We start from the raw sequence: 57,671 nt of genomic DNA, 5'->3' as shown, positions 1-57,671 counted from the left end.
CGCGAGGCCATGCTGGAGGCCCGCTGGGACGACTGTGTGGAGATGGCCCGCGACCAGATCCGCGAGGGCGCCCACATGCTCGACCTCTGCGTCGACTACGTGGGCCGCGACGGCGTCGCCGACATGGCCGAACTCGCCGGCCGGTTCGCCACCGCCTCCACCCTTCCCATCGTCCTCGACTCCACCGAAGTGGACGTCCTCCGGGCCGGGTTGGAGAAGCTCGGCGGACGGGCCGTCATCAACTCCGTCAACTACGAGGACGGCGACGGCCCCGAGTCCCGCTTCGCCAAGGTCACCCGGCTGGCGCAGGAGCACGGGGCCGCGCTGATCGCGCTGACCATCGACGAGGAGGGCCAGGCCCGCACCCCGGAGAAGAAGGTCGAGATCGCCGAACGGCTCATCGACGACCTCACCGGCAACTGGGGCATCCACGAGTCGGACATCCTCATCGACACCCTGACCTTCACCATCTGTACCGGTCAGGAGGAGTCCCGCAAGGACGGCATCGCCACCATCGAGGCGATCCGCGAACTCAAGCGCCGCCACCCGGACGTCCAGACCACCCTCGGCCTGTCGAACATCTCCTTCGGCCTCAACCCGGCCGCCCGCATCCTCCTCAACTCCGTCTTCCTCGACGAGTGCGTCAAGGCGGGCCTGGACTCGGCGATCGTGCACGCGTCGAAGATCCTGCCGATCGCCCGCTTCAGCGAGGAGGAGGTGCAGACGGCCCTCGACCTCATCCACGACCGCCGCGCCGAGGGCTACGACCCGCTGCAGAAGCTGATGGCGCTGTTCGAGGGCGCCACCGCCAAGTCCCTGAAGGCGGGCAAGGCCGAGGAGCTGGCCGCCCTCCCGCTGGAGGAGCGCCTCAAGCGCCGCATCATCGACGGCGAGAAGAACGGCCTGGAGGCCGACCTCGACGAGGCCCTCCAGACCCGCCCCGCCCTCGACATCGTCAACGACACCCTCCTGGACGGCATGAAGGTCGTCGGCGAACTCTTCGGCTCCGGCCAGATGCAGCTGCCGTTCGTGCTCCAGTCCGCCGAGGTCATGAAGACCGCCGTCGCCCACCTCGAACCGCACATGGAGAAGTCCGACGACGAGGGCAAGGGCACCATCGTCCTCGCGACCGTCCGTGGCGACGTGCACGACATCGGCAAGAACCTCGTCGACATCATCCTGTCCAACAACGGCTACAACGTCGTCAACCTCGGCATCAAGCAGCCCGTCTCCGCGATCCTGGACGCCGCCGCCGAGCACCGCGCCGACGTCATCGGCATGTCCGGCCTCCTGGTCAAGTCCACGGTGATCATGAAGGAGAACCTTCAGGAGCTGAACCAGCGCGGCCTGGCCGCCGACTACCCCGTCATCCTCGGCGGCGCCGCCCTCACCCGCGCCTACGTCGAGCAGGACCTGCACGAGATCTACGAGGGCGAGGTCCGCTACGCCCGCGACGCCTTCGAGGGCCTGCGCCTGATGGACGCCCTCATCGGCGTCAAGCGCGGCGTCCCCGGCGCGCAACTGCCCGAACTGCGGCAGCGCCGGGTCAAGGCCACGGCCGCGGCCACCGTCGTCGAGGACCGTCCCGAGGAGGGCCACGTCCGCTCCGACGTCGCCACCGACAACCCCGTCCCCACGCCCCCGTTCCGGGGCACCCGCGTCGTCAAGGGCATCCAGCTCAAGGAGTACGCGTCCTGGCTGGACGAGGGGGCGTTGTTCAAGGGGCAGTGGGGGCTGAAGCAGGCCCGCACCGGCGACGGCCCCACCTACGAGGAGCTCGTCGAGACCGAGGGGCGGCCCCGGCTGCGCGGCCTGCTGGACAAACTCCAGACCGAGAACCTCCTCGAAGCGGCCGTCGTCTACGGCTACTTCCCCTGCGTGTCCAAGGACGACGACCTGATCATCCTGGACGACGACGGCAACGAACGGACCCGGTTCTCCTTCCCGCGCCAGCGCCGCGGCCGCCGGCTGTGCCTGGCCGACTTCTTCCGCCCCGAGGAGTCCGGCGAGACCGACGTGGTCGGCCTCCAGGTCGTCACCGTCGGCTCCCGCATCGGCGAGGAGACCGCCAAGCTCTTCGAGGCCAACTCCTACCGCGACTACCTCGAACTCCACGGCCTGTCCGTGCAGTTGGCCGAAGCCCTCGCCGAGTACTGGCACGCGCGCGTCCGCTCGGAGCTGGGCTTCGCAGGCGAGGACCCCGCCGCGATCGAGGACATGTTCGACCTCAAGTACCGGGGCGCCCGCTTCTCCCTCGGCTACGGCGCCTGCCCCGACCTCGAGGACCGTGCCAAGATCGCCCAGCTCCTCGAACCCGAGCGGATCGGCGTCCAGCTCTCGGAGGAGTTCCAGCTCCACCCCGAGCAGTCCACCGACGCCATCGTCATCCACCACCCCGAGGCGAAGTACTTCAACGCACGGTGAGGCCCCGCCCGAGGGCTCAGCCGCACCGAAAGGCGCTTCCTCGCGCGGCGTCGTAGACTGGTCGGTCCACCGCAGGCCGGTTCCCCACCCGGGAACCGGCCTGCTCGTCCCACAAGGAGGTGCGCCGGATGACCACGACGATTCCCGCGCCAGGAACCCGTACGGCCGAAGGCTCGGCGCTCCAGGCCGTGCTCCTCGACATGGACGGCACCCTGGTCGACACCGAGGGGTTCTGGTGGGACGTGGAGGTCGAGGTCTTCGCCGGCCTCGGACACGCCCTCGACGACTCCTGGCGCCATGTCGTGGTCGGCGGACCCATGACCCGCAGCGCGGGCTTCCTGATCGAGGCCACCGGCGCCGACATCACCCTCGCCGAACTCACCGTGCTGCTCAACGACGGCTTCGAGGCCCGCATCGAGCGCACACTGCCGCTGATGCCCGGCGCCTCCAGACTCCTCGCCGAACTCGCCGCCCACGGCGTCCCCACCGCCCTGGTCTCCGCCTCGCACCGGCGCATCATCGACCGCGTCCTGACCTCTCTCGGCCCCCAGCACTTCGCGCTGACCGTCGCCGGCGACGAGGTCGAACGGACCAAGCCGTTCCCCGACCCCTATCTGCTCGCGGCCTCCGGTCTCGGCGCGGACCCGGCCCGGTGCGCCGTCATCGAGGACACCGCCACCGGTGTCGCCGCCGCGGAAGCCGCCGGCTGCCACGTGGTCGCCGTCCCGTCCGTGGCCCCCATCGCCCCCGCCGTCCGGCGCACCGTCGTCACCTCGCTGGAAGAGGTCGACCTGCCATTTCTGCGCGGTCTCATGGCGATCACGGCCAATTGAAAACGCAAGGAATTCCAAGATCGCGCACTGGGCCCCGGACGGGGAATTCGACGGGTCGCGATGACTGAATTCCCACGCGAGGGAATACCTTTCCACCTGTGACCTTGACCACTTCCCGGGGCGCCCGAAGTGGCTGCCAGACGCCCCCGAACCCCCGGGTCGGGGGCGTCCGGCACGCCTTTGTGTCCTGATTGGAGAGGCGTACCCCAAACATTCCGTGGGCACTACACCGTTTGCGTCCACACCCGGTTCCGCAGCGTGATGGCAACTCAACTCCGGTGTGCGCGGGCCCCTCTGGCGATGCGGGCTAATCTCGTCGCGAGAACATCGCCGTACTTCCCGAGACGCGCTCGCACCACCCCGCCAGCACCCATCTCGGACCACAGCTCTGGAGAATCGCGAGCATGAACCGCAAGACCCTGGTGGTGCCGGCCGTGATCGGTCTGCTCACCCCGGTACTCGCCGCCTGCGGTGCCACCGACAGCGCGGGCGACAGCGGTGACGCGATCGTCGTCGGCACCACCGACCACTTCACCGCCTCCGAAAAGGCCCCGGCCCCCATCGACCCGGCCTACGCCTACGACGTCGGCACCTGGAACATCCTCCGCCAGACCGTCCAGACCCTCCTGGTCCAGCCGCGCGGCGACGGCGAACCGGAGCCCGAGGCCGCCTCCAGCTGCTCCTTCACCGACACCGGCAACGAGCGCTACGCCTGCACCCTGCGCGACGGCCTGAAGTTCGCGAACGGCGACCCGATCACCGCCGAGGACGTGAAGTTCTCCATCGACCGGGCCCGCTCCCTCAAGGCCGACAGCGGTGTCTTCGCCCTGCTGTCGACCATCGACCTCATCGAGACCAAGGGCGACAACGAGGTGATCTTCCACCTCAACAGCCCCGACGCGACCCTCCCGTACAAGCTGTCCACCCCCGTCGCCGGCATCGTCAACCCCGCCGACTACGACAAGGGCAAACTGCGCGACGGCTTCCAGGTCGACGGCTCCGGCCCGTACACCATGGACGCCGAGGTCGAGAACAACGAGCTGGTCCGGGCCGTGTTCACCAAGAACCCCCACTACAAGGGGCAGTTGGACCCGAAGAACGACAAGGTCGAACTCCGCTCCTTCGCGAACGCCGACGCCATGGGCACCGCCCTGAAGAACGGCGACATCGACCTGATGACCCGCACGATGACCCCCGAGCAGATCACCAAGCTCTCCGACGCGGCCGACAGCGACATCGACGTCATCGAGTCCGCCGGCCTGGAGATCCGCTACCTCGCCTTCAACACCGAGGCCTCGCCGGTCAGGAGCACCGCCGTCCGCCGCGCCATGGCCGAGGTCATCGACCGGGGCGAACTCGTCTCCAAGGTGTACGGCTCCCAGGCCGAACCGCTCTTCTCCCTGGTCCCCGCGGGCATCACCGGCCACTCCAACTCGTTCTTCAACAAGTACGGAGACCCGGACGTCGCCAAGGCCAAGTCGACCCTGGAGTCGGCCGGCGTCACCGCCCCGGTGAAGCTGACCCTCCACTACACGACCGACCACTACGGCGCCGCCACGAAGAAGGAGTTCGAGGTGCTGAAGAAGCAGCTCGACGACAGCGGCCTGTTCGACGTCACCATCAAGGGCGCCCCCTGGTCCACGTTCCGCCCCGCCGAGCAGGACGGCGAGTACGCGGTCTACGGCATGGGCTGGTTCCCGGACTTCCCCGACGCCGACAACTACCTCGCGCCCTTCCTCGACAAGGACAACTTCCTCGGCTCGCCCTACGCCAACAGCGAGATCCGCGGCAAGTTGATCCCCGAGTCCCGCCGCGCGGCCGACCGCCTCTCCGCCTCGGAGACCCTCAACGGCATCCAGGACATCGTCGCCGACGACGTGCCGATCCTGCCGCTGTGGCAGGGCAACCAGTACGTCGCCGCCCGCGACGACGTCACCGGCGCCGAGTACGCCCTCAACGCCGCCTCCACGCTCCAGCTCTGGGAGCTGGGCCGCGGCAGAAGCGACTGACCGGACCTCACCACCCCTCCGGTCAGAGGCCGTTCGGCCTCGGGGGAGCCGGAGCGCCCGCAATGCACCCGACGACACAAGGCATCCATACGTGAACATACGCACCCAGTGGCCCGTCCTGACCATCGCGACAGGGCTTGCCGCCGGCCTGCTGACCGGTTGCGGCTCCGACTCGGGGGGATCCGGGGACTCCGGTTCCAACGTCGTGATGGGGATGTCCGACGACGTCCTGGCCACCGACCCCGCCTCCGGCTACGACCCCGGATCCTGGCTGCTCTTCAACAACGTCTTCCAGTCGTTGCTGAGCTTCCCCAACGGCGCCACCGAGCCCGAACCGGACCTCGCCAAGGAGTGCTCCTTCGAGGCCGGCGGCACCACGGTCTACGAGTGCACCCTCAAGGACGGCCTGAAGTTCAGCAACGGTGAGGCGCTCACCGCGAAGGACGTCAAGTTCTCCTTCGACCGCATGCTGAAGATCAACGACGACGCCGGCCCCGCGATCATGTTCCCCATGCTCGACAAGGTCGAGACCCCGGACGACAAGACCGTCCGCTTCGACCTGAAGTACGCCGACGCCACCTTCCCCAGCAAGATCGCCTCCGGCGCCGGCTCGATCGTCGACGAGAGCTCCTACGACGCCGACGGACTCCGCGAGGACGGCGAGGCGGTCGGCTCCGGCCCGTACAAGCTGGAGTCCTTCGGCAAGGACGAGGCCGTCTTCACCGTCAACGAGAACTACCAGGGCACCGCCGACGTCGAGAACAGCGGCGTCACCCTCAAGTTCTTCCACGGCGACCAGGACGCCCTGAAGAAGGCCCTGCTGGAGGGCGACCTCGACGTCACCTACCGGGGCCTGAGCGCCTCCGACATCTCCGACATCGAGACCGACACCTCCACCGCCAGCGGCGTCGAGATCGTCGACGGCACCGGCGCCGAGGTCCAGCACCTCGTCTTCAACATGGACGACCCGGTGACCGGCAAGCTCGGCGTCCGCCAGGCCATCGCCTACCTCCTCGACCGCGAGGCCCTCGTCGACGAGGTCTACCAGGGCACCGCCACCCCGCTGTACTCGATCATCCCGGCCGGCATCACCGGCCACAACACGGCCTTCTTCGACACCTACGGCGCCCGCCCCTCCCGGGCCAAGGCCGAGGCCGCGCTCCGCGCCGACGGCATCGACGACAAGGTCGAACTGACCCTCTGGTCCACCCCGTCGCGCTACGGCCCCTCCACCGACCAGGAGTTGGAAGCCGTCGCCAAGCAGCTCAACGACAGCGGCCTGTTCGACGCCAAGGTCGAATCCGTCGCCTTCGACCGGTACGAGAAGGACATCGCCGCCGGCAAGTACGGCGTGTACGTGAAGGGCTGGGTCCCCGACTACCCGGACCCCGACAACTTCACCGGCCCCTTCTTCGGCAAGGGCAACGTGCTCGGCAACAACTACACCAACAACACCATCACCGGTGAACTCCTCACGAAGACCGCCGCCGAGGGCGAGCGCTCCTCCACGGAGAAGGAGTACGCCGAACTCCAGAACATCGTCGCCACCGACGTCCCGCTCATCCCCATCTGGCAGGCCAAGCAGTACGCCGTCGTCCGCGACGACGTCTACGGCCTGGAGTACTGCCTGGACGCCTCCACCGTCTTCCGCTTCTGGGAGATCAGCAAGGGCTGACACGAGCACGGGCCGACACCACGGCCCCGAACGCCCGAGGGCGCTCCCTTCCACAAGAAGGGAGCGCCCTCGGTGCGTACTGGGGAGCCCGCCGGCTACTGCGCGCCGGGGCGCACCAGCCCGCTCTCGTACGCGTACACCGCCGCCTGCACCCGGTCCCGCAGCCCCAACTTCGTCAGCACATGGCCCACATGCGTCTTCACCGTGGTCTCGCTGACGAACAGATCGGCCGCGATCTCCGCGTTCGACAACCCCCGGGCCACCAGCTTCAACACCTCGACCTCACGGTCCGTCAGCGTGTGCAGCGTGTCCGGAACCGGCTCCTCGCCCGACGGCAGATGTTCCGCGTACTTGTCGAGCAGCCGACGCGTGATGCTCGGCGCGAGCATCGCCTCCCCGTTCGCCACCACCCGGATCGCCTGCACCAGCTCATTGGCCGGAGCGTCCTTCAGCAGAAACCCACTGGCCCCCGCCCGCAGCGCCTCCACCACGTACTCGTCCAGATCGAACGTGGTCAGCACCAGCACCTTCGCCGGACCGTCCCGCCCGGGACCGGTGATCTGACGGGTCGCCTCCACCCCGTCCATCCGGGGCATCCGGATGTCCATCAGAACCACATCGGGCTGCAGCGCCCGCACCTGGTCGATCGCCTGGAGGCCGTCCCCGGCCTCCCCGACGACCGCGAGGTCCTGCTCCGCCTCCAGAATCATCCGGAACCCGGTACGCAGCAGCGGCTGGTCGTCGACCAGTAGGACGCGGATGGCCACGAAAATCTCCTTCGGCTAGTCCGGCCCCATTCTGCCCTGCGCCTCGCCGACCGACTCCGGTGACCTCACCTGGAGGGGGTACGGAGGGGGAGTACCACCGAACTCCGGACACACCGCCTGGTGATCGCACCAACCGCACAGCTTCGTCGGCCGCGGCCGCCAGTCACCGCTCTCCGTGGCCAGCCGGATCGCCTCCCACAGCGCCAGCAACTTGCGCTCCACCCGCTCCAGATCGGCGATCACGGGGTCGTACGTCAGGACGTCACCACTGCCGAGATAGACCAGCTGCAACCGGCGCGGCACCACCTGCTTCAGCCGCCACACCACCAGCGCGTAGAACTTCATCTGGAACAGCGCGCCCTCGGCGTACTCGGGTCGCGGCGCCTTCCCCGTCTTGTAGTCGACGATCCGCACCTCGCCGGTGGGCGCCACATCGACCCGGTCGATGATCCCGCGCAGCCTGAGCCCCGACTCCAGCTCCGCCTCCACGAACAACTCCCGCTCGGCGGGCTCCAGCCGCGTCGGGTCCTCCAGCGTGAACCAGCGCTCCACCAGCCGCTCGGCCTCCGCCAGCCAGCGCGCCAGCCGCTCACCCTCCGCGTCGTCCGCGAACAGCTCCACGACCTCCGGCCTGGTCTCCCGCAGCCGGTCCCACTGCCCGGGCACCAACGCCCTGGCCCGCGGCGCCGTCCGCTCGGCCGCCGGCGCGTCGAAGAGTCTCTCCAGCACCGCGTGCACCAGCGTGCCCCGGGTCGCCGCCTCGCTCGGCTTCTCCGGCAGCCGGTCGATCACCCGGAACCGGTACAGCAGCGGACACTGCATGAAGTCACTGGCGCGCGACGGCGACAGCGAAGCGGGCGGCGCGGCGGCCCGCACGACAGGACGGTCGCCCTCGCCACCCACGGGAACGGCGGGGGTGCCGTCGGTGCTGGTTTCCATGACCACAGACCATACGGCCCACCACTGACAGTGACAGCCACGGCCCCGCACGACCGCCGGGCGACACCGCGCCCGCCGACACCCGTGTGCCTCGTGCGACGCGGGGGAAAACAGAGGGGGTACCGGGGCGGAACGTGCCCCGGTGACGGCATAGCATCGACGACAGACCCATCCGCCCGGCCACCGGGTGCGGAAGACGCTTCGAACGAGGGGACATCGTGGAGACGAGCGGCGGGAGCGGGCAGCCGCGGTCCGACAGCGAGGAGGCGCCCGAGCGCGCCCACCGCGACACGACCGGCACACCGGCGAACCAGAACGCCCCCACCGACCCCCACCCCACCCCCGACCGCCCGAACACCCCCGCGACCGCGAACCCGACAGCCGCGGAGAGGCCCGCCGCGCCCGCCGCCGACGCTGCCGCGACCGCCGACGACGGTGAGGCCGCCGATGACGGCAAGGCCGCTCATGACTCGGCGTCGGCCGACAATGGCTCGACGGCCGCTACCGGTACGACGGCCGACAAGGGCATGACGGCCGGCGACGGCTCGACTGCTGTAAACGGCTCGACGGGCGGTACCGATACGACGGCCGACAAGGGCATGACGGCCGGCGACGGCTCGACTGCTGAAAACGGCTCGACGGTCGGTACCGATACGACGGCCGACAAGGGCATGACGGCCGGCGACGGCACGCCTACCGACAACGGCGCGACGGCCGACACGGGCGAGGCTCCAGAACCCGCCGCCACGCCCCCCTCCGCCACGCCTCCCGGCGACGGGACGCCCGCCGACGCCGAAACGGCGAAGCCGCTGACCGACCCGCCCACGGCCTCCACCCCCGCCGACCCGGAGCAGGCCCCCGCGCCCGGTGACCCGGCGAAGGCCCACGCAACTGTCGACCCGGAGAGGACCCACGCGCCTGCCGACTCGGCGAGGGCCTCCACCCCCGCCGACCCGGGGCAGGCCCACGCCCCCGCCGCCCCGAAGAAAGCCCCCGCCCCCGCCGACCCGGAGCAGGCCCCCGCCCCCGCCGACCGGGACAAGCCCCCCGCCCCCGCCGACCGGGACAAGCCCCCCGCCCCCGCCGACCTCACCAAGCCCCCCGTCCGGGCGGACGAGCCGGAGCGCAGCGCGACGTCCTCGCACCCCTATGCCCACTCGGACGCCGCGTCCAAGCCCCCCGAGCGCCCCAAGGAGCCCGGCGGCGGCATCCTCATGGGCCGGCCCTTTGGCGTGCCCGTGTACGTCGCGCCCAGCTGGTTCCTGGTCGCCGCCCTGATCACCTGGGTCTTCGGTGGCCAACTCGACCGCGTCCTGCCCGAACTCGGCGCCCTCCGCTACCTCGTCGCCCTCTTCTTCGCGGTCGCCTTCTACGGCTCCGTACTCGTCCACGAACTCGCCCACACCATCGCCGCCCTGCGCTACAAGCTGCCCGTGCGCCGCATCCAGCTCCAGTTCTTCGGCGGCGTCTCCGAGATCGAGAAGGAGTCCGAGACCCCCGGCCGCGAATTCGTCCTCGCCTTCGTGGGCCCCCTCCTCTCCCTGATCCTCGCGGGCGTCTTCTACGTCGCCCTGCTGGCCGTCGAGCCCGGCACCGTCCCCGGCGTCCTGCTCGCCGGCCTGATGATCTCCAACCTCATCGTCGCCGCTTTCAACCTGCTCCCCGGCCTGCCCCTCGACGGCGGCCGCATGCTCCGCGCCGTCGTCTGGAAGATCACCGGCAAGCCCATGAGCGGCACCATCGCCGCCGCCTGGGTCGGCCGCGCCCTCGCCGTCTCCGTCCTCATCGGACTCCCGCTGCTCACCCAGTCCGGCCTGCTCGGCTCCGCCGCCGAGGACAGCGTCGGCATGGACACCGTCCTGGACGCCCTGCTCGCCGCGATCCTCGCCGCGATCATCTGGACCGGCGCCGGCAACAGCCTCCGCATGGCCCGCCTGCGCGAACACCTGCCCGAACTCCGGGCCCGCGCCCTCACCCGCCGAGCCGTCCCCGTCGAGACGGACACCCCCCTCTCCGAGGCGCTCCGCCGCGCCAACGAGGCCGGCGCCCGCGCCCTCGTCGTCGTCGACCCCGACGGCGAACCCCTCTCCCTCGTCCGCGAGGCCGCCATCGTCGGCGTCCCCGAACACCGCCGCCCCTGGGTCGCCGTCAGCGGCCTCGCCCAGGACCTCACCGACGGCATGCGCGTCTCCGCCGAACTCGCCGGCGAAGAACTCCTCGACACCCTCCGCGCGGCCCCCGCCACGGAGTACCTGGTCGTCGAGGACTCGGGCGAGATCTACGGAGTCCTCTCGGCGGCGGACGTGGAACGCGCCTTCGTCAAGGCGATGGCCCGCCCCAGCTGAGCTCCCCGCGACCATGGTCGGCGCCCTCCCCGGGGACCGGTAGGCTGGTCACATGTCCGAACCGACCGGTGCCGCCCGCCGTCGCGGGCCCTTCAAGGTCGGGGACCAGGTCCAGCTCACCGACCCCAAGGGACGCCACTACACGTTCACGCTCGAAGAGGGAAAGAACTTCCACACCCACAAGGGTTCCTTCCCGCACGACGAGCTGATCGGCGCTCCCGAGGGCAGTGTTGTCCGCACCACGGGGAACGTCGCCTACCTGGCGCTCCGCCCCCTGCTCCCCGACTACGTCCTGTCCATGCCCCGCGGCGCCGCCGTGGTCTACCCCAAGGACGCGGGGCAGATCCTCGCCTTCGCCGACATCTTCCCCGGCGCCCGCGTCGTCGAGGCCGGCGTCGGCTCCGGCTCGCTCAGCAGCTTCCTGCTGCGCGCCATCGGCGACCAGGGCATGCTGCACAGCTACGAGCGCCGCGCCGACTTCGCCGAGATCGCCCAGGCCAACGTGGAGCGCTATTTCGGCGGCCCCCACCCCGCCTGGCAGCTCACCGTCGGCGACCTCCAGGACAACCTCAGCGACACCGAGGTCGACCGCGTCATCCTCGACATGCTCGCCCCCTGGGAGTGCCTGGAGGCCGTCTCCAAGGCCCTCGTCCCCGGCGGCATCGTCTGCTGCTACGTGGCCACCACCACCCAGCTCGCCCGGACCGTCGAGTCCATCCGCGAGATCGGCTGCTTCAACGAGCCGAGCGCCTGGGAGTCGATGATCCGCAACTGGCACATCGAGGGCCTGGCCGTCCGCCCCGACCACCGCATGATCGGCCACACCGGTTTCCTGCTCACCGCCCGCCGCCTCGCCGACGGCGTCGAGCCCCCCATGCGCCGCCGCCGCCCCGCCAAGGGCGCCTACGGCGAGGACTACGCAGGACCCAACGCCGACGGCGGCTCCGGCCGCTGACTCCGCCGTACGACGAACGCGCCTTCGATGTGGCCGAGTTCCCCGCAGTGCACGGGAACTCGGCCACGGCGCTTTCCCGTTGACGTGCCACCGAAAAGCTGCGGGAACCACGTACCCCGCCGTTCCACCCCCCTGTGACGTGTGGCACCATGCGGGTCATCCCCACCGGCACAGCACCCTCAGGAGACGCTCCTAGTGCAGCAATCCGCCGTCCCGGAACTGGCTCACGCGCACACCCGCCCCATCCACTGGCTCGCCACGGCCACCGCCCTCGCCGGCGTCGTCGCCCTGTCGTCCGCCCTCCAGCCCGACGCGGCGAGAGCGGCCCAGCCCGTCGTGAAGGCAGCCCCGGCTCCCGCCGTCGCGGCCCCCGACCCCGCCGAGGTCGACCTCCCGCTCGACTGCGGACCCGTCGGCGTCGTCGTGAAGAAGAAGGCCTCCGGAGACCTCGACGGGGACGGCCGACCCGAGACCGTGGCCGTCGTCCACTGCGATGCCAGCATGGGCACCCCGCCCGACGGCGTGTACGTGCTCACCCGCTCCACCGACGCCGCGCAGCCCCGGGTCGTCGCCACCCTGGTCAACCCCAAGGACCGCACCACCGTCTCCGACTTCGCCGTCCGCGACGCCGCCGTCACCGCCACCCTGCACGGCTACTCGTCCGCCGAGGTCCCCAACTGCTGCCCGGACGTCACGGACCCCGTCAAGTGGCAGTGGAAGAACGGGGCGTTCGTGCGCTCCACGCCCGCAGGGACACAAAGCGTCTGACACCGGCCGCTCCCGGGCGAACGGGAAGTGATCACCCGGCAAACCCGGTGTGAGAAAGCAGACACAGGGCGACGCGGAGTGCCCGCCGGGTCACTCCGCGTCAGGCCCGAAGACCTCGACCCTGTCCGAAACGCGACGTACATGGATGCACTCGCCCGGACACTCCTTCGCGGAGTCCACCACATCCGTGAGAAGCGGCAGCGGGACGGGCGTTGTCGCCCCCGGCGCCTGCAGCAACTCCTCGTCCGGACTCTTCACATAGGCCAGTCCGTCGATGTCCAGCTCGAACACCTCGGGCGCGTACTGCACGCAGATACCGTCACCGGTGCACAGGTCCTGGTCGATCCAGACCTCGAGCGCCTCGCCCGCGGCCGTGGCCTCCTGCTGCACGCTCATCTCTCCTGCCGCCTCATGCGTCGGGTCAATCGTCGAGTCTTTTCGTCGAGCCGGTCGGGAACGATGCAGGCTCTGACGGGTGTTGAACACTTCGACCCTACCCGGGGCGGCTTCCCAATCATGTTCGGTGGGTATTCCCCTGGCGTGAGGGAGAGCGCAAGGGTGAAGATCGGACACACCCCGACCGTCTTTGTGATCTAGGGGTTTCAATCGACACCCACCCAGGTAGGGTCTGGAAGCGTCCAGCTCCCCTTGGAGGAGGTGAGGACCGTGGCAGCCCACGACGACGACATGAACCGCGGCATCCGCCCGGGACGAGGGTCCGACGACCCGGCCGGGCAGATTGCCTATCTTGAGCAGGAGATCGCCGTCCTGCGACGCAAGCTCGCCGACTCTCCGCGACACACGAGGATTCTCGAAGAGCGGATCGTCGAGCTGCAGACAAATCTGGCCGGCGTGTCCGCACAGAACGAGCGGCTCGCCAACACGCTCCGTGAGGCCCGCGACCAGATCGTGGCCCTCAAGGAGGAAGTCGACCGGCTCGCACAGCCGCCGGCCGGCTTCGGTGTCTTCCTCACGGCGAACGAGGACGGCACGGCCGACATCTTCACCGGAGGACGAAAGCTCCGGGTGAACGTCAGCCCCAGCGTCGACCTGGAAGAGCTCCGGCGCGGCCAGGAAGTGATGCTCAACGAAGCCCTCAACGTGGTCGAGGCCATGGAGTACGAGAGCGTCGGCGACATCGTCACCCTCAAGGAGATCCTCGAGGACGGCGAGCGCGCCCTCGTACAGGGGCACACCGACGAGGAACGGGTGGTGCGGCTCGCCGAGCCCCTGCTGGACATCACCATCCGCCCCGGCGACGCCCTCCTGCTCGAACCCCGCTCCGGCTACGTCTACGAGGTCGTGCCCAAGAGCGAGGTCGAGGAACTCGTCCTCGAAGAGGTCCCCGACATCGGGTACGAGCAGATCGGTGGCCTCGGCAACCAGATCGAGATGATCCGCGACGCGGTCGAGCTCCCCTATCTCTACCCGGACCTGTTCAAGGAGCACGAACTGCGCCCGCCCAAGGGCGTCCTGCTCTACGGACCCCCCGGATGCGGCAAGACGCTCATCGCCAAGGCCGTCGCCAACTCACTGGCGAAGAAGGTCGCCGAAGTCACCGGCCAGGCCCAGGGCAAGAGCTTCTTCCTCAACATCAAGGGCCCCGAGCTCCTCAACAAGTACGTCGGCGAGACCGAGCGACAGATCCGCCTCGTCTTCCAGCGTGCGAGGGAGAAGGCCAGCGAGGGCACCCCCGTCATTGTCTTCTTCGACGAGATGGAATCCCTCTTCCGCACCCGCGGATCCGGCGTCAGCTCGGACGTGGAGAACACCATCGTCCCGCAGCTGCTCGCCGAGATCGACGGCGTGGAAGGCCTGCAGAACGTGGTCGTGATCGGCGCCTCCAACCGTGAGGACATGATCGACCCCGCCATCCTGCGCCCCGGCCGGCTCGACGTGAAGATCAAGATCGAGCGTCCGGACGCCGAAGCGGCCAAGGACATCTTCCAGAAGTACCTCACCGAGCGACTCCCCCTCCACACGGACGACCTCGGCGAACACGGCGGCTCCAAGACCACCACCGTCCAGAGCATGATCCAGACGGCAGTGGAACACATGTACGCCGAATCCGAGGAGAACCGCTTCCTGGAAGTCACCTACGCCAACGGCGACAAGGAAGTCCTCTACTTCAAGGACTTCAACTCCGGCGCCATGATCGAGAACATCGTCGGCCGCGCCAAGAAGATGGCGATCAAGGACTTCCTCGACAAGAACCAGAAGGGCCTCCGCGTCTCCCACCTCCTCCAGGCCTGCGTGGACGAGTTCAAGGAGAACGAGGACCTGCCCAACACCACCAACCCGGACGACTGGGCCCGAATCTCCGGAAAGAAGGGCGAGCGGATCGTCTACATCCGCACCCTGATCACCGGAAAGCAGGGCGCGGACACGGGTCGCTCCATCGACACGGTGGCGAACACCGGACAGTACCTGTAAAACACAGGGCGGCTGCGGGTGCCCTCAGTGGGTACCCGCAGCCGACTGTTTTCCAGGTAAAGGCCGGAGCACAGCAATGACGCAAATGATCTCCCCACCAGCGCAGAGCCGTTCTAGGCTCTTTCGTACCGCCGAGTCGCGCAGTGCGGGGACGGGCACCGCACACGCACGAGAGCGCCAGCGGTACTTGAGCAGCGTCCCCGACCGAGGACGCCGCCGGGCAAGGAGGGCCGCATGACCGTACGGCGAGTAATGGGCATCGAGACGGAGTACGGGATCTCCGTCCCCGGCCACCCCAATGCCAATGCCATGCTCACCTCGTCCCAGATCGTCAACGCCTACGCAGCGGCGATGCACCGGGCCCGCCGGGCCCGCTGGGACTTCGAGGAGGAGAATCCGCTGCGGGACGCGCGAGGCTTCGACCTCGCCCGCGAGGCCGCCGACTCCAGCCAGCTCACCGACGAGGACATCGGCCTCGCCAATGTCATCCTCACCAACGGCGCGCGGCTCTACGTCGACCACGCCCACCCCGAATACAGCGCCCCCGAGGTCACCAACCCCCTCGACGCCGTCCTGTGGGACAAGGCCGGCGAGCGCATCATGGCCGAAGCCGCCGAACGCGCGGCCCAGCTCCCCGGCGCCCAGCCGATCCACCTCTACAAGAACAACACCGACAACAAGGGCGCCTCCTACGGCACGCACGAGAACTACCTGATGAAGCGGGAGACCGCATTCTCGGACATCGTGCGCCACCTGACCCCCTTCTTCGTCTCCCGCCAGGTCTTCGCCGGCGCCGGCCGCGTCGGCATCGGCCAGGACGGCCACGAACACGGCTTCCAGCTCAGCCAGCGCGCCGACTACTTCGAGGTGGAAGTCGGCCTGGAGACCACCCTCAAACGACCCATCATCAACACCCGCGACGAACCCCACGCCGACGCGGAGAAATACCGCCGCCTCCACGTGATCATCGGCGACGCGAACCTCTCGGAGATCTCGACCTATCTGAAGCTGGGCACGACGGCCCTGGTCCTCTCCATGATCGAAGACGGCTTCATCGCCGTCGACCTGGCCGTCGACCAGCCCGTACGCACCCTCCACCAGGTCTCCCACGACCCGACCCTGCAACGCCTCATCACTCTCCGCAGCGGGCGCACCCTGACCGCCGTACAGCTTCAGATGGAGTACTACGAGCTGTCGCGCAAGTACGTCGAGGAGCGGTTCGGGGCGGACGCGGACGACCAGACGAAGGACGTCCTGACCCGGTGGGAAGACACCCTCAACCGTCTGGAGAACGACCCGATGAGCCTTTCCGGGGAGCTCGACTGGGTCGCCAAGCGGGAACTGATGGAGGGCTACCGGCGCCGTGACGGCCTCGACTGGGACGCCGCGCGCCTGCACCTCGTCGACCTCCAGTACGCCGACGTGCGCGCCGAGAAGGGCCTCTACAACCGTCTGGTGGCCCGCGGCAAGATGAAGCGGCTGCTGACCGAGCAGGGTGTCGACGAGGCCCGTACGAAGCCGCCGGAGGACACCCGTGCGTACTTCCGCGGTCGCTGTCTGGAGCAGTACGCGGACGACGTCGCGGCGGCCTCCTGGGACTCGGTGATCTTCGACCTGCCGGGCCGGGACTCGCTCCAGCGCGTCCCAACCCTCGAACCGCTTCGCGGAACGCGAAATCACGTCAAGGAGCTGCTTGACCGCTGCCGTACGGCAGAAGACCTGGTCAGGGTGTTGTCCGGCAACTGAACCGGGCCCCAATCGTGATCAGCGGCGCAGGGTGGAAACACCGCCGTCCGGGAATCATCGAGGTGGTCCCCGGACGTTGTGGAAACAACAGGGCCAATGTCAGACCCGGCTTGTAGGGTCTGATCATCACCGATCGGCAGGAATGCCGACCTGCCGACCATGTCGGGCAACAGAGCGGGGTGAGGGTTATGGCGACCAAGGACACCGGCGGCGGCCAGCAGAAGGCCACCCGTTCCACCGAGGAGACCGAGGCGGCGCCGGAGGCGCAGGCCTCGGAGGACCTCAAGGAACGGCAGGAGAAGCTCAGCGACGACGTGGACTCGGTTCTGGACGAGATCGACGATGTCCTCGAGGAGAACGCGGAGGACTTCGTTCGAAGTTTCGTTCAGAAGGGTGGCCAGTAGCCTTTGATTTAAAGGCGATGGGGGCGTACGGGTTGGCAAGTGAAGAGGGTGTGAAGTGTTGCTCGCGGTGCAAGGAGTACAAGCCGCGGGCAGCCTTCGCCAGTAACAAGTCGGCCCGTGGCGGGCTGCAGGCTTACTGCCGGGAGTGCTGGGCGGAGTACCACCAGGCGCGGCAGTTGGCCAAGGGCAAGAATGTGCGACCGCGTGTGGAGACGCCTGAAGGGCACAAGTTCTGTCGTTGCTGTGGCCAGGTCAAGCCGCACAGTGAGTGGCATCGAAACGCAACGGCCTCCGACGGCCTCTCGACAAGCTGCAAGGCCTGCCGTGCGGTCAAGGGCGGCGCGGGGCATCTGAAGCGCAACTACGGCCTCACCGAAACCGAACGTGACGAGATGGTCGCATCCCAGATGGGGCTCTGCGTGATCTGTTTGAAAGCCCCGGCCGTTCATGTGGATCACTGCCACAAGACGGGTAAGGTCCGAGGCGTACTGTGCTTCAACTGTAATTCGGCCATCGGCAAGTTGGGAGACGATCCCGACGCTGTTCGTCGGGCTGCCGCCTACCTGGAAGGAACTCCGTGGAAGCCAACACTCGTAGCACCGGGCGTCTACCAGCTGCCTTCCTGACGCCTGGGTCGTCGTCCTTCATGGACTTCCTGTCGGACCACCAGCCGGAGCTGCTGCCCGGCAAGCGGCAGCTGCCGCCGACTCAGGGCGTCATCGAAGCTCCGCACGGCACGACGATCGTGGCCGTGACGTTCCCCGGCGGTGTCGTGCTCGCCGGTGACCGCCGGGCCACGATGGGGAACATGATCGCCCAGCGGGACATCGAGAAGGTGTTCCCGGCCGACGAGTACTCGGCCGTCGGGATCGCCGGCACGGCCGGTCTGGCCGTGGAGATGGTGAAGCTGTTCCAGCTGGAGCTGGAGCACTTCGAGAAGGTCGAGGGCGCGCAGCTCTCGCTGGAGGGCAAGGCGAACCGGCTCTCCACCATGATCCGTTCCAACCTGGGCATGGCCATGCAGGGCCTGGCCGTCGTCCCGCTCTTCGCCGGTTACGACGTGGACCGGGAGAAGGGCCGCATCTTCTCGTACGACGTGACGGGCGGCCGTTCCGAGGAGAGCGGCTACGCCGCGACCGGCTCCGGCTCGATCTTCGCGCGCGGCGCCATGAAGAAGCTGTTCCGCGCCGACCTCTCCGAGGACGAGGCCACGACCCTGGTGATCCAGGCCCTCTACGACGCGGCAGACGACGACTCGGCGACCGGTGGTCCCGATGTCGCCCGCCGGATCTACCCCATCGTCACCGTGATCACCGAGGACGGCTTCCGCCGGCTCACCGACGAGGAGTCCTCCGAGATCGCCCGTTCGATCCTGGAACGCCGTCTGGAGCAGCCGGACGGTCCCCGGGCCGCGCTGCTCTAGCCGGTCCGGCCCGCGACGGCTCTCTTATCAAGGTGATCCAGTGACTTCGACAGAAAGGGACGGATAACCGGTGTCGACGCCGTTCTATGTCTCACCCCAGCAGGCGATGGCGGACCGGGCGGAGTACGCCCGCAAGGGCATCGCCCGTGGCCGCAGCCTGGTCGTGCTGCAGTATGCCGACGGCATCGTGTTCGTCGGCGAGAACCCGTCCCGCGCGCTGCACAAGTTCAGCGAGATCTACGACCGGATCGGCTTCGCGGCCGCCGGCAAGTACAACGAGTACGAGAACCTCCGGATCGGTGGTGTGCGCTACGCCGACCTGCGGGGTTACACCTACGACCGTGACGACGTGACCGCCCGTGGTCTCGCCAACGTGTACGCCCAGACGCTGGGCACGATCTTCTCCTCGGCGGCCGAGAAGCCGTACGAGGTGGAGCTGGTCGTGGCCGAGGTGGGGGAGACCCCCGAGGGTGACCAGATCTATCGGCTGCCGCACGACGGTTCGATCGTGGACGAGCACGGTTCGGTCGCGGTCGGTGGCAACGCCGAGCAGATCAGCAGTTATCTGGACCAGCGGCACCAGGACGGCATGTCCCTGGCGGAGGCGCTGAAGCTCGCCGTCCAGGCCCTGTCGCGCGACACCAACGGCACGCAGCGGGAGATCCCCGCCGAGCGTCTGGAGGTGGCGGTTCTGGACCGTACGCGTCCGCAGCAGCGCAAGTTCAAGCGGATCGTCGGCCGTCAGCTCGACCGTCTGCTGGAGGCGGGCGGTGCCTCCACGGAGGCCGAGAGTTCCGAGGAAGAGGAAGACGAGTAGCCGTCACGGCTGCACGAGCCCGCCCGTAGCGCGCCCCGGCCGGCACAGGCCGGGGCGCGCGGCGTTCGGTGCCTGTGGCGGATGCGCCCACGACAGCGCGCCGCGAAGGGGTGCGGGGAACTGCGCGACCAGCCACTCACGGATCGGTGGACGGGCGCGGTGCTCAGCCCCCTGCCGGTGCCGTGGAGCCCCGTACCACCAGATCCACCGGGATGTCCCCACCCGCCGGCGTACGCCCCTCCAGGACGGCCAGCAGGGCCTCCATCCCGCGTTCGCCGAACAGTTCCGCGTCCAGCCGTACGGTGGTCAGCTCCGGGTCGAGCGCCGTGGCGAGGGCCAGATCGTCGAGGCCGGTCACGGACACGTCCTCGGGGATCCGCAGCCCCAACCGCCGTGCGGCCTTGTAGACCCCGGCGGCCAGCTTGTCGTCGTCACACACCACGGCGGTGGGACGCCCCTCGCCGCCGACGTCGCTCAGGGCCGCCTCCGCCGCGGCCAGCGCCCCCTCGATGGAGATCGGCGCGGCGGCTGTCCGCAGGGACGCGCCCGGCACCGAGCCCACGCGTGCCGCCAGTTCCCGTGCGCGGACGTGGAAGGTCCAGGAGGGGATGTCGGCGGCGAGGTGCAGGAAGTGGCGGTGGCCCAGGGCGAGGAGGTGCTCGGTGACCTGGCGGATCCCGTCGCGGATGTCCAGGTTGACGGTCGCGGCGCCGAGGCTGCCGTCGGGGTCGCTGTCCAGCATGACGAGGGGCAGTTGGTCGCCGCGGATGGCGGTGAGGGCGTCCGCGGCCATCGAGGAGGCGATCACGCCGTCGAGGGCGGCCTGGGCGGAGGCGAAGGGGTCGCGGGCGGGGCCGACGCCCTCGGGGGAGGGGTAGAGGACCACGCCGAAGCCGTGGCGGGCGGCGACGCGGGCGGCACCCGTGTAGACGCCGGCGAAGAACTCGGTGGTCAGGGCGGGGACGACCAGCAGGACGGTGCGGGTGCGGCCGAGGCGGAGGTTGCGGGCGGCGAGGTTGGGGCGGTAGCCGAGTTCGCGGGCGGCCTGCCGTACGCGTTCCGCTGTGGTCTCGGAGACACGGCCGCGCCATTTGTCGCCGAGGACGAGGGAGACGGCGGCCTGGGAGACGCCGGCGGCCTGGGCGACGTCACGGCTCGTGGGCCGTGTACTACCTCGTGCCACCGTCGGCCTGCTCCCTCGTCTGGACTCGTGGTCAGGGCACATGGTACGTATGACGAGAGACGTTATACGTAACACGTCGCTCGCGAGAGCCCGTCGAGAGGCAGGACATGGCCGCCGGATATCTCGAGATCCTCAGGACGCGGCACGCGGCGCGGCTGCTCGCCGGAACGCTGGTGGGCCGGCTGCCGAACGCCACCGCCGCCATCGCGATCGTGCTCTTCGTCCGTGCGGAGGGCGGCACCTACAGCCTCGCGGGCGCGCTGGCGGCCGTGTACGGCCTGGCCAACGCGGTCGGTCAGCCGCTGCTGGGGCGGCTGGTGGACCTGTACGGACAGCCACGGGTGCAGTTGCCCGCTGCGGTCGTCTCCGCCCTCGCCATGGTCGTCTTCGCGCTGTCGGCGCTCGATCCGCTTCCGGTGGCGTATCTCGCGATGGCGGTCGCCGGGCTGTGCACGCCGCCGCTGGAGGGCGGGCTGCGGGCCCTGTGGTCCTCGGTGCTCCGCAGGGAGGAGCAGGTGCACACGGCGTACGCGATGGACGCCGTGGCGCAGGAGGTCATGTTCACCGTCGGGCCGTTGCTGGTGACGCTGTGCGTGGCGCTGTGGTCGGCGTCGGCCGCGCTGATCGTGCTCAGCGTGATCGGGGTGCTGGGGGCGCTGTGGGTGGTGGTCTCGCCGCCCTCGAGGGCCTGGCGCTCCGCGCCGCGCGAGGCGCACTGGCTGGGCGCGCTGCGTTCGCCCGGGCTGTTGGTGCTGCTCGGCGCGTTCCTCTTCGTCGGTGTCGCGCTCGGCTCGATCACCGTCGCGGCCGTGTCGTACGCGGACGGCCACGGCGGGGACGCGGTGTACGGCTGGCTGATGGCGGGTGTCGGGCTGGGGGCGCTGGTGGGCGGCACGGCGTACGGCGCGCGGCAGTGGAGCGGTGCGCCGGAGCGGCGCCTGCAGGTGCTGGTGGCGCTCCTCGCGGTGTGTTACGTGCCGCTGACGCTGATGCCGGGCCCGGTGGGGATGACGGGGCTGACGACGCTCGCGGGGGTGTTCCTGGCGCCGGCCATCGCCTGTGTGTTCGTTCTGGTCGACAGGCACGCGCCGCGGGGCACGGTCACGGAGGCGTTCTCGTGGATCGTGACGACGTTCACGGTGGGCCAGTCGGTCGGTACGGCCGTGGCGGGGCCGGTCGTCGAGTGGGGCGGGACGCTGTGGGGGTTCGTCGTGCCGGGTGCCGCGGGGGCCGTGTCGTTGCTGGTTCTGCTGGCCACGGGGCGGGTGCTCGCTGTTCCTTCCGGGGGTGCGGTGGTTGCGGTCTCATCGGAAAATGATCCAAACCGTGCTGCCGAACCCCGTTTCAGCTCGGTGGATCGGGCGTAATGTTCAGTCATGGACCGCCGCATTTTCGGGCTGGAGAACGAGTACGGCGTCACGTGCACGTTCAGGGGACAGCGCCGTCTGTCTCCTGACGAGGTGGCGCGGTACCTCTTCCGCCGTGTCGTGTCATGGGGCCGCAGCAGCAATGTGTTTCTGCGGAACGGAGCCCGCCTCTATCTCGACGTGGGCTCACATCCGGAATACGCGACACCCGAATGTGACAACGTGACCGAACTGGTCACTCACGACAAGGCCGGCGAGCGCATTCTCGAAGGACTGCTGGTCGACGCCGAACGCCGCCTGCACGAGGAGGGAATCGCGGGCGACGTCTACCTCTTCAAGAACAACACGGACTCGGCGGGCAACTCATACGGTTGCCATGAGAACTATCTGGTGGCGCGGCACGGGGAGTTCTCCCGTCTCGCGGACATCCTGATTCCGTTCCTCGTCACCCGTCAGCTGCTGTGCGGCGCGGGCAAGGTGCTGCAGACCCCGCGTGGTGCGGTGTACTGCGTGAGCCAGCGCGCGGAGCACATCTGGGAGGGCGTCAGCTCGGCGACCACCCGCTCCCGGCCGATCATCAACACCCGGGACGAGCCGCACGCGGACGCCGAGCGGTACCGCCGTCTCCACGTCATCGTGGGCGACTCGAACATGTCCGAGACGACCATGCTGCTCAAGGTCGGTGCCACCGACCTGGTGCTGCGCATGATCGAGGCGGGCACGGTCATGCGTGACCTCACCCTGGAGAACCCGATCCGGGCGATCCGCGAGGTCAGCCATGACATCACCGGCCGCCGCAAGGTGCGGCTGGCCAGCGGCCGGGAGGCCTCCGCGCTGGAGGTGCAGCGCGAGTACTACGAGAAGGCCGTGGACTTCGTGGAGCGCCGCGGCATCCGTACGGGCACCGTCGAGCAGGTCCTGGAGCTGTGGGGCCGCACGCTGGACGCGATCGAGGCCGAGGACCTCGACCGGATCGGTACCGAAATCGACTGGGTGATGAAGTACAAGCTCATCGAGCGGTACCGGGCCAAGCACAACATGACCATGTCGCATCCGCGGGTCGCGCAGATAGACCTCGCGTATCACGACATCCACCGCCGTCGTGGCCTCTACTACCTGTTGGAGAGGAAAGGTCAAGCCGCCCGCATCTGCAATGACTTGAAGATCTTCGAGGGCAAGTCGGTTCCGCCGCAGACCACTCGGGCGCGGCTGCGCGGTGACTTCATCCGGCGCGCTCAGGAACAGCGTCGGGATTTCACGGTCGACTGGGTGCATCTGAAGCTCAACGACCAGGCACAGCGGACGGTGTTGTGCAAGGACCCGTTCCGTTCGGTGGACGACCGGGTGGAGAAGCTGATCGCCGGAATGTGAGCCGGATAGTTCCAGGCCTGATTGTCGGAACGCAACGCGGGGCGCCGTACGTTTGCCGTACGGCGCCCTTCTCACGCCGTAGAGTTGCGCGCACGCCATCCGACAAGATCGACCGATACGAGGCCTTCACCGTGCGCCGACGCTCCCTCCTCATCGCTGTTCCCGCTGGACTGGTCACGCTCGCCGCCTGTGGTGAGGGCGAGTCAGACTCGGCCAAGGCCAGCAGCAGCCCCTCCGCGTCGGCGAGCGGCGCGGCGAAGCCGCCGAAGATCGTGGACGGGCCGCTGCCGGCGATCACGGCCGGTGTGAAGTTCGACGAGAAGCCGACCGTCGCGAAGGGCAGTGGTGATCCGTCGAAGGACCTGGCGGTGAAGACGGTGATCGCGGGCAGCGGGAAGACGGTCGTCGAGGGCGACTACATCCAGGCGAACTACCTGGGGCAGATCTGGTCCACGGCGAAGGTCTTCGACAACTCCTACGACCGTAAGACGCCGCTGGTCATCCAGCTCTCCCCGCAGGGCATCATCGACGGCTGGCGGTACGCGCTGACCGGCAAGAAGGCCGGCAGCCGGGTCCAGATGGCCGTGCCGCCGACCTGGGGCTACGGGACCGCCGGGAGGCCCGAGTCGGGGATCAAGGGCACCGACACGCTGGTCTTCGTCGTCGACATCCAGAACACCTTCAACGGCAAGAGCTCCGCCAAGGGCACGAAGGTCGCGCAGGACAACGTGGATCTGCCGAAGGTGGGCACCAACACCGACGGCAAGGCGCCCTCCATCGAGGTGCCGAAGGTCGACCCGCCGAAGAAGCTCGTCGCGAACTACATCCTCGAGGGCGGCGGCCCCGAGGTCGGCGCCGACGACAGCCTGTTGGTGCAGTACAAGGGCGTGCTCTGGGACACCGGCAAGGAGTTCGACTCCTCGTACAGCCGGGAGGCGCTGAGCTCGTTCGGGCTGAACCAGGTCGTCAAGGGCTGGTCGCAGGGCATGACCGGCAAGAAGGTGGGCAGTCGCCTCCTCATCGTCATCCCGCCGGAGCTGGGGTACGGGGACACGCCGCCGAGCGGCAGCGACATCAAGAAGGACTCCGTGATGGTGTTCACCGTGGACATCCTCGCGAAGATGTGAATCCGGGGATGCGAGACTGTCCACGTTGCCTCGTACGTACACAAGCAGGAGCCTGAAGACGTGAGCATTGACAAGCCCGAGATCGACTTTCCCGAGGGCGAGCCGCCGGCGGACCTGGAGATCAAGGACATCTGGGAGGGTGACGGCGAGGTGGCCCAGGCGGGCCAGACCGTCACCGTGCACTACGTGGGTGTGTCCTACTCCACCGGTGAGGAGTTCGACGCCAGCTGGAACCGCGGGACGCCGTTCCGTTTCCCGCTCGGTGGCGGTCGTGTCATCAAGGGCTGGGACCAGGGTGTGCAGGGCATGAAGGTCGGTGGCCGTCGCCAGCTGACCATTCCGGCCCACCTCGCCTACGGGAACCAGAGCCCGACTCCGGCGATCAAGCCCGGTGAGACGCTGATCTTCGTGGTCGACCTTCTCGGGGTCTGATCTGTTGGATGCCTGGTCCGCGGTGATCGTGCCGTGACCGGTCCCGACTGTCTGGGGTCCATGCCTGTTCGGGCATGGGCCCTCGGCTTTTGCCGCGACGCTTCGTAGCGGTACGGTCGTGCCGCGGAAACACCCGGAGGAAGGGCGTCGATGGCCATTGCCAAGGCCGAGCGGTTGATGAACCTGGCGCTGTGTCTGCTGGGGACGCGGCGGCCGCTCAGCAAGCGCGAGCTGCGCGAGTCCATCGAGGCCTATCTGGAAGCCGGCTCCGACGACTCCTTCAACCGCATGTTCGAGCGCGACAAGGACGATCTGCGCGAACTCGGCCTGGTCATCGAGACGGTGGAGAACCTCGACGGCGAGGTCGGCTATCTGGCCCGCCGCGACAGCAACAGCCTGCCGCCGATCACCCTCGACGCCGAGGAGGCCGCCGCGCTCGGGCTCGCCGCGAAGGTCTGGCAGCAGGCCCGGCTCGCCGGGGCCGCCAGCGGCGCCCTGCAGAAGCTGCGCGCCGCCGGGCTGCCCGAGGACGTCGACCCCTACGAGGCCCATGGGGCGCTGGAGCCGCGCATCCCGGTGCACGAGGCCGCGTTCGAGCCGCTGATGCTGGCCTGCCGTGACCGCCGCCCGGTCGTGTTCGAGTACCGCAAGGCGACCGCCGCGCGCCCGGAGCCCCGCCATGTCGAGCCGTGGGCGCTGGAGTGCTGGCGCGGTCACTGGTATCTGGCCGGCTTCGACCGGGACCGGGGTGCCGAGCGGGTGTTCCGGCTCTCCCGGATCACCGGCAAGGTCCGCAGCCGGGGGGCCGCGTTCACCGCCGAGGTCCCCGACGTCGTCACCGTGCGGGAGACGGTCGCGAGCTGGGCGGGGGAGACCGCCGACCGCTCCGCGCTGATCCGGCTGCGCTCCGGCGCCGGCTATCCGCTGCGCGCGAAGGCCTCCCTGGTACGGGAACTCGGGGACGGCTGGGACGAGTTGGAGATTCCGTACGGGCACGGTCTGGATGCCTGGCTGGTCGAGTTCGGGCCCGACGTGGTGGTCCTGGAGCCCGCCGAGTTGCGGGCCGACGTGGTGGACCGGCTGCGTGCCGTGGCCAAAGGTTGAGGGGGACGTAAGAACGTGGTGGGAAAACCGGCCCGGCCGGCGAACGCCATCGACCAGACCCGGCGGATGCTCTCCCTGGTGACGTATCTGCGGGAGCGGCCCGGCGCCCGGATCGAGGACGTCGCCCGTGCCTTCGGGATCACCGAGGACGAGCTGGTCTCGGACCTCGATGTGCTGCCCATGTGCGGGACCAGTTTCCGCGGCGGGGATCTGCTGGACATCGACACCGACGGCGAGCGGATCTGGTGGCACAACCCGGCCGCCCTGGGCGCGGAGGCCGCCGAGCCGCTCAGGCTCGCCGCCGACGAGGCCACCGCCCTGCTGGTGGCGGCCCGCGCGGTCGCCACCCTGCCCGGGCTGCGGGAGAGCGACCGGCAGGCCCTGCTGCGGGCCACCGCCAAGGTCGAGACCGCGGCAGGGGAGGCGGCGGGTGCCAGTTCACGCCTGTCGGTCACCTTCGAGTCCGAGGGCGGGGTCTTCGCGGACGTCGACCGGGCCATCTCGGAGCGTCGGCGGCTGTGGATCCGCTACTACTCGCCCGCCCGGGACGAGGTCACCGAGCGGGAGATCGACCCGATCCGCCTGGTCAGCGTCGGTCACACCTATGTCGAGGCCTGGTGCCGTCGCTCCGAGGCCCGGCGGACGTTCCGGCTGGACCGGGTCGCCGAGATCAAGATCCTCGACGAGCCGTCCGCGCCGCCCGAGATCGAGCTGCGGGACCTGTCGGAGGCGCTGGTGCAGCCGGCCGCCGAGGACCCCGAGGTCGTCGTCGAGGTCGGGCCCGGTGGGCGCTGGGTCGCCGAGTACTACCCGCACGACAGTGCCGAGGAGCTGCCGGACGGGGGGTTGCGCATCAGTCTGCGCACCCCCGACCCCACCTCGCTGCGGCGTCTGGCGCTGCGGCTCGGGCGCGACGGCCGGATCGTCTCACCGCAGGATCTCGCCGACAGTGCCCGCCGGGCGGCCCGCGAGGCGCTGGCGGCCTACGACGAGGCCGACGTGACGACGAAACCGTGACCGGCGAGCGGCGTGACCGGGTGACCTCGGGAGCGCGGGACCGTGACGGTAGGGCGCGACGACTACGTACGACCTAAAAAGGGAGATGCGAGGGCTGTGAGCGGCGGGTCGATTGTGTCGGGTGTGAAGTCCGGCGTGAAGTCCGGGGTGCAGGAGATCCAGGAAATCCGGGAGATGACCGTGGCGGTCGCCTTCGCGGGGATGAAGAAGGCGGTCGACGTGGTGTTCAGGGCCGGCTGCCCCGACTGCCGGGCCAACTTCGAGCTGGGCGCGAGCGCGCTGCGTCTCGCCATCGGCGCCACCAGCAAGACCACCTTCTACTCCTTCACCTGCCCCGAGTGCGGCACCGCCGTCCGCAAGCCGGCCGGCGAGCGGATCGTCGAGCTGTTGACCGGGGGCGGGGTGCGGACCCTCCGGCTGCATTCGGCGGGGTAGGGCCAGGGGGCTAGGGTCGGCTCATGTTCTGGGCGATGTTCGCGGTGGCTGTGGGGTTCGTGGGGCTGGTCGTGCTCGGGGTGCTCGCCGTGCGGGTCTTCGTGGAGGCGCGGCGGCTGGGTGCGCAGGTCACGGAGTCGGCGCGGAGGATCAATCGGGCGGCGGAGGACCTGGAGCGGGCGGCGGCGAGCGCGGCCCGCTCTGTGGACGCTCTGTGAGGCGCGGCGGAGGCCTCTGTGAGTTGGGCGCCGAGTGCGTTTTGCGCCACTTCGCCCTGTCACCTTCTCACCTTCGGCAGGTACGCTGCCTGTCGCGGCACGGATAAAGAGGCCCGGGTCGCGAATCGGGAGTGCGCACAGGGATTGCCTGACGTTCACCCCTGAGCGTTACGATCGCTGCCAGCATGATCGGTCGGACACCTGTCCGACAGGTCGGACAGCCCCCACCCGCCGCCTCGGTGAAGAAGGTAGACAGTTATGGGTAACCTCGGCCCCACCGAGATCATTCTGATCCTCGTCGTCATCATCCTGCTGTTCGGCGCGAAGAAGCTGCCGGACATGGCTCGCTCGCTGGGCAAGTCCGCCCGCATCCTCAAGAGCGAGGCCAAGGCCATGAAGTCCGACGGCCAGGACGACACGACCGCGGCCGCCGCGCCTCCGCACCAGCACGGCGAAGCCCCGGCGCAGCGCACCATCCAGGCCGCCCCCGGCGATGTGACCAGCTCCCGCCCGGTTGCCGAGCCGACGGACACGACCAAGCGCTGACGCAAGGCCGGACAAGGTTTCCGGCCTGCCGCACGAGATGAGGACGTGGGTTGCTCAAGTCTGCCCGCAAGACGGAGAAGGACAAGGATCCCGAGGGGCGGATGCCCCTCGCGGAGCACCTGCGCGAGCTGCGAAACCGCCTTGTCAAGAGCCTGTTGGCCATCGTTGTCACGACGGTCGTCGCGGTGATGTTCTACAAGGACATCATCCAGTTCTTCACGGATCCCATTCTCCAGGCGGTGGGATGCCAGTACAGCTTCGCCGAGTTGGCGAAGGACAGTAGCCAGACCAGTTGCGCACGCATCGTGCAGAACGGCCTGCTGAGCCCGTTCACGCTCGCCCTCACGGTGTCGCTGTCGTCGGGCGTGGTGCTCGCCGCCCCGGTCTGGCTGTATCAGCTCTGGGCGTTCGTCGCCCCGGGCCTGCACCGGAACGAGAAGAAGTACAGCCTCGGCTTCGTGGCGGCGGGCTTCCCGCTGTTCCTCATGGGCTCGTACTTCGCCTACTGGTCGCTGCCCAAGATGGCGTCGGTCATGCTGCAGTTCTCGATCATCGGAAGCGACAACCAGCTTCCCCTCGATGATCTGCTGAACCTGATCATGCGGATGATCGTCGTCTTCGGCCTCTCCTTCGAGCTGCCCCTGCTGCTCGTGATGCTGAACTTCGGCGGCGTCCTCTCCGGCAAGAAGATGTTCGGCTGGTGGCGCGGGATGATCCTGGGGATCACGCTGTTCGCGGCGATCGCCACCCCCAGCACCGACCCCATCTCCATGATGGCGCTGGCGGGCCCCATCTGGATCCTGTACTTCTGCGCCTGCGCCATCGGGCTCGTCAACGACAGGCGCCGGGCCCGCGTCGAGGCGATGAAGCCGGACGACGACGAGGCGTCCGAGCTGGATCTCTCCCCCGAGGACATCGGCGAGGTCGAGACGGTCTCCGCGAGCCGGGCACTCCCGTCACCGACGCCGTCACCGGAGGCCGAGCGCGAGCGGATCAACGGCTACGACGACGTCACCTAGGTTCGCCGGCTTGGAACGCCGACGGGGGCCTACCGCTATCGGTAGGCCCCCGTGCGCATTCTTCCCGGGGCGCGCGGCGTGAGCTGCGCTTTATCCCAGGTTTAACAGGATCCGATCCGGATAATGATCGTCCTGTTGTCAGTGGGGCCCGGTACGCTCGAAAGCACGATGACAGAGGATCTCTCACCGGCCGAGCGGTATGCGGCAGCACGTAGGCGCGCTGTCGAGCAGGCCACCGCGCTCGCCTCCTTCCGCGAGATGTACGACTTCGGTCTCGATCCCTTCCAGATCGAGGCCTGCCAGGCACTGGAGGCGGGCAAGGGCGTCCTGGTGGCCGCCCCCACCGGCTCGGGCAAGACGATCGTCGGCGAGTTCGCCGTCCATCTCGCCCTGGGACAGGGCAAGAAGTGCTTCTACACGACACCCATCAAGGCCCTGTCGAACCAGAAGTACGCGGACCTGTGCCGCCGTTACGGCGCCGACAAGGTCGGTCTGCTCACCGGTGACAACAGCGTCAACTCCGACGCCCCCGTGGTCGTGATGACCACCGAGGTCCTGCGGAACATGCTGTACGCGGGTTCCCAGACCCTCCTCGGCCTCGGGTACGTGGTGATGGACGAGGTGCACTACCTCTCCGACCGCTTCCGGGGCGCGGTGTGGGAAGAGGTGATCATCCACCTTCCCGAGTCGGTCACCCTCGTCTCCCTCTCGGCCACCGTGTCGAACGCGGAGGAGTTCGGCGACTGGCTGGACACCGTGCGCGGCGACACCGACGTGATCGTCTCCGAGCACAGGCCGGTGCCGCTGTTCCAGCACGTGCTCGCCGGACGCCGGATGTACGACCTGTTCGAGGAGGGCGAGGGCAACAAGAAGGCCGTCAACCCGGACCTGACCAGGATGGCGCGGATGGAGGCCAGCCGGCCTTCCTTCCAGGACCGCCGTCGCGGCCGCTCCATGCGCGAGGCCGACCGGGAGCGCGAGCGCAGACAGCGGTCGAGGATCTGGATCCCGAGCCGGCCCGAAGTCATCGAACGGCTCGACTCTGAAGGCCTGTTGCCCGCCATCACCTTCATCTTCAGCCGCGCCGCCTGTGAGGCCGCCGTCCAGCAGTGCCTGTACGCGGGCCTCCGGCTGAACGACGAAGAGTCCCGGCACAAGGTGCGCAGCCTCGTCGAGGAGCGCACTGCCTCCATTCCCCGCGAGGACCTCCATGTCCTCGGCTACTACGAGTGGTTGGAGGGGCTGGAGCGCGGTATCGCGGCCCACCACGCGGGCATGCTGCCGACGTTCAAGGAGGTCGTCGAGGAACTCTTCGTACGCGGCCTGGTCAAGGCCGTGTTCGCCACCGAGACCCTCGCGCTCGGCATCAACATGCCCGCCCGCTCGGTGGTGTTGGAGAAGCTCGTCAAGTGGAACGGCGAGCAGCACGCCGACATCACCCCCGGTGAGTACACCCAGCTGACGGGGCGTGCGGGCCGGCGCGGCATCGACGTCGAGGGCCACGCGGTGGTGCTGTGGCAGCGGGGCATGAACCCCGACCACCTCGCCGGACTCGCGGGCACCCGTACGTATCCGCTGCGCTCCAGCTTCAAGCCGTCGTACAACATGGCGGTCAACCTGGTCGAACAGTTCGGGCGGCACCGCTCGCGGGAGCTGCTGGAGACCTCGTTCGCGCAGTTCCAGGCCGACAAGTCCGTCGTCGGGATCTCCCGGCAGGTGCAGCGCAACGAGGAGGGTCTGGAGGGCTACCAGGAGTCCATGACCTGCCACCTCGGGGACTTCGACGAGTACGCGCGCCTCAGGCGGGAGCTCAAGGACCGCGAGACGGAGCTGGCCAAGCAGGGGGCCGCGCAGCGGCGCGCCGAGGCCGCCGTCGCGTTGGAGAAGCTGAAGCCCGGGGACGTCATCCACGTGCCGACGGGCAAGTACGCCGGGCTCGCGCTGGTGCTGGACCCCGGGCTGCCCGCCGGGCGGTCCAACGGTCACCGGGGGTTCGAGCACCACGACGGGCCGCGCCCGCTGGTGCTGACCGCCGAGCGGCAGGTCAAGCGGCTGGCGTCGATGGACTTCCCCGTGCCGGTGGAAGCGCTGGAGCGGATGCGGATCCCGAAGTCCTTCAACCCGCGTTCGCCGCAGTCGCGCCGGGATCTGGCGTCGGCACTGCGCACCAAGGCCGGGCATCTGGTGCCGGACCGGCACCGCAAGCGGCGGGCCGCCGCCGCGGACGACCGTGAGATCGCCCGGCTGCGCGCCGAGTTGCGGGCGCACCCGTGCCACGGTTGCGACGAGCGGGAGGACCACGCGCGGTGGGCCGAGCGGTACCACCGGCTCAAGCGGGACACCGCGCAGCTGGAGCGGCGTATCGAGGGCCGCACGAACACGATCGCGCGGACCTTCGACCGGATCGTCGCGCTGCTGACCGAGCTGGACTATCTGCGGGGTGACGAGGTCACCGAGCACGGCAAGCGGCTCGCCCGGCTGTACGGCGAGCTGGATCTGCTCGCCAGTGAGTGTCTGCGGGCGGGTGTGTGGGAGGGGCTCGGGCCGGCGGAGCTCGCGGCGTGTGTCTCGGCGCTGGTGTACGAGGCGCGTGTCGGGGACGACGCGATGGCGCCGAAGCTGCCGTCCGGGAACGCGAAGGCCGCGCTCGGGGAGATGGTGCGGATCTGGGGGCGGCTGGACGGGCTGGAGGAGGAGTTCCGGATCACGCAGAGCGAAGGGGTCGGGCAGCGGGAGCCGGATCTCGGTTTCGCCTGGGCCGCGTATATGTGGGCGTCGGGGGCGGGGCTCGACGAGGTGTTGCGGGAGGCGGAGATGCCGGCGGGGGACTTCGTGCGGTGGTGCAAGCAGGTGATCGATGTGCTGGGGCAGATCTCGGCGGCGGCGCCGGCTGGGTCGACGGTGGGGAAGAGTGCGCGTAAGGCGGTGGATGGGGTGCTGCGGGGGGTTGTGGCTTACTCGTCGGTGGGGTGACCGGAGAGTTCGGCTGCGGTGGGGTGGGTTCGCCTGGGGTGGGGGTGGGTTCGCCTGGGGTGGGGGTGGGCTGGGGTTCGTGGGTGGGTGCGGGTGAGTGGGGGTTCTCGCGCAGTTCCCCGCGCCCCTAGATCCGTGGGGGTTCTGGTGTGGTTTCCCGTGCCCCTAGATCCGTGGGGGTTCTGGTGTGGTTTCCCGTGCCCCTAGATCCGTGGGGGTCCTCGCGACGCTCGGACCTGTGGGGTCCTGGCGTAGTTTCCGCTTGGACCTGTGTGGGTTCTGGGGTGGGTTCCTGCGCCGCTTGGGGTTAGGTCGGGTTGGTTGCGTTGTGGGTCAGGTAGGTGCGCCAGCTGCCGTGGTGCGTGATGTCCTCGGTGTTGTGGAGGGCTGTCGGCTCGCACAGGAAGCCTGGGGTTTGGGTGCCGTCGGAGAGTTGTACGGTGCCCAGGGTCATGGGGCGGGGGAGGGTGGTCAGGAGGCGGCCCAGGCCTTCTGCCGGGAGGCGCCAGATCTCGGTCTCGATGGGGGCGCCGCCCTCGCCCACGTGGACCAGGCCCGGCTTCGGCGGGGTCGTGCGCAGCGCGTGCAGGCGGTAGACGGGGGCTGTCGTGGTGGTGCGCTCCAGCCGGGCGCCCAGGGACAGGAGTTGGGGGTTCAGGGGCTGGTCCGAGAGATGGGCGCCCACGACCGCCAGTCGGGCCTCCGGCTGGAGGAGAGCGGCGAGGCGGGCCAGACGGTCGTCCGTGAAGGCCGGGCCGATCAGCATGACGCCGAACGGGAGGCCGTTCACCTCGCCCGCGGGGACGGCCACCGCCGCCAGGTCGAAGAGGTTCGTGGAGTTGGTGAAACGGCCGAGGCGCGCGTTGGCGCCCAGCGGGTCGGCGGCTACCTCGGCGAGCGTCGGGTGGCCCGGAGTCGTCGGCAGCAACAGGGCGTCCGCGTCGGCCAGTTCGGCGAGCGCGCGGGTGCGTAGGCCGGCCAGGTGGTCCTGGTCGGCGAAGAGCCTGTGCGCCGGGATGTCTCGGGCCCGGGTGATGATGCCGGCGACCGTGGGGTCCAGGGAGTCCACGCCGTCCGCGATCGCCTTGTCGACGAAGGCGCCGACCGCCGTGTAGCGCTCGGCCACGAACGCGCCCTGGTAGAGCATGGCCGCCGCCTCGGTGAAGGGGGTGAGGTCGAGAAGGCGTACGTCCGCTCCCGTGGCCCTCAGACGCGTCACCGTCGCCTCGTACGCCTCCGCCCAGCCCTCGTCCAGTTCGCCCAGCTGCTCGCGCGGGGGGACCGCGACGCGCCAGGGGCCCGGGGCGCGCGGGGAGAGGGGCGGGAGGGCGCGGTCGGGTGGGGAGGCCATGTGGGCGAGGGCCTGTTCCGCCTCCGGGAGGGTGCGGGCGAACACCGTGACGCAGTCGATCGAGGCGCAGGCCGGAACCACGCCCGTGGTGGGGACCAGGCCCCGGGTGGGCTTCAGGCCGACGATGCCGTTGAAGGCGGCGGGCACCCTGCCGGAGCCCGCCGTGTCGGTGCCGAGGGCGAAGTCGACGATGCCGAGCGCCACCGCCACGGCCGAGCCGGCACTGGAGCCGCCACTGATACGGGTGGGGTCGTGGGCGTTCCGGACGGCGCCGTACGGGGAGCGGGTGCCGACCAGGCCCGTGGCGAACTGGTCGAGGTTGGTGGTGCCGAGGAGGAGGGCGCCGGCCGCGCGGAGGCGGGCGACGACGGGGGCGTCGGTGGCCGGGGTGTACGCGTATGCCGGGCAGCCGGCGGTCGTGGGGAGGCCGTGGACGTCGATGTTGCCCTTCGCGGCGAACAGGTGGCCGGCTAGGGGGAGGTGGGCGCCTGCGGCCAGGTGGGCGTCGAGGGCCTTGGCTTCGGCCTCCGTGTCGGACTGTGGGCGTAGGTCGATCCAGAGTTCGGGGCGGTTGGCGGCTTCGATGCGGGTGTAGGCCTGGCGGACTCTGGTGAGGGTGGGGGAGGGGGGCGTCTGGGCGGGCATCTTGGCTCCTGGGGGTGGGGTGGGGTGCGGTGCGGTGGGGTGCGGTGGGCGGCAGCCAGTAGGGGGTCTGATCGGCTGCGGGGTGGGGCGCGTGTGGATTTTTCGCCCCCGCCGCCCCTACCCGTCCCGTCCTTCAGGGGCTGTGCCCCTTCGACCCCCAGGTGCGGGTGGGTGGGGGTTCTCGCGCAGTTCCCCGCGCCCCTTAGGCCGGTGGGGGTTCTCGCGCGGTTCGCCGCGCCCCTTAGGCCGGTGGGGGTTCTCGCGCAGTTCCCCGCGCCCCTTAGGCCGGTGGGGGTTCTCGCGCGGTTCGCCGCGCCCCTTATGCCGGTGGGGGATCTCGGGCAGTTCCCCGCGCTCCTTAGGTGGGTGGGGGTTCTCGCGGGGTTTCCAGTGCCCCTCAGGTCGGTCCCTGACCCGTGTCTTCGGTCAGGATGAGTAGGGGGGTGCCCGGGGCCACCTGGGTGCCTGGGGTTGTCAGGAGGTGGGTGACCATGCCGTTGATCGGGCTGTGGACGTGGGATTCCATCTTCATGGCTTCCAGGGTCAGGAGGGGCTGGCCGCGGGTCACGCGGTCGCCCGGGTGGACGTTCAGTTGCCAGACCGACGCCGTGTACTCGGCCTCGATCAGGTGGCCGCCCTCGGGGACGTGGACCTCGGTGGGCGGTGCCGGTTCGGCCGTCACCGTCTCCGGCCTGTCGAACTCGCCGGCCGCCTCCCAGGCCGCCCTCTCCGCCGCGAAGGCGGTCTGCTGCCTGGTCCTGAACTCGGCTATGGAGTCGGCGTGTTCGGAGAGGAAGGCCTCGTACTCGGCCAGGGAGAACGTGCCGTGCTCCACGTGCGGGACGAAGCGGCCCGCGACGATGTCCGCGCGGAGGGACAGCAGTTCGTCGGCGTCCACCGGGTACCACTTGATGCGGTCGAAGAAGCGGAGCAGCCAGGGGGAGCCGGGCTCGAAGGCGCCGCGCTGCTGCCACGGGGACCACACCTGGGTGGTGCGGCCGACGAACTGGTAACCGCCGGGCCCTTCCATGCCGTAGACACAGAGGTAGGCGCCGCCGATGCCGACCGAGTTCTCCGCCGTCCAGGTGCGGGCCGGGTTGTACTTCGTGGTCACCAGGCGGTGGCGGGGGTCCAGCGGGGTCGCCACCGGGGCGCCCAGGTAGACGTCGCCGAGGCCCAGGACCAGGTACTCGGCGGCGAAGACCGTGTCGTGGACGTCGGCCACCGTGTCCAGGCCGTTGACGCGGCGGATGAACTCGATGTTCCAGGGGCACCAGGGCGCGTCGTCGCGGACGCCCGCCATGTAGCGGGCGATGGCCTCACGGGTCGCCGGGTCGTCCCAGGAGAGGGGGAGGTGGATCGTGCGGGAGGGGACGGTCAGTTCGTCGGCGGAGGGCAGCGTTGTCACGATCCGCCGTACGGCGGTGAGGAGTTCGGGCTGGGGGAGGAGTGTCGGATTCGTCTGGATCTGGAGGGAGCGGATGCCCGGGGTGAGGTCCGTGACGCCGTCGAGGTCCGCTTCCGCCACGGTCTCCATCAGGGCGTGGACGCGCATCCGCAGCGCCAGGTCGAGTTGCATGGGTCCGAACTCGACCAGCAGGTTGTCGTCGCCGCTGCGGCGGTACGTCACGTCGTCGTCGCGGGCCAGGACGCCGCCGTCGACGATCGCGGGGCGGGGCGAGGAGTCGTCGGCGACCGGGAGGAAGCGGACGGTGTCTCCCGGGCGCAGCTGGCCGAGCTTCCAGCGTTCGGTGGAGACGACGGTGGCGGGGCAGACGAAGCCGCCGAGGGAGGGGCCGTCGGGGCCCAGCAGGACCGGCATGTCCCCGGTGTAGTCGACGGCGCCGACCGAGTACGGGGTGTCGTGGATGTTGGAGGGGTGCAGGCCCGCCTCGCCGCCGTCGGCGCGGGCCCAGCGGGGCTTGGGACCGATGAGGCGTACGCCGGTGCGGGCCGAGTTGAAGTGGACCTTCCAGTCGGCCGCGTAGAACTCGTGGATGTCCTGCTCGGTGAAGAACTCCGGTGCCGCGTGCGGGCCTTCGAGGACGGCCACCTGCCAGGAGGCGGGGAAGGAGGGGCGGGCGTCCGGTGGGACCGGGGCCGCGTGTTCCGTGGCCGCGCCGCCGTGCAGGACGTCGCCGGTGCGCAGGGCCCGGCCGCCGTGGCCGCCGAAGCGGCCCAGGGTGAAGGTGGCCGCGCTGCCGAGGAAGGCGGGGACGTCCAGGCCGCCGCCCGCGAAGAGGACGTAGGTGCGCAGTCCGTGTTCCGTGGGGGCGCCGACGGTCAGTACGGCTCCGGCGGGGACCGTCACCGGCTCCCACTGCGCGATCGGTGAGCCGTCCACGGTCACCGGGGCGGGGGCGCCTGTCACACAGACCGTGGTGGCGTGGCTGAAGCGGAGGGACGGGCCCTGGAGGGTGCATTCGAGGCCCGGGGCGCCCTCGGGGTTGCCCAGTGCCCGGTTGCCGAGGCGGAAGGACAGGTCGTCCATGGGGCCGCTGGGCGGGACGCCGACCTGCCAGTGTCCGGTGCGGCCGGGCCAGTCCTGCACGGTGGTGAGGGTGCCGCCGGTGATGACCTCGACACGGGTGGTCGGGTCGGTGACGGCGGCGAGGGTCGCCGTGGAGTGGGTGGCCCGCCGGAAGTCCCGGTCGGTGAGGGCCGCCCGGAGCTGGCCCAGGTTGGTCTCGATGCCGTCGACCCGGGTCCGGGCCAGCGCCTCGTCCAGCCGGCGCAGGGCCTGGGCGCGGTCGGCACCGTACGCGACCAGCTTCGCCAGCAGCGGGTCGTACGACGTGGTGACCTCCGTGCCCGTCTCCGCCCAGCCGTCGACGCGGACGTCCGGCGGGAACTCGACCCGGGTCAACAGGCCCGCGCTCGGCCGGTGATCACGGCTGGGGTCCTCGGCGTAGAGCCGGGCCTCGACGGCGTGGCCGCGCGGCTGACCGGGGGCCCGGACGACGGCGGCGTCGCCGCGCGCCAGGCGCAGCATCCAGGCGACCAGGTCGACGCCGTAGATCTCCTCGGTGACCGGATGCTCCACCTGGAGACGGGTGTTGACCTCCAGGAAGTACGCCTCCTCGCGTGCGGCGTCGTACACGAACTCGACCGTTCCGGCGGAGCGGTACTCGACGCTCGCGCACAGGTCGCGGGCGGCGGCGGCCAGCCGTGCGCGGACGTGGTCGGGCAGGCCGGGGGCCGGGGCCTCCTCGACGACCTTCTGGTTGCGGCGCTGGAGGGTGCAGTCACGGTCGCCGAAGGTGACGACCAGACCGTCGCCGTCGCCGAAGACCTGCACCTCGACATGGCGGGCCCCTTCGACGAGGCGTTCGAGGTAGACGCCGGACGAGGACGTCGTGGCGAAGGAGGCGGCGGCGACGCGCCGCACCCGATCCCAGGCCCCGGTGAGTTCATCGGCGGATCGACATGCCGACATACCGATACCGCCGCCTCCGCCGCTGGCCTTGAGCATCACCGGGTAGCCGATGGCCGAGGCGTGGACGAGGGCCTCGTCGAGCGAGTCGAGCAGGTCGGTACCGGGCAGGAGGGGCACGCCGGCGGCCTCGGCCGCCGCCCGCGCGGTGTGTTTGGCGCCGAACAGCTCCAGTTGGTCGGGGGTGGGGCCGACGAACACGAGGTCCGCCTCCTCGCAGCGGCGCGCGAAGTCCGCGTCCTCGGAGAGGAACCCGTACCCGGGGTGGACGGCGCCCGCGCCGGTGTCCTTGGCGGCCTTGAGGATCAGGTCCGCGTCGAGGTACGACTCCCTCGCGGGCGCCGGGCCGAGCCGTACCGCCTCGTCGGCGAGCCGGACGTGGGCGGCGGAGCGGTCGGCGTCGGAGTACACCGCGACCGTGCGCAGGCCCAGTTCGCGGGCGGTGCGGATGATCCGGACGGCGATCTCGCCCCGGTTGGCGACCAGCAGGGTGTCGAAGGTCATGTGGCGGCTCCAGGGGTCGTCACGCTGTCGATGGGTGTCGCTCCTCCGGTGATCTCCCCAGTGATCGTCACTTCCACGGCCGTCGGGTCGAAACCGTTGCAGGGGTTGTTGATCTGGGGGCAGTTGGAGATCAGGACCAGCACGTCACGCTCGGCGCGCAGGGTGAGGGCGAGGCCCGGTGCGGAGATCCCGTCGACGATGCCGAGGGTGCCGTCCTTCTCGACCGGCACGTTCATGTACCAGTTGATGTTCGACACGAGGTCGCGTTTGCCGAGGCCGTGCTTGGCGCCCTCCGCGAGGAAGTTGTCCACGCAGGCATGCTGCGACCAGGTGTGGTGCCCGTACCGCAGGGTGTTCGACTCCTTGGAGCAGGCGCCGCCGACGGTGTCGTGCCGGCCCACGTCGTCGGCGGTCACGGTCATCAGCGGGGTGTGTTCGTTCGACATCAGCACACTGCCGGTGGTGAGGAAGATGCCGCCCTGGGCGTGGATCGTGTCGGGCGCGCTGTAGCGGACGGCCGTGTCGTGGGCGTCGTACACGAGGAAGTCGACGGCCTGGTTGCCGTGCAGATCGGTGAGGGTGAGGGACTCTCCGGCGCGGATCACGGACGACCAGGCGGCGCGGGCCGGGACGGTGGCCGTCCTCGGGGCGGCGGTGCTCATGCGATCCCCCTCGCGGCGAGGAACTCGGCGGTGTTCAGGAAGGCACGGCGGCCCTCGGGTGTGGCGTCCCAGAGCGGGTCGCCGGGGCGGGTCGGCTCGGCACGCCAGGCCAGCACCTCGAGCGGGGTGCTGACGTAGTCGGGGCGGGGGTCGGCCGGGTGCGGGACATTGGCGATCAGTACGGTCACGTCCTGCTCGGCACGCAGGGTGACGGCGGCGCCGGGGCCGACGGAGCCGGTGAAGTCGAGGGTGCCGTCCTCGGTGACGGCCACGCCCTGGAAGAAGGAGAGCGAGGGCGGGAGGTCACGGGGTTCGAGGCCGTTCTTGGCGGCGGCCAGCTTGAACAGCTCGCGTCCGGCGGGGGACAGGGACTGCGGGGTGCCGTCGCCGTACCGCTCGGTGTTGCGTACGAGGGTGGAGGTGCCGCAGAGGGCGTCGTGGCGGCCGGAGGTGTCCGCGACCACCGAGGCGAGGACGCGGCCCTGGTCGGACAGGAGCAGGACGCCCGCGCCGAGGTAGGCGTTCCACTGGACCTTCACCGTGTCGGCGACGTTCAGCCGCTCCCAGGGGCGGTCGGCGTGGTGCAGGAGCAGATGCGCGCACGCGTCGCCGCGCAGGTCGGTCAGCCGGACCTCGGTGCCGCGGGCGAGCACGCGGTGCGTGTAGTTGCCGCCCGCCACCGTCTCCGCCCAGACGAGGGGGCCGGACTCGGGGGGCGGGGTGGGCCAGTCGCTCGCGGGTACCACGGGCATGGACTCGGCCCGGGCGCCCTCCTGTGCGCGGGCGTGATCACGTGCTCCGTACGTCGTCGATGTCGCCATCGTGGGACCTCCGGGTGCGGCGTGTATTTCTGTCGTGCGACAGAAATTAGGATCGGGGCGCGTCGACGCCATGTCCCTTGCGTTGCCGGGCAGTTACCGCCCCCTCACGATGGTCGTGCCTGGCCGGGGGCGGGGGAACAGCGCGTCCGCCCTTCAGTGGTGGCCGGGTGCCGTGTGCGAGGATCGAACGCATGGGAAGCGCGGGTGGCGGAGGCGGGCGGCGGGTCGGCCGACCGCGTGCCGGGGGCCGGCCGGAGACCGGGGTGTCGCCCCGCGACGAACTGCTCGCCGCCGCCGCGGAGTTGTTCACGACGCGGGGGTACGCGGCCACCACCACCCGGGCCGTCGCCGAGCGTGCCGGCATGCGGCAGGCGTCCATGTACCACTACGTGTCCGGCAAGGAGGAGTTGCTCGCCGAGCTGCTGGAGTCCACGGTCAGGCCGTCTCTGGTCTGCGCTCGTGACCTCCTCGCCCGGGACGCCGTCCCCGCCGAGGAGCGGCTGTGGGAGCTGTGCCGCGCCGACGTCGCCCTGCTCTGCGGCGGCCCGCACAACCTCGGCGGCCTCTACCTCCTTCCGGAGGTGCGCGCCGAACGCTTCGCGGGCTTCCACGCCGTACGTGCCGAACTCAAGGACGCCTACCGGCAGTTGATCGCCGCCACGGCCGTGGGCGCGACGCTCGCCAAGAGTGAGCTGGAACTGCGGACGGATCTCGTCTTCGGACTGATCGAGGGAGTCATCCTCGTCCACCGCTCCGAGCCCGACCGCCCGGTCTCCGTCTTCGCCGAGGCGACGGCGGACGCGGCCCTGCGCATCGCCGGGGTCTGACGGGCCTTCCCGCCGCCTTCAGCCCACTCTCCCGCGTCCGCTCACGGGGCCGGTTCACCCTGTCAAGAGGCTCTTCTCGTACGCCCGTTCCTCGTTACTCGGTGTGTACGAATGACGACCCGGCGTGTAAATGACCAAAGCGTACTCCTGTCGCGAGGGTGATTTCAGTCGGTTGCTGAATATGACACAGCGATGATCCGGTCGGACTAAGCTCGCCCGCAGCGCACCGAGTTGAGATGTATTCGGGCGCTTGTTCCAAAAAATACCGAAGATCCAGTTTGATTCGCGGATGAACCCGAGCAACCCCCAGCAACTCCCCGCAAGTCCCCCGACCATCAGCCGAACCGTCTTTAGAGGGCATACATGGTGAGTGTTCAATCGCCTCCCGGTGGCCGTGAACTTCCCTACGCGCGCGTGCTGCCGCTACCGGCGATACTGATGGCCGCGGCGACCGGGACCACCGTCTCCCTGGTGACGGGACCGGCCCGGCTCGCCGTCGGCTTGTGCGGAGCCGTCGCGACGCTCCTGCTGCTCACGGTCGCCGTCGTCGCCGTGCGCGGCGGCCGCCGTACGGTCCGCGAACTGCGCGCCGAACAGCAGCGGCGGACCGCCTTCCTCGAGCAGCGGATCGCCGCCCACGACCAGGAATTCATCCGGTTGGGCAAGGAGATCCTGCCCGCCGCCCTGTACCGGCTGCGCACCGGAGAATCCCCCTCAGAGGTGATTCGTCACGTCGTCGACGGTGACGCCGAGTGGCGCGAACTTCCGGAATCCCAGCGCGACTTGCTGCGCACCCTGCTCACCATCGTCGACCGCGAGGAAGCGCTGCGCGACTCCTCGCAGCGGTCGTTCGTCAACATCGCCCGCCGCGTCCAGGCGATCGTGCACCAGCAGAACAACGAACTCCGCGAGATGGAGGAGGACCACGGGCGCAACCCCGAGGTCTTCGACGACCTGCTGCGCATCGACCACGGCACCGCCCTGATCGGCCGCCTCGCCGACTCCATCGCAGTCCTCGGCGGCAGCCGCCCCGGCCGTGTGTGGTCCCGGCCCGTCCCGCTCTACAGCGTGCTGCGCGGCGCCATGTCCCGCATCCTGGAGTACCGCCGCATCGAGCTCGAATCGATCGCCAAGGTCAACGTCAACGGCGTCGGTGTCGAACCCGTCATCCACGCCTGCGCCGAACTCCTCGACAACGCCACCCGCTACTCGCCGCCCCACACCAAGGTGCACGTCACCGCCGTGGAGGTGCAGACCGGCATCGCCATCGAGATCGAGGACGGCGGCATCAGCCTCAGCGAGGAGAGCCGCGCCAAGGTCGAGGACATGCTCGCCAAGGCCCAGCAGGGCGTGGACATCCAGGAGATGGGCGACACCCCGCGTCTCGGCCTCGCCGTCGTGGGCCGCCTCTCGACCATGTACAACATGCACATCTCGCTGCGGCCCTCCGCCTACGGCGGCGTCCGCGCCGTGGTCGTCGTGCCGCGCGACCTGCTGACCGACGAACCCGCCCCCGGCCTCGCGCACGGCATCGGCGCCGGCGCCGTGACGACCATCGACAACGGCGGCGTGGCGGGCCCCGACCGCAAGCCCAAGCGCAGGCGCCCGACCACCGGACCGCGGATCCCGAGCTCCGCGGAGGAGATGAGCCGGGACATGGAGGACGACGTTCCCGTCGTCACCGAGTGGACCGCCAACGGCCTCCCGCAGCGCCGCAGCCGCAGCAAGATCCCGCTCAGCCAGCGCTACGCCGAGGCCGCCGCCGCGGAGGCCGCGGCCGAGGCCGCCATGGCCGCCGCCCCCGTGTGGCAGCCGGAGCCCGAACCGGAGAAGGAGCTGCCGCCGCCCGGCATGTGGGTCGAGGCGTTCATGGCCGGGCTCAAGGGCGACCCCGACCCGAACGCCCGACGGAACCCGGACGACTCCACGGCGTCCACCGCTCTCACCGCGAACACCGAGCCGGCCCGCACCGAGGCCGACGACGAGGGGGACCTCAAGTGATCCAGCAACGAGCCAATTTCGACTGGCTGCTGAAGGATCTGGCCGACGGCGTACCCGGCATCCAGCAGATCGTCGTGCTCTCCGCCGACGGTCTGCGGATCGCCCGCCACGGCGGCGACCCGGACGCCGCCGACCGCGTCGCCGCCGCCTGCGCGGGACTGCAGAGCCTGGCCGGCGCCGTGGCCGGAGAGATCCCGCAGAGCGACGGCCACATGCGGATGGTCATCATCGAGATCAACGGCGGCTACTTCTACATGATGGCCGCCGGGGCCAACGCCTATCTCGCGGTGCTCGCCAACGAGGTCGCCGAGCCGGGCCTGATGAGCAACCGCATGCGCGACCTCGTCGACCGGATCGGCTCCCACCTGACCAGTCCGCCCCGGCGGAACGGGCAGACCGTATGACGCCTCCGCAACGCCGGCGGCGCCAACCCAGGCACGAGCCCTCGTCCCCGCCGCACCCGCCGTCCTCACCGCCGTCGTTGACCTCACCGTCTTCGCCGTCCTCGCCGTCCTCGCAGTCCGAGGGTGAGGGCTCCACCGGTGAGTCGGGCGGTCGCCCGCCCGAGCGGCTCTACATCCTCACCGGTGCGGACGGCGAGCGAGCCCCGATCGACCTCGTCACGTTAATCGTGGCGCGCGCCGATCCGCCACCGTCCGCCGCTCCGGAGCAGTCGGCGTTGCTCCGGATGTGCCAGGCACCCCTGTCCGTGGCCGAGATCTCGGCCTATCTCAACCTGCCGATCAGCGTGGTGACCGTCCTGCTCACCGAGCTGCTGACGGCCGAACTGGTTCAGGCGCGCGCACCGGTCGTCCGGCAGGCGCGGGCAGACCGTTCCCTCCTCGAAGCGGTGATGCATGGACTTCAAAAGCTCTGACACCATCACGGGTCCACGGACCGAGGACCATCTGCCGCACACCGCACAGGCCGCGGCGAAGATCGTGATCGTGGGCGGTTTCGGCGTCGGCAAGACGACCATGGTGGGGTCCGTCAGCGAGATCAGGCCGCTGACGACCGAGGAGACCATGACCCAGGCCGGCATCGGGGTCGACGACAACTTCGGCTCCAAGTCCAAGACGGCCACCACCGTGGCCATGGACTTCGGCCGGATCAGCATCACGGACGAGCTGGTGCTCTATCTGTTCGGCACTCCCGGGCAGGAGCGCTTCTGGTTCCTGTGGAACGGCCTGTTCGAGGGTGCCCTCGGGGCGGTCGTCCTGGTCGACACCCGTCGGCTGGAGGTCAGTTTCGACGTCATGGGGCGCCTGGAGGAGCGCGGGGTGCCCTTCGTCGTGGCGGTCAACGACTTCCCGGACGCGCCCCGTTACGCCGTCGCGGAACTGCGTCAGGCTCTCGACCTGTCCGAGGAGATCCCGATCATCCGCTGCGACGTACGCCGCCGGGCGTCCAGCCGGGACGTCCTGATGACCCTCATGACCTTCCTGCACTCCCTGGCGATGTCGGGGGCGACGGTGGCGCCGGGGGCGGGGGCGGCGACGGCTTGATTGGCGTGCGCCTGTGCGTGCGGGGGCGGGGCCGGGGGGCCGGGGGCGTGCTGCCATCCCGGTCACCTGGGTCATGCCGGTCACACCGACCACGCCGGTCATGCCGGACGCCCTGTCATCTCCCTCGCCTCCGCCTCCTCCGCCTTCCCCCTCTTCTCGCTCTTCCCCCTCTTCTCCGTCATCCCTGTCATCCCTGCAATCCCCTCATCACCTTCAGACACCGGATCCACCTCAGTTCGGAGCGATCACCGTGACGCCTGAATCAAACTCCCTGACCGGCACGGACGACCCCACGCTCGGGCCGCCCCCCGGCTGCCCCGCCCACGGCACGGGCCCCGGCGGGCTCCGCCGTCTGTACGGCCCCGAGGCGGAGGACCTGGGAGCCGTGTACGAAAAGCTCCGCGCGGAACACGGCCCGGTGGCCCCCGCCCTCCTCCACGACGACGTACCCATCTGGGTGGTGCTGGGGCACGGCGAGAACCTGCACATGGTGAGCACGCCGTCGCAGTACTCCCGGGACACCCGTCTCTGGAACAAGCTCCAGGACGGCACGTTCAAGCCCGACAACCCGCTGATGCCGCACATCGCGTGGCAGCCCATCTGCTGCCACGCCGAGGGTGACGAGCACCTGCGGCTGCGCGGTGCGGTCACCGGCGCCATGTCGACCATCAACTTCCGGGGCATCCGCCGCAGTATCAACCGCTACACCCAGCAACTCGTCAACGAGTTCTGCGAGGAGGGTGAGGCGGACCTCGTCAGCCAGTTCGCCGAGCACCTGCCGATGGCGGTGATGTGCGAGATCCTCGGCATGCCCGAGGAGTACAACGACCGGATCGTGCATGCCGCCCGCGACATGCTCAAGGGCACCGAGACGGCGATCGCCAGCAACGCCTACATCATGGAAGCCCTGATGGGGCTCACCTCCCGCCGCCGGGCGCACCCCCAGGAGGACTTCACCAGCCACCTGATCAACCACCCGGCCAAGCTCAACGACGAGGAGGTGAGCCAGCACCTGCGTGTCGTGCTCATCGCCGCGTACGAGGCCACCACCAACCTCCTCGCCAACGTGCTGCGGGTGGTCCTCACCAATCCCGGGTTCCGCGCCCAACTCAAGGGCGGCCAGATGACGGTGCCCGAGGCGGTCGAGCAGTCCCTGTGGGACGAGCCCCCGTTCAGCACACAGCTGGCCTACTTCGCCAAGCAGGACACGGAGCTGGGCGGTCAGCGGGTCCGCAAGGGCGACGGGCTGCTCTTCGGCATCGCACCGGGCAACGTCGACCCACGGGTACGGCCCGACCTCACCGCCAACATGCAGGGGAACCGCTCCCACCTCGCCTTCGGCGGTGGTCCGCACGAGTGCCCGGGCCAGGACACGGGTCGAGCCATCGCAGACGTCGGCGTCGACGCCCTGCTGGCGCGTCTTCCGGACATCCAGCTCAACTGCGAGGAGCACGAACTGCGCTGGCGGGCCTCGATCTCGACCCGGCATCTGGTCGCGCTCCCGGTGCGCTTCGAACCGAAGGAGAAAGAGGACCTGGAACTGCGTCCCCTGGGCCGTCCCGTGCCGGCACAACGTGAGGGCCTCGACACCACCCCGACGAGGCCGAGGAGCGAGGCCGCCGCGACCGAGGCCGCGCGGCCGGAGCCGGAGCCGACCTCAGCCGAACCGCCCGCTCGGCCCGGTCTCCTGCGTCGCGTCCTGCTGTGGATGAGCGGCCGATAGCCAACTCCTCAGGCCTGGGCGTCGTACGGTGTGCCCGCCCACTCCTCGTACGACGCCCACGCCTGAAGCACCCGCCCGCTCACGAACCGGTGCTCGCGCCCCGTGACCGGATCGGTGAACTCCAGTACCCGCGCGAGCAGTTGCAGCGGACGTCTGAAGTCATCGGTCGGCACGGGGTCCTTCACTTCCGGGTACAGCGGGTCACCCAGGATCGGCACACCCAATGTGGCCATGTGCACCCGCAGTTGATGCGTCTGACCGGTGCGGGGCGTCAGCCGGTAGCGCGCCAGACCGTCGTCCCGCCGCTGGAGTAGCTCCACGCCACTGACGGCATTGGGTTCGCCGTCGACCTCTCGGGCCGCCATGACCCCACGTTCCTTCACGATCCGACTGCGCACGGTGCGAGGGAGGGGGAGCGCCGGGTCGTACGGGGCGACGGCCTCGTACTCCTTGGTGACGAGCCGGTCGCGGAACAGCGACTGGTAGGAGCCCCGTTCCTCGGGGCGCACGGTGAACAGCACCAGCCCGGCGGTGAGACGGTCCAGACGGTGCGCGGCGCCCAGTGTGGGCAGCCCCAGCTCGCGTCGGAGCCGGGCGAGCGCGGTCTCGGCGACATGGCTGCCACGCGGTGTCGTGGCCAGGAAATGCGGCTTGTCGACCACGACGACGTGCTCGTCGCGGTACACGACGTCCAGCGGGAACGGCACCGGCACCTCGTAGGGCAGGTCCCGGTGGAACCACACGCACATGCCTGGCACATACGCCATGTCACGCGGCACGGGACGCCCGTCGACGTCCACGATCAGCCCGGCGTCCAGCATGCCGTCGATCACGCCCGGCCCTGCCGCCAGCCGCTCCACCAGGTGATCACGTACGGTCGCCCATGTCGTCCCCTGCGGCAGCCTGACCCGTACCGGATCGACCCCGTCGCGCTGCGGCAGCGGGGAAGGGGGAACCGGGCTTCTGCGTCTCATCACGATCAAGCGTACGAGGGGACCGGCAGCGGCGGTGCGGTCCGGCCCCCTTCCGAACGCTTGCCGTCGGTGGCGTCAGGCGGCGCACCGGTATCGATCGGTGTCCTCGTGCCAGTGGTAGGAGCCCGCGGCCCAGCCCTGGATGGCCCTGGCGTGGCGGAGCACGGCGCGCTGGGTGTGCTGGTTCGTACGCAGATCATGCAGGGCCTGGGGGAGGTCCGACCTGACGGTCTCGTCCAGCGTCCTGACGCGGCCCGTCAAGATGCCGTTGACGAGCGAGACCGCCTCCGGGAGTGGGACGCCGTGCAGTTCCTGGGTGACGCGCACGATGTTGTTCTTGGCGACACCTTCGCGCACTTCCTTGGGGTAGGACACGATGTCGTTGTGCAGGTCGACGGTGTCCCGGAACGCGTTGATCAGTACGGTGAAGGGGCGGGTCGCGCGGATGTCCTCGGTTATCTCCCAGCCGAGCGAGTGCTCCATCAGCAGGGCGCTGCATCCGGCCGCACCGTAGTCACGGCGCATCTCCGTCTGCTCGATGAGGTCGGGGAACCGAGGGCGGATGAGGTTCTCCGTCTCCCACAACGAGGCTTCCAGGAACTGTCGTATCGACCTGGTGTACAGGAACTGCCACGACAGGGACGCCGCCGGTGCGGTGCGCTGCCACAGGTCCGCCAGCGCGCGTTCCAGCGGCTCCTTCGGAGTCGGGCCCGAGTCCGAGCAATGTGCCGTCACCGGCAGGAAGGACATCAGGCGTTCGATGCGGTCGAGGATCTGCTCCCGCTTTCCGAGGGCCTCGCACCAGGGCAGGAAGATGTCGTCGAGGCACCAGATCACACTGTGCCAACCGGACAGCAGTTCCAGCTCACGGGCCGACGCGTGCGGGTAGGTCAGGGCGGTGAACCGGGTGAAGTCCGCCCGGTCGAAGATCTCGGCACTCCACCCGCCGTGGTGCGAATCGGTGTGCTGAGGTTCGAGTAATCCCATCGTGTGTGCCCACGCGCGAACGCGTGGACGGACTTCTTCCAAGTGAGGGTTCACCCTGGCCGGGAATGGCATGTAGAACGAGGGTATCTGGAAGGTATCCGCCACGGCTGCCTCCTGTCTGTGACGACTTGCCTCTGCACCGCCCTCAGCCCTGTGTCGACGGCCTGCGGGCCGCCACCAGGTCCATGAATGACGCGCTGTGCTCCGCGGAACCGCTGACGTGCATACGAACCGGGCTTGCTGGGCTTGCCGGCGGAACCGGTTTGACGGGTCAAGTTGCCTGCGTGCCGGGCGGTGTCGTCGGTCATGACCTTCGAGGTGACGTACGGACGGTGCAGAAAATCCGTGATCACCACCGCCGCGACCGAGCCATCGCGAACAAGCCGTGAATCGCCCCCGCCTTCCTCTGGACGCTCTCCGGGTAATTGACCTTCCAAACCACCATCCGCTCCACGCTGTCCTGCGTCAACCTCGGCGGACCTACCAGAGGGGCGGGCAGGGCAGCGCTATGATGATTTGTCAACTGTTCGGCTTGAATTTGGGGCGCAGGAGGTAAAAACAGGCCACTCCCCTGCGAAAGGTGTATGAGACACCGTTGGACGCTTTCTCATCCCGGCCCCCTGCTGCAGCGCCAACCCGCCCTGACAACCCACCACTTCGTACCATGCGATGGCTTCCGGGCGACCGAGAGGCGTGCGACCCCGGCGCATGGAGCGACTCTTCGTCCTGCTCTGCCCGGCGCGCCGTCTGTGCCGGGCCTGTGCGTCGACCGGGCAGGCAGTGCGGTGCCGAGGCGGGACGTGGTGGGGTGCCGTGCGGGACGAGCGCTACCTGGAGCGCGTGCGGTGGTTGCGGGTGAGGTGGTAGGTGGTGCCTGCGGCCAGTGTGGCCAGGAGGAACAGGACCGTGAACCACTGGAACCACCAGTGGCCGCCGGCCGGGTCGTAGACGTCTGCTCGGGGCCAGGCCAGGTTGATGGTCATGAAGAGGCCGTAGAGGAGGGCGAGGGCGTTGACGGGGATGCCCCAACGGCCCAGGGAGAAGAGGGGTTTGCCGGTCTCGTCGGTGCCGGCCGAGGGGAAGGTGCCCTTCAGGCGCCGTACCAGGAGCGGGCCGGTGACCATCGCGTACGCCAGGTACAGCATCACGATGCAGGTCGTGCCGATGGCCAGGAACGCCTCCGGCGAGGCGAAGTTGAGGAGTAGCAGCGCGGCGGCCAGGACGCCGACGACCAGGGCGGGGGCGGTGGGCATGCCGGTGCGCGGGTTGACCTTGGCGAGCTGCCCGGCGAAGGGGAGTCGGCCGTCGCGGGCCATCGAGAAGAGCATGCGGCAGGCCGACGTCTGGATCGCGAGCGTCGCCACGATGATCGCCACCACCACGTCCGCGAGCAGGAAGCGGCCCACACCGTCACCGAGGCTGCTGGTCAGCACGTAGCTCAGGCCGTCCACGCCCAGCCTGCCGTCGGTCAGGCTCGGTGCCGCGAGCAGACCGCCGAGGACGAGCAGGCCGCCGAGCAGACCGGCCGCGCCGAGGGCCATGAGGATCGTGCGGGGCGCGGTGCGGCGCGGATGGCGGGTCTCCTCGCTCATCTCGCCCGCGCTGTCGAAGCCGATCATCACGTACGCCGCCATGAACGAGCCCACCAGCAGGGCACCCAGCAGATCGGTGCTGCCCTCTGCCATGTGGAACGTGATGCCGGGCGAGCGCTCGGAGTGGGTGAGCAGCAGGACGATGATCAGGACCGCGCCGATGATCTCGGCGGTCACGCCGACCCGGTTCACCACGGACAGCACCCGGTTGTCGAGGATGTTCACGAACGTCGTGAGGACCAGCAGGAGCACGCCGAGGACGGCCGCGTTCGCCGCTCCCGTCGACGAGGTGGGCGTCGGGTCGCCGCCCACGAGCTGGAAGCCCGACCAGATCGCCGGTAGCACCATCTGGAGCGCGAGCGCTGCCGCCGCGACCACCACGATCTGTCCGATCACCATGATCCAGCCGGCGAACCAGCCGAAGGTCCGGTTGGACAGGCGCGAGGACCACTGGTAGATCGAGCCCGATATCGGGTAGCGCGCCGCGAGTTCCGCGAAGCAGGCGGCCACCAGCAGCTGGCCGACGAGCACCGCCGGCCAGGTCCAGAAGAAGACCGGGCCGCCGAACGCGTATCCGAAGGCGAAGAACTGGAAGACGGTCGTGAGGACCGAGATGAAGGAGAAACCGGCGGCGAACGAGGCGTATCTGCTGAGGCTGCGGTGCAGCTCCTGGCGGTAGCCGAACTCGGTCAGGGAGCGGTCGTCGGGGGAGTGGGGCGGCTCCGGACGGAGGTCTGGGGCGGTGCTCGTCATGGCGGCAACCTGCTTTCGCAACAAGCGGCGCGAGCGTTCGCGCACGAGCGGCGCGAATTCCTGTCGGGCGACAGAAATTAGGGGAGGCCTGTGTCGCGCGCGTCACGCGACCGTGTCCGGGGCGGGCCCAAATCCTCACGACCGTGGCAATGGCGGGGAGTTGGGGCAAGGCGGGGCCGAGACATGTTCGAAAGGGCCGGGATACGGTCGACGGGGCCTGGCCGGGTCGGGCGTCGTGGGGGACTTCCTGCCCCCTCCTCCGCCCCCTGCCCCTCCGACGATCGCGGTAAGGAACCTCCGGATGAACGACGCTTCGCCGCCCTCCCATCGGCTCCTCCCGGGCGCGCCCGAGTCGTCCGTGTTGGTGCATGTGCCGCACGCGTCCCGCGTGATCCCGGCGGCCGTACGGAGCGGGATCGTGCTTGACGACCCCGCGCTGGAGCGGGAGCTGGACCACATCACCGACGCGTACACGGACCGCATCGCCGAACTGGCCGCCGGGCGGTCGGCCGTGCGCCCGTGGCGGTTCGTGAACCGGCTGTCCCGGCTCGTGGTCGATCCCGAGCGGTTCCCGGACGAGCGGGAGGAGATGCTGGCCGTGGGCATGGGCGCCGTCTACACGAGGACCACGCACCGGGAGGTGCTGCGTCCGGCCGACCGCGAAGGACTGCCCCTCGACGGGAGCGGGCGGTCGCTCGTCGACTACTACTTCCGTCCGTACGCCGCCGCCATGACCGACGCCGTCGCCGATCGACTGACGGCCGTGGGGCGGGTGGTGGTCGTCGACGTCCACTCCTACCCGAGCGAGCGCCTGCCCTACGAGTTGCACGGTGACGGTCCCCGGCCGCCCGTCTGCCTGGGCACCGACCCCTTCCACACCCCGGCCGACCTGCTCGCCGCCGCCGAGGAGGCGTTCGCGGGGTTCGGCGGGACGGGCGTCGACAGCCCGTTCGGGGGCGCATACGTCCCGCTGAAGTACCACGGGCGCGACCCCAGGGTGGCCGCCTTGATGATCGAGATCCGCCGGGACGTCTACATGGCCGAGCCGGGCGGGGCGCCGAGTCCGGGGGTGGAGACGCTCGCGAAGGCGCTGGCGCGGCTGGTGGACATGCTCGCGGGCGTCTGAATGGCCGGGTTCGCCACGTTTGAGGCGGAGTCGCGGTCGGCGTGAGAGATCGCGGACCGAGCAGCTGGCGCCGCCCGCCGGGGCCGTCGCATCGGCGTCCCGTACGGCATCCCGTAGGGAACCCGTACAAATCCCGTTACGGTGTCCATGCCGGCCGACGCGAAGAGCGACCAGCGGATGACCGCCACCGCGACGCCCGCTGCCCCGGCCCGGTTCCAACGCGCTCGGCGGCGCCGTCGACGTCCACCCCCATGAGCGCGGCGGAGGGGTCGGTCGAGGCGCCGCCGATGCCGTACGGGACCCACCCGGCAGCAGCACTAGCAGCACAGCAGCGTCGGGAGCGTAGGCCGGACGTCGGGGGCGCGGGGTCTCCGGGCGCGGTGGCCGGACGGACTCAGGGGCGCCGTGGGGTCACGTCGTCGACGCAGTGGTCTCCTGCTCGGCCTCCACGCGGGCGTTCCACTCCTTCTTCGAGGCCTGCCAGCCGTCCTCGTCATGGCCGAGGCGCCAGTAACCGGAGACGGACAAGTCCTCGCGGGGGATGGCGAGTTCGACGCGGAGCAGACGGCGCAGCTCCTTGACGAAGCCGGCCTCGCCGTGGACGAAGGCGTGCATGCGGCCCTCGGGGAACTGGAGCGCGCGTACGGCCTCGACGAGGGCCGCGCCGACGGGGCGGTCGCCGCGGTGCAGCCAGACCACCTCCACATCGGAGTTGATCTTCTGCTCCTCCTCGGGGCCGGCGACCTCGACGATCGCGTGCGCGCGGGAGCCGTCGGGCAGGGCCTCCAGCGACGCGCCGATCGCCGGCAGGGCGGACTCGTCACCGACGAGGAGGTGCCAGTCGGCCTCCGGGTTGGGTGCGTACGCGCCGCCGGGGCCCAGGAAACGGATCAGTTCGCCCGGCTGGACCCGGGTGGCCCAGGGGCCCGCGATGCCCTCGTCGCCGTGGAGAACGAAGTCGAGGGTCAGCTCGCGCAGGTCGGGGTCCCAGGCGCGCACGGTGTACGTCCGGGTCACCGGCCACTGGTCCCGGGGGAACTCCGCGCGGATCCGCTCGATGTCGAAGGGCTCCGGGTAGGTCACACCCTCGGGCCCGAAGAGGAGTTTCACATAATGATCGGTGCTCCCACGCAAGGAGAACTCGGCGAGGCCGTCACCACCGAGTACGACGCGCTGCATGTGCGGGGTGAGCCGCTCGGTGCGGACGACTCGCGCGGAGTGGGGCTTCGGGGTCCTGCGTACCGGACGCTCTGCCATGACGGCCTCCCAAATACCTAGCTAAGGCTTGCCTAAGTTACCATCTCCCCCCTGTGAACACCCCACGCTCGGAGCGTGTACGAGGACTTCACGATGTGAATCGCGCCTCAGAACCCTCACTACCGAAGTGTCACCCCGCCCTCCGGCGTACGCCCCCTCCGCAGGGCGTAGATCTCACATACCGAGCGTCGCCCGCAGCCGCTGCAGTGATCCGCCGAGCCCCCACCGCGCCGCGATGGCCTCCAGCGCCGCCGGATCCCGCGGTTCGCGCGGGAGTGCCGTGTCGACGTCCGGCAAGGGTACGTCCGCCGCCACCAGGACCACCTTGGGCGCGACCGCGACATAGGCCCGGGCCTCGTCGAGCCTCTTGCGCTGCGACGGGGTCAGTTTCGCCGCCGGGTCGTCCACGGCGGCCATGATCCCGGCCAGGTCCCCGAACTGGTCGAGCAGCTTCGCCGCCGTCTTCTCGCCGATGCCCGGCACCCCCGGCAGACCGTCGCTCGGGTCGCCGCGCAGCAGGGCCAGATCCGCGTACCCGCGCCCGACCACCCCGTACTTCTCGCGCAGCCACGCCTCGTCGGTGAGCTGCAGCGTGCCCACACCCTTGAGCGGGTACAGCACCCGTACTTCGCGCTCGTCGTCGACCAGCTGGTACAGGTCGCGGTCGCCGGTGACGATGTCGACCGGCTCCTTGGCCCGGGCGGTGAAGGTGCCGATCACGTCGTCCGCCTCGTACCCGGCGACGCCCACGCGCGCGATGCCGAGCGCGTCCAGCACCGCCTCGATGATCGGCACCTGCGGCGAGAGGGTGTCCGGCACCTCCTCCTCGTCCGGGCCGACCTCGTGCTCCTCGGCGACGCGGTGCGCCTTGTAGGAGGGGATCAGGTCGACGCGCCACTGCGGCCGCCAGTCCGCGTCCATGCACGCCACCAGGTCCGTCGGCCGGTGGTCCTTGACCAGGCGGTCGATGAATTCGAGCAGCCCGCGCACGGCGTTCACCGGGGTGCCGTCCGGGGCCTTCACGGATTCCGGCACCCCGAAGTAGGCGCGGAAGTACAGCGAGGCGGTGTCGAGAAGCATCAGGCGTCGGGTCACGCCCCGCATCATGCCGTACGCCACGGACACCCGGCCGCCGACGCAGCAGCACGTAGCCCGCCCCACACCGGCGCACGCGGGCCCCGCGGCCCCGGCGCGCGGCCCTCGGCGCGATAGCAGGTGCCTTCCGTCGCGCCAGCGCGTGGGCCTAGGCGCGGCAGCCCGCGCGTGGCCCTCGACCTGGCAGCCCGCGCGTGGCCCTCGACCTGGCAGCCCGCGCGTGGCCCTCGACCTGGCAGCCCGCGCGCCCCGTCACCCCAGCGCGTGGCCCCCGTCGCACCGGCCCGTGCGCCCCGTGGAGGCGTTCCGTGAACGCCCCTGGCCTGCGGTGAACGCCCTGTGAAGCGGGACACGGGCGCGTTTCGGTCGGTCCGGCGGGGGCAGGCGCGGCCCCGGAGCAGCGCCGGTCGTGGTGTCGACACCACGGGCCGGGCGGGCCGATCCCGCCGCGCTCCACGGCCGGCCTGCGGGCGGGGGAGGCGGGCCGTTCCATCGCTATCCAAGAGGTGCATGTGTCAGCCAGGGAGTCCTCCAGACTCGAAGCCGAGGGCCTGTTCAAGGTGTTCGGCAGACGACCCGACGACGCGGTGGACCGGCTGAGGGCCGGCGCCGACCGCGAGGAACTGCGTGCCGAGGGCACCACCGCCGCCGTGATCGATGCCTCCTTCACCGTGGAGCCGGGCCAGATCTTCGTCGTCATGGGCCTGTCCGGGTCGGGCAAGTCCACGCTGCTGCGCATGCTCAACGGGCTCCTGGAGCCCACCGCGGGCCACGTCCGCTTCGGCGGCCGGGACCTCACCACGATCGACGACCGCGAACTGCGCGCGGTTCGGGCCACCGGTATCAGCATGGTCTTCCAGCACTTCGCGCTCTTCCCCCACCGCAGCGTCCTGGAGAACGCCGCGTACGGCCTGGAGGTCCAGGGCGTGCCGCGCGCCGAACGGCTGCGGCGCGCCACCGAGGCCCTGGCCCTGTGCGGCCTGGCCGGCTGGGAGAAGTCCTGGCCCGACGAGCTGTCCGGTGGTATGCAGCAGCGCGTGGGCCTGGCCCGCGCCCTCGCCACCGACGCCGACGTACTGCTGATGGACGAGTCGTTCAGTGCACTCGACCCCCTGATCCGCCGTGACATGCAGGACCAGCTGCTGGAACTCCAGCAGACCCTGAAGAAGACCATCGTGTTCATCACGCACGACCTCAACGAGGCCATGCGCCTCGGCGACCGCATCGCCGTCATGCGCGACGGCCGCATCGTGCAGACCGGCACCGCCGAGGACATCCTGATCCGTCCCGCCGACGACTACGTGGCGTCCTTCACCCAGGACGTCGACCGTTCCCGGGTGCTCACCGCCGGGGCCGTGATGGACACGGCCGTACGCGGTGACGAGGCGGACTGCGGCTGCGGTACCGCGACGCCCGACACGCCGTTCGCGGAGCTCTGCGCGCTCAGCGCCCGCCTGTCCCACCCGGTCGCCGTGCTCGACCGGAGGGGCGCCGTCGTCGGCGTGGTGCCGCAGCGCCGCCTGATCGGCTTCCTCGGCGACCAGGACGGCTCGCACGGCCCACACGACCCGCACGACGCGCAGGGCGCCCCCGCGGCCCCCATGCCCTGCGACGCCCCGCGCGAGAAGGTCGTACAGGCGGTGAAGGCCAGTGCCTAGGATCCACCTCGGCGACTGGGTCGCTCACGGCGTCGACTGGCTGCGGGACCATCTCGGGCCGCTGTTCGACCTCGTCAAGGTGGTCGTCGAGGCCATGTACGACGCGGCGAACGCGGTGCTCATCGCCCCCGACCCCCTGCTCCTCGCCGGCATCCTCGCCGTGCTCGCCTTCTGGCTGCGCGGGCTGCTCCCCGGCGTCCTGGCCTTCGCGGGCCTGGCGCTCATCGACTCGATCGAGCAGTGGGAACCGGCGATGAACTCACTCGCGCTGGTGCTGGTCTCCTGCGTGATCATCTTCGCCGTCGCGATGCCGATCGGCATCTGGGCCGCCCGCAGCCGCGCGGTCAGCGGCGCGATCCGCCCCGCGCTCGACTTCATGCAGACGATGCCGGCGATGGTCTATCTGATCCCGGGCATCTTCTTCTTCGGCGTGGGCCCGGTGCCCGGCATGGTCGCCACCATCGTCTTCGCGATGCCGCCCGCCGTCCGCCTCACCGAACTCGGCATCCGGCAGGTCGACGCCGAACTCGTCGAAGCGGCCGAGGCGTTCGGCACCCCTCCGCGCCGCACGCTGTGGCGGGTGCAGCTGCCGCTGGCGCTGCCCACGATCATGGCGGGCGTCAACCAGGTGATCATGCTGGCCCTGTCGATGGTCGTCATCGCGGGCATGGTCGGCGGCGGCGGACTCGGCTCCACCGTGTACGACGGCATCAGCTCCGTGGACGTCGGCCTCGGTTTCGAGGGCGGTATCGCGGTCGTCATCCTCGCGATCTACCTCGACCGGATGACCGGCGCCCTCAACCAGCGCGTGTCCCCGCTCGGCCGCCGTGCCCTCGCCAGGGCGAACACGGCCCTCGGCGGTCCGCGCTTCCTGCGCTGGAGGCCGGCCACCCCGGTCGCGATGGTCGGTGTGGTCGTCCTCGCGCTGGTCGCCGGCGGCCTGAACATGTTCGGCAGGTCGGACGACGCCACCGAGGTCACCACGAACGTCGGCCAGGGCCGCCCGATCAGCATGGGGTACATCGACTGGCCCGAGGGCGTCGCCTCCACGTACCTCTGGAAGGAGATCCTCCAGCGGCGCGGCTTCACCCCGGAGACCAGGTCGCTGGAGGTCGGCGCCCTCTACAACGGTCAGGCGCAGGGCAGCGTCGACATCCAGACCAACTCCTGGCTGCCGGCCACGCACGCCTCGTACTGGGCCAAGTACAAGGACCGGCTGGAGGACTACGGCAGCTGGTACGACGAGACCTCGCTGGAGATCGCCGTCCCCTCCTACGTCAAGGGCGTGAAGTCCCTCGACGACCTCAAGGGCAAGGGCCCCCTGTTCAAGGGGAAGGTCTACGGCATCGAGCCGGGCGCGGGCGAGACGAAGCTCTACGAGGACAAGGTCCAGCACGTCTACGGCCTGAAGGGCGAGTACGAGCTGGTCAAGTCCAACACCTCGGCGATGCTGGCCCAGCTGGACCGCGCCTACCAGAAGAAGGAACCCATCGCGGTCACGCTCTGGTCGCCGCACTGGGCGTACGACAAGTACGGGCTGACCAAGCTGAAGGACCCCGAAGGCGCCTTCGGCGCGGGCGACGGGATCCACACCCTCGGGCGGAAGGGCTTCGCCGCGGACGAGCCGCAGGTCGCGCGGTGGCTGAAGGACTTCAAGCTCACCGACGCGCAGCTCACCTCCCTCGAAGGTGCCGTCCAGGACGCCGGAAAGGGCCACCAGGAGGACGGCGTCAGGGCCTGGCTGAAGAAGAACCCCGGGATCGTCGACAAGCTGGCCCCGGTCGCCAAGTCCCGCTACGCGGAGGGCCGGCAGGCCGGTGCCGCGCCGGTCATCGGCTACCCGGCGTGGGACGAGGGCATCGCCGTCACCCACCTCTGGGAGAACGTCCTGGAGAAGCGCGGCTACCGGCCGAAGAAGACCAAGCTCGACATCGGTCCCCTCTTCACAGGTCTGTCCACAGGTCAGGTCGACGTCGAGTTCGACGCCTGGCTGCCCGTCGCGCAGAAGGCGTACTGGGACAAGTACGAGAACGATCTCGTCGACCTCGGTGCCTGGTACGACAGGACGTCGCTGGAGATCGCCGTGCCGTCGTACGTGAAGGGCGTACGCACGATGGACGATCTGCGGGCGCACAAGGACGAGTTCAAGGGCCGGATCGTCGGTATCGAGCCCGGCACCGGCCAGATGGTCCGGCTGGAGAACACCGTCATGCCCGCCTACGGACTGTCGGACTTCAAGCTCACCAAGGCCGGGACGAGTTCGATGCTCGCCGAACTGGACCGCGCCTACGCGAACAAGGAGCCGATCGCGGTCGTGCTCTGGTCGCCGCACTGGGCGTACGACAAGTACGACCTGACACGGCTCGCCGACCCCGAGAAGACCTGGGGCGCGAACAACCAGATCCGTACGCTCGCGCACCGGGACTT

General features: G+C 69.9%; 46 protein-coding genes and 1 pseudogene (2 of these 47 only partly in view). 33 read left to right on the top strand and 14 right to left on the bottom strand.

Annotated elements, in window-relative coordinates; translation table 11 throughout:
• From metH to PUR53_RS34715, 4 genes are all read left to right on the top strand, one after another.
• Window positions 1–2,424 carry the 3' portion of a methionine synthase gene (metH, locus tag PUR53_RS34730; RefSeq protein ID WP_329897665.1) on the top strand. The gene continues 1,104 nt to the left of window position 1, outside the view, so 2,424 of the gene's 3,528 nt are visible here — the last part of the coding sequence; its start codon lies off the left edge, out of view; the stop codon is at window positions 2,422–2,424.
• A gap of 128 nt (window positions 2,425–2,552) precedes the next feature.
• Window positions 2,553–3,257: an HAD family hydrolase gene (locus tag PUR53_RS34725; RefSeq protein WP_329897666.1), complete on the top strand. Its 705-nt coding sequence runs from the start codon at window positions 2,553–2,555 to the stop codon at window positions 3,255–3,257.
• Window positions 3,258–3,661: 404 nt separating this feature from the next.
• Window positions 3,662–5,266, top strand: a complete 1,605-nt coding sequence (locus PUR53_RS34720) for an ABC transporter substrate-binding protein (RefSeq protein WP_329897667.1) — start codon at window positions 3,662–3,664, stop codon at window positions 5,264–5,266.
• Between the two features lie 91 nt (window positions 5,267–5,357).
• Window positions 5,358–6,941: an ABC transporter substrate-binding protein gene (locus tag PUR53_RS34715; protein WP_329910851.1), complete on the top strand. Its 1,584-nt coding sequence runs from the start codon at window positions 5,358–5,360 to the stop codon at window positions 6,939–6,941.
• A gap of 95 nt (window positions 6,942–7,036) precedes the next feature.
• Here the strand turns inward: PUR53_RS34715 and PUR53_RS34710 are convergent, their stop codons facing one another.
• On the bottom strand, window positions 7,037–7,708 hold the full coding sequence (locus PUR53_RS34710; protein WP_045557086.1) for a response regulator: 672 nt from the start codon (window positions 7,706–7,708) through the stop codon (window positions 7,037–7,039).
• Window positions 7,709–7,723: 15 nt separating this feature from the next.
• Window positions 7,724–8,647: a RecB family exonuclease gene (locus PUR53_RS34705; protein WP_329897669.1), complete on the bottom strand. Its 924-nt coding sequence runs from the start codon at window positions 8,645–8,647 to the stop codon at window positions 7,724–7,726.
• A 671-nt stretch (window positions 8,648–9,318) separates the two neighbouring features.
• Between PUR53_RS34705 and PUR53_RS34700 the strand changes: the two genes are divergently transcribed.
• From PUR53_RS34700 to PUR53_RS34690, 3 genes are all read left to right on the top strand, one after another.
• Window positions 9,319–10,992, top strand: coding sequence for a site-2 protease family protein (locus PUR53_RS34700; protein WP_443080398.1), 1,674 nt, complete (start codon window positions 9,319–9,321; stop codon window positions 10,990–10,992).
• A 52-nt stretch (window positions 10,993–11,044) separates the two neighbouring features.
• Window positions 11,045–11,947 carry a tRNA (adenine-N1)-methyltransferase gene (locus tag PUR53_RS34695; protein WP_045557089.1) on the top strand — a complete coding sequence of 301 codons (903 nt, stop codon included), beginning with the start codon at window positions 11,045–11,047 and terminating at the stop codon, window positions 11,945–11,947.
• A 195-nt stretch (window positions 11,948–12,142) separates the two neighbouring features.
• A complete protein-coding gene (locus PUR53_RS34690; RefSeq protein ID WP_329897670.1) occupies window positions 12,143–12,715 on the top strand; it encodes a hypothetical protein in 573 nt (190 codons plus the stop codon).
• A 90-nt stretch (window positions 12,716–12,805) separates the two neighbouring features.
• Here PUR53_RS34690 and PUR53_RS34685 read toward each other — a convergent pair whose 3' ends face one another.
• Window positions 12,806–13,111: a ferredoxin gene (locus tag PUR53_RS34685; protein ID WP_329897671.1), complete on the bottom strand. Its 306-nt coding sequence runs from the start codon at window positions 13,109–13,111 to the stop codon at window positions 12,806–12,808.
• 270 nt (window positions 13,112–13,381) lie between these two features.
• On the opposite strand from PUR53_RS34685, the gene arc reads away from it, so the two are divergent.
• The 6 genes from arc (at window position 13,382) to prcA (ending at window position 19,538) form a co-directional block, all read left to right on the top strand.
• Window positions 13,382–15,148 carry a proteasome ATPase gene (gene arc, locus PUR53_RS34680; protein ID WP_033531660.1) on the top strand — a complete coding sequence of 589 codons (1,767 nt, stop codon included), beginning with the start codon at window positions 13,382–13,384 and terminating at the stop codon, window positions 15,146–15,148.
• A gap of 234 nt (window positions 15,149–15,382) precedes the next feature.
• A complete protein-coding gene (gene dop, locus PUR53_RS34675; protein WP_392311766.1) occupies window positions 15,383–16,894 on the top strand; it encodes a depupylase/deamidase Dop in 1,512 nt (503 codons plus the stop codon).
• 188 nt (window positions 16,895–17,082) lie between these two features.
• The gene (locus PUR53_RS34670; RefSeq protein ID WP_045557092.1) at window positions 17,083–17,298 is read left to right on the top strand and encodes a ubiquitin-like protein Pup; all 216 of its coding nucleotides are present in this window, start codon (window positions 17,083–17,085) and stop codon (window positions 17,296–17,298) included.
• Between the two features lie 17 nt (window positions 17,299–17,315).
• Window positions 17,316–17,924: an endonuclease VII domain-containing protein gene (locus PUR53_RS34665; RefSeq protein ID WP_329910849.1), complete on the top strand. Its 609-nt coding sequence runs from the start codon at window positions 17,316–17,318 to the stop codon at window positions 17,922–17,924.
• On the top strand, window positions 17,876–18,721 hold the full coding sequence (prcB, locus tag PUR53_RS34660) for a proteasome subunit beta (protein WP_045557093.1): 846 nt from the start codon (window positions 17,876–17,878) through the stop codon (window positions 18,719–18,721). Before PUR53_RS34665 ends, prcB begins: the two co-directional genes overlap by 49 nt.
• 70 nt (window positions 18,722–18,791) lie before the next feature.
• Entirely contained in the window at window positions 18,792–19,538 is a 747-nt protein-coding gene (gene prcA / locus PUR53_RS34655) for a proteasome subunit alpha (RefSeq protein ID WP_329897673.1), read from the top strand.
• Window positions 19,539–19,701: 163 nt separating this feature from the next.
• Here prcA and PUR53_RS34650 read toward each other — a convergent pair whose 3' ends face one another.
• Window positions 19,702–20,721 carry a LacI family DNA-binding transcriptional regulator gene (locus tag PUR53_RS34650; protein WP_329897674.1) on the bottom strand — a complete coding sequence of 340 codons (1,020 nt, stop codon included), beginning with the start codon at window positions 20,719–20,721 and terminating at the stop codon, window positions 19,702–19,704.
• A gap of 107 nt (window positions 20,722–20,828) precedes the next feature.
• Between PUR53_RS34650 and PUR53_RS34645 the strand changes: the two genes are divergently transcribed.
• The 11 genes from PUR53_RS34645 (at window position 20,829) to PUR53_RS34595 (ending at window position 32,330) form a co-directional block, all read left to right on the top strand.
• Window positions 20,829–22,088 carry an MFS transporter gene (locus PUR53_RS34645; RefSeq protein ID WP_329910848.1) on the top strand — a complete coding sequence of 420 codons (1,260 nt, stop codon included), beginning with the start codon at window positions 20,829–20,831 and terminating at the stop codon, window positions 22,086–22,088.
• Between the two features lie 9 nt (window positions 22,089–22,097).
• Window positions 22,098–23,459: a Pup--protein ligase gene (pafA, locus tag PUR53_RS34640; RefSeq protein ID WP_033531667.1), complete on the top strand. Its 1,362-nt coding sequence runs from the start codon at window positions 22,098–22,100 to the stop codon at window positions 23,457–23,459.
• A gap of 131 nt (window positions 23,460–23,590) precedes the next feature.
• Window positions 23,591–24,586, top strand: coding sequence for an FKBP-type peptidyl-prolyl cis-trans isomerase (locus tag PUR53_RS34635; RefSeq protein ID WP_329910847.1), 996 nt, complete (start codon window positions 23,591–23,593; stop codon window positions 24,584–24,586).
• Window positions 24,587–24,646: 60 nt separating this feature from the next.
• Window positions 24,647–25,018 (top strand): FKBP-type peptidyl-prolyl cis-trans isomerase, encoded by a 372-nt coding sequence (locus PUR53_RS34630; protein ID WP_033531669.1) that lies wholly within the window; start codon window positions 24,647–24,649, stop codon window positions 25,016–25,018.
• Window positions 25,019–25,168: 150 nt separating this feature from the next.
• Window positions 25,169–26,122, top strand: coding sequence for a helix-turn-helix transcriptional regulator (locus PUR53_RS34625; protein ID WP_184896134.1), 954 nt, complete (start codon window positions 25,169–25,171; stop codon window positions 26,120–26,122).
• Window positions 26,123–26,137: 15 nt separating this feature from the next.
• Window positions 26,138–27,139 carry a helix-turn-helix transcriptional regulator gene (locus PUR53_RS34620; protein WP_329897677.1) on the top strand — a complete coding sequence of 334 codons (1,002 nt, stop codon included), beginning with the start codon at window positions 26,138–26,140 and terminating at the stop codon, window positions 27,137–27,139.
• A 174-nt stretch (window positions 27,140–27,313) separates the two neighbouring features.
• Window positions 27,314–27,574: a hypothetical protein gene (locus PUR53_RS34615; RefSeq protein ID WP_037702271.1), complete on the top strand. Its 261-nt coding sequence runs from the start codon at window positions 27,314–27,316 to the stop codon at window positions 27,572–27,574.
• Window positions 27,575–27,597: 23 nt separating this feature from the next.
• A complete protein-coding gene (locus PUR53_RS34610) occupies window positions 27,598–27,792 on the top strand; it encodes a hypothetical protein (RefSeq protein WP_239752947.1) in 195 nt (64 codons plus the stop codon).
• 258 nt (window positions 27,793–28,050) lie between these two features.
• Entirely contained in the window at window positions 28,051–28,338 is a 288-nt protein-coding gene (gene tatA / locus PUR53_RS34605) for a Sec-independent protein translocase subunit TatA (protein WP_329897678.1), read from the top strand.
• A 50-nt stretch (window positions 28,339–28,388) separates the two neighbouring features.
• A complete protein-coding gene (gene tatC, locus PUR53_RS34600) occupies window positions 28,389–29,357 on the top strand; it encodes a twin-arginine translocase subunit TatC (RefSeq protein WP_329897679.1) in 969 nt (322 codons plus the stop codon).
• Between the two features lie 123 nt (window positions 29,358–29,480).
• Window positions 29,481–32,330 carry a DEAD/DEAH box helicase gene (locus PUR53_RS34595; RefSeq protein WP_329910846.1) on the top strand — a complete coding sequence of 950 codons (2,850 nt, stop codon included), beginning with the start codon at window positions 29,481–29,483 and terminating at the stop codon, window positions 32,328–32,330.
• A 307-nt stretch (window positions 32,331–32,637) separates the two neighbouring features.
• On the opposite strand, the gene atzF is transcribed toward PUR53_RS34595, so the two are convergent.
• From atzF to PUR53_RS34575, 4 genes are all read right to left on the bottom strand, one after another.
• On the bottom strand, window positions 32,638–34,326 hold the full coding sequence (gene atzF, locus PUR53_RS34590) for an allophanate hydrolase (protein ID WP_329910845.1): 1,689 nt from the start codon (window positions 34,324–34,326) through the stop codon (window positions 32,638–32,640).
• Window positions 34,327–34,723: 397 nt separating this feature from the next.
• A complete protein-coding gene (locus PUR53_RS34585) occupies window positions 34,724–38,263 on the bottom strand; it encodes a 5-oxoprolinase/urea amidolyase family protein (protein ID WP_329910844.1) in 3,540 nt (1,179 codons plus the stop codon).
• The gene (locus PUR53_RS34580) at window positions 38,260–38,925 is read right to left on the bottom strand and encodes an urea amidolyase associated protein UAAP2 (protein ID WP_329897683.1); all 666 of its coding nucleotides are present in this window, start codon (window positions 38,923–38,925) and stop codon (window positions 38,260–38,262) included. Before PUR53_RS34580 ends, PUR53_RS34585 begins: the two co-directional genes overlap by 4 nt.
• Window positions 38,922–39,746 carry an urea amidolyase associated protein UAAP1 gene (locus tag PUR53_RS34575; RefSeq protein WP_329910843.1) on the bottom strand — a complete coding sequence of 275 codons (825 nt, stop codon included), beginning with the start codon at window positions 39,744–39,746 and terminating at the stop codon, window positions 38,922–38,924. The genes PUR53_RS34580 and PUR53_RS34575 overlap by 4 nt, the downstream gene beginning before the upstream one ends.
• Before the next feature lie 191 nt (window positions 39,747–39,937).
• Here PUR53_RS34575 and PUR53_RS34570 point away from each other — a divergent pair, with 191 nt between their 5' ends.
• From PUR53_RS34570 to PUR53_RS34545, 6 genes are all read left to right on the top strand, one after another.
• Window positions 39,938–40,573 carry a TetR/AcrR family transcriptional regulator gene (locus PUR53_RS34570; RefSeq protein WP_329910842.1) on the top strand — a complete coding sequence of 212 codons (636 nt, stop codon included), beginning with the start codon at window positions 39,938–39,940 and terminating at the stop codon, window positions 40,571–40,573.
• Window positions 40,574–40,936: 363 nt separating this feature from the next.
• Window positions 40,937–42,574: a sensor histidine kinase gene (locus PUR53_RS34565; RefSeq protein WP_329897686.1), complete on the top strand. Its 1,638-nt coding sequence runs from the start codon at window positions 40,937–40,939 to the stop codon at window positions 42,572–42,574.
• Window positions 42,571–42,978, top strand: coding sequence for a roadblock/LC7 domain-containing protein (locus tag PUR53_RS34560; protein WP_033531682.1), 408 nt, complete (start codon window positions 42,571–42,573; stop codon window positions 42,976–42,978). The genes PUR53_RS34565 and PUR53_RS34560 overlap by 4 nt, the downstream gene beginning before the upstream one ends.
• Entirely contained in the window at window positions 42,975–43,451 is a 477-nt protein-coding gene (locus tag PUR53_RS34555; protein WP_329897687.1) for a DUF742 domain-containing protein, read from the top strand. The genes PUR53_RS34560 and PUR53_RS34555 overlap by 4 nt, the downstream gene beginning before the upstream one ends.
• Window positions 43,432–44,079 (top strand): GTP-binding protein, encoded by a 648-nt coding sequence (locus PUR53_RS34550; RefSeq protein ID WP_329897688.1) that lies wholly within the window; start codon window positions 43,432–43,434, stop codon window positions 44,077–44,079. The genes PUR53_RS34555 and PUR53_RS34550 overlap by 20 nt, the downstream gene beginning before the upstream one ends.
• Before the next feature lie 250 nt (window positions 44,080–44,329).
• Entirely contained in the window at window positions 44,330–45,802 is a 1,473-nt protein-coding gene (locus PUR53_RS34545; RefSeq protein WP_329897689.1) for a cytochrome P450, read from the top strand.
• Between the two features lie 8 nt (window positions 45,803–45,810).
• On the opposite strand, the gene PUR53_RS34540 is transcribed toward PUR53_RS34545, so the two are convergent.
• The 4 genes from PUR53_RS34540 to PUR53_RS34525 form a co-directional block, all read right to left on the bottom strand.
• Window positions 45,811–46,776: an RluA family pseudouridine synthase gene (locus PUR53_RS34540; protein WP_329897690.1), complete on the bottom strand. Its 966-nt coding sequence runs from the start codon at window positions 46,774–46,776 to the stop codon at window positions 45,811–45,813.
• A gap of 75 nt (window positions 46,777–46,851) precedes the next feature.
• On the bottom strand, window positions 46,852–47,763 hold the full coding sequence (locus PUR53_RS34535; RefSeq protein WP_329897691.1) for a terpene synthase family protein: 912 nt from the start codon (window positions 47,761–47,763) through the stop codon (window positions 46,852–46,854).
• A 50-nt stretch (window positions 47,764–47,813) separates the two neighbouring features.
• Window positions 47,814–48,200, bottom strand: coding sequence for a DUF6192 family protein (locus PUR53_RS34530; RefSeq protein WP_443080395.1), 387 nt, complete (start codon window positions 48,198–48,200; stop codon window positions 47,814–47,816).
• A gap of 390 nt (window positions 48,201–48,590) precedes the next feature.
• Window positions 48,591–50,108 (bottom strand): amino acid permease, encoded by a 1,518-nt coding sequence (locus PUR53_RS34525; protein ID WP_329897693.1) that lies wholly within the window; start codon window positions 50,106–50,108, stop codon window positions 48,591–48,593.
• Between the two features lie 301 nt (window positions 50,109–50,409).
• Here PUR53_RS34525 and PUR53_RS34520 point away from each other — a divergent pair, with 301 nt between their 5' ends.
• Entirely contained in the window at window positions 50,410–51,234 is an 825-nt protein-coding gene (locus PUR53_RS34520; RefSeq protein WP_329897694.1) for an N-formylglutamate amidohydrolase, read from the top strand.
• Between the two features lie 411 nt (window positions 51,235–51,645).
• Here PUR53_RS34520 and PUR53_RS34515 read toward each other — a convergent pair whose 3' ends face one another.
• Together PUR53_RS34515 and PUR53_RS34510 are read right to left on the bottom strand one after the other, a co-directional pair.
• The gene (locus PUR53_RS34515; RefSeq protein ID WP_329897695.1) at window positions 51,646–52,491 is read right to left on the bottom strand and encodes a siderophore-interacting protein; all 846 of its coding nucleotides are present in this window, start codon (window positions 52,489–52,491) and stop codon (window positions 51,646–51,648) included.
• 174 nt (window positions 52,492–52,665) lie between these two features.
• Window positions 52,666–53,595 (bottom strand): 5'-3' exonuclease, encoded by a 930-nt coding sequence (locus PUR53_RS34510; protein ID WP_329897714.1) that lies wholly within the window; start codon window positions 53,593–53,595, stop codon window positions 52,666–52,668.
• 503 nt (window positions 53,596–54,098) lie between these two features.
• Here PUR53_RS34510 and PUR53_RS34505 point away from each other — a divergent pair.
• Both PUR53_RS34505 and PUR53_RS34500 read left to right on the top strand, forming a co-directional pair.
• A complete protein-coding gene (locus tag PUR53_RS34505) occupies window positions 54,099–55,244 on the top strand; it encodes a quaternary amine ABC transporter ATP-binding protein (RefSeq protein ID WP_329897696.1) in 1,146 nt (381 codons plus the stop codon).
• Window positions 55,237–57,671, top strand: a pseudogene (locus PUR53_RS34500) (ABC transporter permease/substrate binding protein); it runs 177 nt beyond the window's last position. The gene PUR53_RS34505 and the pseudogene PUR53_RS34500 overlap by 8 nt, the downstream one beginning before the upstream one ends.

Source organism: Streptomyces sp. SP18BB07 (assembly GCF_036322545.1).
Taxonomy (GTDB): domain Bacteria; phylum Actinomycetota; class Actinomycetes; order Streptomycetales; family Streptomycetaceae; genus Streptomyces; species Streptomyces deccanensis.
The sequence above is the reverse complement of the archived record's forward strand: the minus strand, read 5'-3'. Positions and strand labels throughout refer to the sequence as shown.

Excerpts from the sequence above, each read along its gene's own strand:
- PUR53_RS34575 (WP_329910843.1), bottom strand. The coding sequence starts at position 39,746 with ATGGCGACATCGACGACGTACGGAGCACGTGATCACGCCCGCGCACAG.
- PUR53_RS34705 (WP_329897669.1), bottom strand. The coding sequence starts at position 8,647 with ATGGAAACCAGCACCGACGGCACCCCCGCCGTTCCCGTGGGTGGCGAG.
- PUR53_RS34535 (WP_329897691.1), bottom strand. The coding sequence starts at position 47,763 with ATGGGATTACTCGAACCTCAGCACACCGATTCGCACCACGGCGGGTGG.
- PUR53_RS34625 (WP_184896134.1), top strand. The coding sequence starts at position 25,169 with ATGGCCATTGCCAAGGCCGAGCGGTTGATGAACCTGGCGCTGTGTCTG.
- PUR53_RS34695 (WP_045557089.1), top strand. The coding sequence starts at position 11,045 with ATGTCCGAACCGACCGGTGCCGCCCGCCGTCGCGGGCCCTTCAAGGTC.
- PUR53_RS34610 (WP_239752947.1), top strand. The coding sequence starts at position 27,598 with ATGTTCTGGGCGATGTTCGCGGTGGCTGTGGGGTTCGTGGGGCTGGTC.
- PUR53_RS34565 (WP_329897686.1), top strand. The coding sequence starts at position 40,937 with ATGGTGAGTGTTCAATCGCCTCCCGGTGGCCGTGAACTTCCCTACGCG.
- atzF (WP_329910845.1), bottom strand. The coding sequence starts at position 34,326 with ATGCCCGCCCAGACGCCCCCCTCCCCCACCCTCACCAGAGTCCGCCAG.
- PUR53_RS34725 (WP_329897666.1), top strand. The coding sequence starts at position 2,553 with ATGACCACGACGATTCCCGCGCCAGGAACCCGTACGGCCGAAGGCTCG.
- PUR53_RS34720 (WP_329897667.1), top strand. The coding sequence starts at position 3,662 with ATGAACCGCAAGACCCTGGTGGTGCCGGCCGTGATCGGTCTGCTCACC.
- tatA (WP_329897678.1), top strand. The coding sequence starts at position 28,051 with ATGGGTAACCTCGGCCCCACCGAGATCATTCTGATCCTCGTCGTCATC.
- PUR53_RS34585 (WP_329910844.1), bottom strand. The coding sequence starts at position 38,263 with ATGACCTTCGACACCCTGCTGGTCGCCAACCGGGGCGAGATCGCCGTC.
- PUR53_RS34595 (WP_329910846.1), top strand. The coding sequence starts at position 29,481 with ATGATCGTCCTGTTGTCAGTGGGGCCCGGTACGCTCGAAAGCACGATG.
- PUR53_RS34555 (WP_329897687.1), top strand. The coding sequence starts at position 42,975 with ATGACGCCTCCGCAACGCCGGCGGCGCCAACCCAGGCACGAGCCCTCG.
- PUR53_RS34685 (WP_329897671.1), bottom strand. The coding sequence starts at position 13,111 with ATGAGCGTGCAGCAGGAGGCCACGGCCGCGGGCGAGGCGCTCGAGGTC.
- PUR53_RS34580 (WP_329897683.1), bottom strand. The coding sequence starts at position 38,925 with ATGAGCACCGCCGCCCCGAGGACGGCCACCGTCCCGGCCCGCGCCGCC.
- PUR53_RS34645 (WP_329910848.1), top strand. The coding sequence starts at position 20,829 with ATGGCCGCCGGATATCTCGAGATCCTCAGGACGCGGCACGCGGCGCGG.
- PUR53_RS34615 (WP_037702271.1), top strand. The coding sequence starts at position 27,314 with ATGACCGTGGCGGTCGCCTTCGCGGGGATGAAGAAGGCGGTCGACGTG.
- PUR53_RS34700 (WP_443080398.1), top strand. The coding sequence starts at position 9,319 with ATGACGGCCGGCGACGGCACGCCTACCGACAACGGCGCGACGGCCGAC.
- PUR53_RS34520 (WP_329897694.1), top strand. The coding sequence starts at position 50,410 with ATGAACGACGCTTCGCCGCCCTCCCATCGGCTCCTCCCGGGCGCGCCC.
- PUR53_RS34670 (WP_045557092.1), top strand. The coding sequence starts at position 17,083 with ATGGCGACCAAGGACACCGGCGGCGGCCAGCAGAAGGCCACCCGTTCC.
- PUR53_RS34570 (WP_329910842.1), top strand. The coding sequence starts at position 39,938 with ATGGGAAGCGCGGGTGGCGGAGGCGGGCGGCGGGTCGGCCGACCGCGT.
- PUR53_RS34665 (WP_329910849.1), top strand. The coding sequence starts at position 17,316 with ATGGGGGCGTACGGGTTGGCAAGTGAAGAGGGTGTGAAGTGTTGCTCG.
- PUR53_RS34515 (WP_329897695.1), bottom strand. The coding sequence starts at position 52,491 with ATGGCAGAGCGTCCGGTACGCAGGACCCCGAAGCCCCACTCCGCGCGA.
- pafA (WP_033531667.1), top strand. The coding sequence starts at position 22,098 with ATGGACCGCCGCATTTTCGGGCTGGAGAACGAGTACGGCGTCACGTGC.
- PUR53_RS34540 (WP_329897690.1), bottom strand. The coding sequence starts at position 46,776 with ATGAGACGCAGAAGCCCGGTTCCCCCTTCCCCGCTGCCGCAGCGCGAC.
- dop (WP_392311766.1), top strand. The coding sequence starts at position 15,383 with ATGACCGTACGGCGAGTAATGGGCATCGAGACGGAGTACGGGATCTCC.
- PUR53_RS34525 (WP_329897693.1), bottom strand. The coding sequence starts at position 50,108 with ATGACGAGCACCGCCCCAGACCTCCGTCCGGAGCCGCCCCACTCCCCC.
- PUR53_RS34550 (WP_329897688.1), top strand. The coding sequence starts at position 43,432 with ATGGACTTCAAAAGCTCTGACACCATCACGGGTCCACGGACCGAGGAC.
- PUR53_RS34510 (WP_329897714.1), bottom strand. The coding sequence starts at position 53,595 with ATGCGGGGCGTGACCCGACGCCTGATGCTTCTCGACACCGCCTCGCTG.